The following is a 57,671-nucleotide window of genomic DNA, read 5'->3' as shown; positions in this document are numbered from 1 at the left end:
CGATGAAGTTGTAAAGGCATTTACCTATGCCAAGGAAAACAACAAAAAGGTTCATTTTATGGGATTGGTTTCAGACGGTGGTGTTCACAGCTCGATGGACCATTTGTTTAAGCTGACAGAAATTGCCAAAGACTATGGCATTAAAGATACATTCGTTCATTGTTTTATGGATGGTCGTGATACAGACCCGAAGAGCGGTAAGGGATTCCTGAAACAACTGGAGGATCATTTAGCTGCTACAACCGGTAAAATTGCTTCTGTAATTGGCCGCTATTATGCAATGGACCGTGATAAAAGATGGGAACGTGTTAAAGAAGCCTACGACCTTGTTGTAAATGGCAAAGGAACACCTACCACAAACATTCAGGAGGCCATAGCCAAAAGTTATGCCGATGGCGTGACTGATGAATTTATCAAACCGATTGTTGCCGTTGATGCCAACAATAATCCGGTTGGTAAAATTGAAGAAGGAGACATGGTGGTATTTTTCAACTTCAGAAATGACAGACCGAAAGAGCTCACCATTACGCTGACTCAGCAGGATATGCCTGAACATGGTATGAAAACGCTGCCGTTATATTTCTGCACGATGACCCCTTACGATGCTACATTCAAAGGTCTTAAAGTATTTTTTAATAAGGATAATGTAACCGAAACACTTGGTGAAATTGTATCCAAAGCCGGCAAAGCTCAGCTACGTATTGCCGAGACTGAAAAATATGCACACGTTACCTTCTTCTTCTCGGGTGGTCGCGAAGCAACATTTGAAAACGAAGACCGTATCCTGGTCAATTCTCCAAAAGTTGCCACGTATGATCTGCAGCCTGAAATGAGTGCTTACGAAGTAAGAGACAATGTGGTAGATGCTTTGAACAGCAAAAAGTACGATTTCATCTGTCTGAACTTTGCAAACGGTGATATGGTAGGTCATACCGGTGTTTACGAAGCCATTGAGAAAGCCGTAAAAGCAGTGGATGAATGCACCAACGATGTGATCAATGCAGCGGTTAATAACGATTACGAAGCAATCATCATTGCCGACCATGGCAATGCCGACAATGCTGTGAATGAAGATGGTTCGCCAAACACAGCACACTCTTTGAATCCGGTTCCATTTGTATATGTTACACAGAACAAACATGCAAAGGTTAAAAATGGTATTCTGGCTGATGTGGCACCATCGTTGTGCAAAATTATGGGCATCGAGCAACCTGCTGCAATGACCGGAAAATGTCTGATAGACTAAGCTAATAATTATTAAAACATATAAGAGGTTGCCTCCCGTAAGGCACCTCTTTTTTATTTTATGAAGGAAGACGTAAATATGCTGCAAATTGGAGATACACTCATCAGTCTGGATCTGTTTGAAAAGCGTTTTATCTGTGATCTGCCAGCCTGTCACGGCAGTTGCTGTGTAGAAGGAGACAGTGGAGCCCCTCTAACGCAGGAGGAGAAACAGATTATTGAAGATCTGCTTCCTGACATATGGGATGATTTGTCGCCTGAAGCCCAAAAACTGATTAAGAAACAAGGTGTATCTTACATAGATGGAGATGGCGATCTGGTCACGTCCATCATTAAGGGCAAAGAGTGCGTATTTACATATTTTGATGAAAATGGCACCTGTAAATGCGCCATTGAAAAAGCATACAACGAAGGCAAAACGGATTTTAAAAAGCCTGTATCCTGCCATTTATATCCGGTGCGTGTAAAAAAATATCCAACCTTTCAGGCTGTAAACTACGATAAGTGGGAAATCTGTAAGCCGGCACTGGTTCTGGGTGAAAAACTGGGTGTACCCATTTATAAGTTTGTAAAAGATGCCCTGATCCGAAAGTTTGGTGAAGACTGGTATAAGGAATTGAATATTGCAGCCGTGGAACTGGCAAAGCAAAAGTAAAAGTGATCGGATGACTAAAGTTCATCCGATCACTTTCTATCAAGAACCACTTTTTTTGTAAAGCTCTGTCCAGCATCATCCTTAATATTCAAAAAATATATCCCACTTTCAAAATTCTTTAAATCTACAACCTTATCTTTTGTAGTCATTAAAAGTGTACCCATTAGATTATATACCTCACAATTATCAAGTTCATCAATATTAAGTATTCCTTTGGATGGATTTGGATATACTTTAATTTGGGAATCTTTTAACAAATTGATCTTATTTTGAGTTACTTCATTGCATCTATACCCCCAAAGAATTACGTTATTTTTTTTTACACACATTAAATTTAATGCTGGTGGGCCGATAGCTTCTGCTGTTTCAATGAAACCAAGATTTGTACCGATTCCTTCGATGTAGTACTCACCCATTAATCCTCCTGAATAATAGAATATTTTTCGAACTTCATTATTATATAGAGTGATATATGCAACAGAATCAATATAGATATTTCCAGCCTCAAAGATGTTTAAAGTATCTCCCTTTTTAGCATTAAAATCGTATAATAATGATTCTTCAATAAGACCAAAATTTTCAATTAAAATATAAACTTTTTTATTAGTTGTATCTTCTCTTAGTAAAACATCCTGGCCAAATGCACCTTTACCAAAATTTTTATATCTAAGATCTCCAATTATGCTATCCTTTTGATAATGATATTTAATTTGATGGGTATTTGGAGGTATATCATTATAATAATCATATTCCACGACCCAAACTGTATTGGTGTCCAATAAGGGATGGTATTCCTGCGAGAAAAGATGCCCCGAGGTGAAAATGAAAATATAGATTAATAGCTTTTTCATATTCATTAATTTTTATAAAATGGTTTATTACCAACGACTTTACCACTCTTAATAAATCTTAGCATATACATTCCAGATTTCAACTGATCTGTTTTATATTGTATTAAAGCATTTCCGATATTTATTACGTCAATTTTATGACCTGAAATGTCAATTAGTTCAATACATCCATCCAACAAGTTAATATCTGCAATTTCAATGGCAATATAATCTGTTGCAGGATTTGGGAATACATTCACTTGTGAATTATTCAAAAAAGAGGTATTGTTTTGAGTTACTTCATTGCATCTTGTCCCATAAATTATTTTGTTGTCATTATGGATACATAATACTCCAATCCCTATTTCACCCCATATTTCAATTGGAAATTCAAATGGTCCCTCACTACCTCCAATGCCTTCTATATATTCTCCAACTAAACCATAATCATTTTTATCACTAAAATAAAATGCTTTTCGTCTAATATTATCTGATGTTATAATGTAATTAATGCTATCAATAATTAGTTTCGTATTATCATTATTTGGGTCAAGAATAGTATCACCAACTGATAAGTTAAAATTATATAGTAAAACCTCTATTCCATTTTTTAATTTAAATACTTTTCTATTTAAGGTATCTTCCCGTATAAAATAATTGGTTTGCTGCTTAACTGTATCAATCAAAAATGGAGGGCAATAACCATTATTAGAGTCAAAAGGCCGAAAATCAAAATAAAAAACTTTTTTGTATTTATTATAAGAAATAACGGTGTCTTCTGAAATAAAAAACCTTTTTGGAAAATTTTCGTATTCACAAATGCTAGTATTAGAGAATTGTGCAACATCCCAATACTTATCGGGATCTTCAATAAATTTGTGGTATTCCTGCGAGAAAATGTCAACTGAAATTAATATAATAATAAAAATAAGAAGCTTCTTCATAACAGCATGAATTTTAAGCACCTAAATCAGCACCCTTAAAGTTATGAAGGATAATTTAAAAAGTAAATCACGGAAAACCGTGAGTTTAGCCCATGTTGTTTTTGCTGTTAGTGATCTGATGACTTCGGGTCATCAGATCACTTATGAAATTAATACCTAAAACTGCTTCCTCCTAAAAATTCACGGATTAACGATGTTGGTGGAATTTCAGAATCACGGATGGATTTGAAGTAACGTAGAAAGTCCAGTAAGCGAATCGCTTCGGCATAATGCGGACTGTCCTGGCGCACTTCGCGCAATATTGGCTCAGCATAGCGTTTTAACACAGCCAGTTCAAATAAAAGAGCCGAGTTGAACATAATATTGGCATTTTCCTGGTAGGGATAGATCCATTTATCCTCACCACTTCGCACACTTTCCCAACGAGAAATGGTTTCGGTAGCGCTGTATCCCCGGTATCTGTTATCCCGGATAATTCTCCGGATCAACCGGTTATCAGAAGTCGGTATCCAGTTATGATTGTCAAGAGAGATAGTGGTCAGTGCTGACACATAGATTTTAAACTTGAATTTATCATCAATAGACCGGGTTAGCTCAGGGTTCAAACCATGAATACCTTCAATTATCAGCACATCATCCGCTTCCATTTTCATTTTATCACCTCTGAAATACGATTTCCCTTCCGTAAACGAAAACTGTGGCAATTCCACTTCTTTGCCATCCAGAAGGTCCCGCATCTGCTGGTTGAACAGATCAAGATTTAAAGCATATAGCGATTCAAAATCCAGTTGTCCGTTTTCATCCAGCGGCGTTTTTTCCCGGTCCACAAAATAATTATCAAGTGAGAGTCCAACCGGATTAATACCGGCCACCATAAGCTGTAAAGACAACCGTTTACTGAAAGTTGTTTTGCCGGAAGAAGAAGGCCCGGACACCAGAATAATCTTCACCTCATCCTTACGTTCTGCAATAAGATCGGCTATGTGCGCCACCTTTTTCTCATGAAATGCCTCGGCAACCTTTATCAGATCCCTTACTTTTCCATTATCAGCCGCCTCGTTCAGATCGCCTACATTCTGCAGTTTCATCACGCCATTCCATTTGGCATATTCCCCAAAAATATCGGTTAGTTTGGGCATGTCCACCACAGGCTCCAGCTTATCAGGATTGGTTCGCATAGGAATCCGGATCAAAGCCCCATCGTGATATTTCACCAGGCTGAAATTATGAATATAACCGGTGGACGGAACCAGGGTTCCATAGTAATAATCAACGGTATCCTCAAGCGTATAATACGGCGAATAGACCCAACCGAGGGTTTTCAGTAACTTAACCTTATCGCACAGATCCTGCTCTTCGAATAATTTCAACACTTTCTCCGTCTCTTCCTCATGGCGTACAAAGGGAATGTCAGCATCCACAATTTCCTGCATCCTGTTTTTTATCTTTTCGATAATCTCCTCTGTCAGTTCCTGAACTTCACCGTTTATCTTACAGAAATAGCCATTGGAAACGGCGTGTTCTATGCGTAACCCGGATTTAGGATACAACTCCTTTACGGCCTTATGCAGAACAAAGGCCACTGATCTCACAAAAGCCCTGTGCCCTGCCAGATGTGTGAAATCCACAAATTCCACCGTTTTGGGCTTAAAAACCCTGAAATTCAACTCCTTGGCTTCATTATTTACCAATGCACAAAGCGGTTCGTTATCCAGCTTTACATCCTGATCCCGAAAAATATCGATCAGTGTTGTACCCATCGGATAGTTTTTACGGGTTTTGTTATTGAGGCACTTTACAGCAACAAGGCTATTCTTCATCATATCGTATTTTTTCAAAAAGAATCAAATCAAACATCCAAAGGTAAAGAATTAAGGTAATATTTCAGAGTAGTAATTACAATGTTTATTGTCAATTTAAAAAATTGAATTTTAGCATAATTTTCAGACTTCAATTAATTCATAAAAGTTATCTGGTGTAATTGTTTTAAAGGTCGAATCAGGATACGTTTCGATAAACTCCTTTGGAACCTTTTTTACTTTCTTAGAACTGTACTTAAACTCAAAACAGGTTAATACTCCGTTTTGCTCCTCGATATAATCAATCTCCTTTTGATCATAAGTTCTCCAAAAATAACTATTTACAAAACGTCTGTTATAATGATTGTATTTCATCCGCTCTGTAATACAGAAATTTTCCCATAACCCACCTATATCATTCCGAAGCTCCGGATTATTAAAATTCTGCACTACTGCATTTCGAACACCAGTATCGTAAAAATATATTTTTTGACTTTTATTAATCTCTTTACGAAGATTCCGACTAAAAGAAGTCAGCCTGAATATCACAAATGACTTTTCAAGCAAATCTAAGTAACGCTTAACAGTATGTACACTTGTCCCTGTTAACTGCGACAACTCGTTAAGAGAACTTTCACATCCTAATTGTAATGCCACGGCTTTTAACAAATTAAAAATCAGCTCAGGCTTTTTAATACTTTCAAATTGTAATAAATCTTTATACAGGTAATTGGATGATATTTCATTTATTTCTTCAATTTTTTCATCACCTGAAGCATTCAGAACCTGAGGATAGAAGCCAAATTTTAAGAAAGAGGACAGCATAGCCCTGATATCAACCAGATTGTGTTCTCCATGTAATTCCTCAATGGATATTGGCATTAACATGTATTTTCGCGATCGTCCGGTTAATGGTTCAGATATTTTATTGGACAAATCAAAACTTGATGAACCTGTTGCAATAATCTGTATTTCAGGAAAGGTATCCGCTATTATCTTCAGGGTCAGACCAATATTCTCAATTTGTTGCGCTTCATCTAACACAACAAGTTTGTTATTACCCAACAAATCCTTTAACAAAATATGATCCATTGAACTCAATACTGATCTGTATTGAAAAAGATCACAATTTATATAAGCCGCTTTTACTTCCGATTCTGTAACAAGCTCTTTTACTAAAGTGGTTTTTCCTGTTCTCCTGGCTCCGAACAGTACAATTATTTTACCCTTATAAAGGTTACTTTTAATAATCTCTTTCAGCTTTCTTGAATAGTACATTTTAATAAATTCATGAATCAAACTTCACAAATTTAGTAAAATTTATGAACCTAACTTCACAAATTCATCATTTAAGCTGACGCATTTTATAGATTTTGCAACATTCTTCTGATAACAGTCTGAGCAGAAACAACACGGTTAGCCGCTTCCTGGATCACGATAGAATTGGCCGATTCAATCACCCCGTCTGTTACAATCATATTTCTGCGAACCGGAAGGCAGTGCATAAATTTAGCATCATTGGTTAAGGCCATCTTACGTTCGTCAATGGTCCAGCTCCTATCCTGGCTCAGGATTTTACCGTAATCCTGATCATTAAAGGCTGACCAGTTTTTTCCGTAAATAAAATCAGCTCCTTCAAATGCTTTGTCCTGATCATACTCCACCCTGGCATTCCCAACAAATTCGGGAGCCAGTTCATACCCTTTCGGATGGGTAATCACCACATCATAGTCCATTGCCTGCGTCCATTCGGCAAATGAATTGGCCACGGCCTGTGGAAGCGCTCTTGGATGAGGTGCCCAGGATAAAACGACTTTAGGCCGTTCAATTTTTTTGTATTCTTCAATGGTCACAACATCAGCAAAAGCCTGCAGGGGATGCATGGTTGATGATTCCATACTGACTACCGGAACACCGGCATATTTAATAAACTGACTCAGGATGACCTCGTTGTAATCTTCCATCTTGTTTTGCAACCCGGCAAAAGATCGAACCCCGATAATGTCGCAATAGCTTCCTATAACGGGAATGGCTTCCAGAATATGTTCCGGCTTATCGCCATCCATAATCACGCCCCGTTCTGTTTCAAGCTTCCAGGCGCCCTGATTAATATCAAGCACGATCACATTCATACCAAGGTTCATAGCTGCTTTCTGTGTGCTTAAACGGGTTCGCAGACTGGAGTTAAAAAACAACAACACCATGGTCTTGTTTTTTCCAAGACTCACATCGGCGTATGGATTTTCTTTGACTATAAAAGCTTCTTTGACCGCACTTTTAAGATTACCAATATCTTTAACGGAAGTAAATTGTTTCATTGTTTATTTATTAGATACAAGACGCAAGACACAAGAATCAAGACTGAATACTTTCACCATTGCTGTCCTGTAGTATTTTATTCTTCTTTTTACTATGCATCAACTTTTTTTAGACACGTTACATAAGAACCAAGACACAAGACATAAGATATAAGATTTAAGATATATAAGACAAAATAATTATGTTGCGTCAGTACTCTTATTGTTGATATTTCTTTTTATACGCTTTACAGAATAAAACCTATTTTGGTCTGACCTGACCATTTCCCTTCACAATCCATTTATAACTCGTCAGCTCTTCCAGGGCCATCGGGCCGCGTGCATGCAGCTTTTGCGTGCTGATCCCTATTTCAGCTCCCAGGCCAAACTGAGCACCATCGGTAAAAGCTGTTGATACATTGGCATAAACCGCACCGGCGTCAATCACCTTCAAATACCTTTCAATGGCTTCCTGATCTTCACTCACGATACATTCACTGTGTTTCGAGGTGTGATCCGAAACATATTCAACCGCATTTTCGAATGAATCGACCGTTTTTACAGCCATTTTGAGCGACAAAAATTCAGTACCAAAACTTTCAGGAGTGGCTTCTTTCAGCAAATCTGCCGGATAACTTCCCTTAAGTTCAGAATAGGCTTCCGGATCAGCATAAATAATTACTTTTTCGTTTTTCAACTGATCGCAAATTTTTGGAAGATCCCCCAGCTTATCCTTATGAATAACCATGCAGTCCAAAGCATTACACACACTTGGACGACGGGTCTTCGCATTAAACACAATATCGGCTGCTTTTTGAATATTGGCTGCTTTGTCCACATAGGTATGGCAGATACCGGCTCCGGTCTCAATAACCGGGATGGTCGCATTTTCGCGTACATAGTTGATAAGACCCGCGCTACCTCTTGGAATCAGCAGATCCACATAACCGTGTGCATTCAGCAGTTCGGCTGTCGATTCGCGGTCCGGCGGCAGCAGCTGAAGAATGTCTGAATTTACACCTTCTGCGGTCAAAACATCTTTAATTACTTTAACAATGGCCTTATTGGAATCTGCCGCATCACTTCCACCTTTCAACACACAGGCATTTCCTGATTTAAAGCAGAGGGAAAACACATCGAACGACACATTTGGCCTTGCTTCGTATATAATTCCAATTACGCCAAAAGGCACTGTCACCTTGGATATTTTCATTCCATTGGGACGCTCAATCTCCATCAACTGCTTCCCCAACGGTGACTTAAGCCTTGACACATTGCGTATATCAGCTGCAATGCCATCGATTCTTTCAGCAGTTAATAACAACCGATCATACTTCGGAACTTCCGGATCCATCCGTGACAAATCCTTTTTATTTTCTTCTAAGATGAAATCTTTATTCACCTCAGCAGCATCAGCAACTTTCAAGAGTACCTGGTTAATTTCCGCCTCACTCATTAAAGGCAATGATCTGCTGGCTTTTAATACAGCTTCAAATATTTTTTTGTTTTGCATACGAATTATTTCATAATTCCTGTATCAGGTATCACGACGCAAGAATCAGGATTAAATACTAAAAATAAACAGTTCCAATCGAATGGGAATCGTCTATAACATATCCCAACACTCACCCCTCTGACTCCCCTGAAGGGGAGAACTCTATGCACAGTGTGCTGGCTGTTCCTCCTTGGGGGTTAGGGGTAAAAAGCGTAGGCCTGCAACTTACTACTTATCTCTTATTAATTACAACTATTTAACTTACGTCAATATTAGATAATCATAATGAATAATCGGCTTCTCCCCTTTCACACCAATTACATTCTGAGCTTTATCAGAACCATACATAGCGCGACCCAATCCGACTTTTTGCCCGGTTTCATCAACAATATCTATCAGATCGCCTTTTTTAAAGTTTCCTTCAATACCGGTCATGCCAACCGGGAGTACACTTGTGGCATGGTTGGATTTCAGGGCTTCCCTGGCACCGGAGTTAATCAGGATTTTTCCTTTGGTAAATTCACCGGAATGCGCCAGCCATTTTTTAATCGGACTCGACTTGGATACACCATTAAAATGCGTAAATACGGCGTCCTGTTTCTGATCAACAATATCTAGAATGATATGTTCTTTCAGTCCATTTGCTATAAAAACCTCAATTCCATGACTTGCAGCCTTTTGCGCTATATTGTACTTGGTCTTCATACCACCCCGGCCAAAACTGGACTTCTGAACCGTTATAAATTCAGATAGATCTCCATCTGAAGCTTTCACTTCTCTTATAACCTTTGAACCGGAATCCTTTGGATCTCCATTGTAAATACCATCGATATTGCTCAGTATAAATAATGCCTCAACATCCGTCATAGAGCTTATTAACCCGGACAGCTCATCATTATCTGTAAACATCAGCTCAGTAACAGAAATCGCATCATTTTCATTGATGATAGGAATAATACCATGATCCAAAAGACTTGTAATACAGTTTCTGAGGTTTAAATAATGAAGCCGGTCGCGAAAATCCTCTTTGGTCACCAGGATCTGTGCACATTTTAACTGGTAAATATCCAGAAGTGATGAATAACTGTTTATGAGGTTTACCTGTCCGACAGACGACCATATTTGTCGTTGTGACACGATATCGCCATTAGAAAGATTCCCGATAACCCCTTTACCCGCAGCCACCGCACCTGATGAAACCAGGATAACATCAACCCCTCTTTTTCTCAGGTGAGCAATCTGGTATACCAACTGGGCCATCACCTCTTTATTCAGAGTTCCGTTTCCACCGGCCAGCACATTGGATCCAACTTTTATGGCAATCCGTTTAAACATTTTATTTATTGACTTCAATCTTATGGTATGATGCCAGTATTCCCCTGATGATGGATGAGCTGAAACCGGCATGTTCCATTTCATTCAGACCTGTTATGGTTACACCCTTAGGTGTTGTAACCTTATCAATTTCACTTTCGGGGTGAGAATTGTTTTCAAGTATCAGTTCAGCTGCTCCCTTCACGATCTGAGCCGCCATTAATTTGGCATCATCGGCACCAAAACCAATCTCCACACCTCCCTGAATAGCGGCCCTGATAAAACGCAAGGCAAAGGCAATACCGCAACCAGCTATGGCAGTTGCAGCAGGCATCTGTTCTTCAGGGATAAAGATAACCTGTCCCAGTGAACTGAACAGCTTATCGATTGAAGCGATCTGCTCCTTGCTGGCATTGAATGACGAAATACAGGTCATCGATTCCTGAACGGCAATACCGGTATTTGGCATCACCCTGAAAAAAGGCAATGTTTTATCCAGTGCTTTGTAGATATGACTGGATGTAACCCCTGTTACACACGAAGCAACAACCTGCTTTTCAGGATCAATCACATCCCTGATCTCATGAATCAAATCATCAACCTGCCAGGGCTTTACGACCAGAATGATCAAATCGCAATTCTCAACAGCCACAGCTGAATCTTCCGTGATCGTATATCCCATGGCTTCAATTGAAGCTTTTCGGTGTGCATTTTTTTCGGCCAGTGATATGGAAGTTTTTTCAAATAATCCAGCGGATTCCAATCCCTGAGCGATGGAAAAGCCAAGGTTTCCTGAACCTAAAATGGCAACTCTGTTAAATATCATGATGTGAAATTTTAGCTCTTTTAAACAATAATTCCTTTAAAGGCATCCAGAAAATAATCTGCATGTTCCTTTTTTAAAGTCAGTGGGGGCAAAAGCCTGATGATGTGTTTGCCTGAAACACCTGTAAAGATATGATTTTCGAATAAAAGTTTCTGTCTGATGGCTTTGATTTCCTCTTCAAACTCAATTCCAATCATTAATCCTTTACCGCGCACTTCCTTAATTCCGTCTATGGATTTCAGTTCATTGATCAGGTAAGTTCCAACTTCAAAACTATTCTCCACCAGCATCTCATCTTTTATCACATCCAATACTGCAATAGACGCTGCACATGCCAGATGATTCCCGCCAAATGTGGTTCCAAGCATGCCATACCTGGCCTCAAATTCCGGACTGATCAACACACCGCCGACCGGAAATCCATTTCCCATCCCCTTTGCAATGGTGATAATATCGGGTTGAACCGGACTGTACTGGTGGGCGAAAAATTTCCCGCTTCGCCCGTAACCGGATTGGATCTCATCTAAAATCAAAACAGCTCCGTTTTTATGGCAGGCATTCTGAAGGTTGACCAGAAATTCGGGATACGGTTCATTAATCCCGCCAATGCCCTGAATACCCTCAATGATTACGGCGGCCACATCACCTTTTTCCAGTTCCGCAACCACAGAATCAATATCGTTGAGTTCAAACAACATCCTTTCATGCGTATCATTGATCGGCGCTATAATGCCAGGATTATCCGTTACTGCAACAGCTGCAGAAGTACGTCCATGAAACCCTTTTTTAAAGGCAATCACTTTTTTCCGTCCGGTATGAAATGATGCAAGCTTTAGTGCATTCTCGTTGGCCTCAGCTCCCGAGTTACATAAAAAAAGTGTATAATCCTCATATCCTGACTGTTCCCCTAATTTTTGAGCCAATTCAGACTGCAACCGGTTTTGTACGGAATTGGAATAAAAGCCTATATCGTTCAGTTGCTTTGTGATCAAACCGATATAATGCGGATGCGAATGACCTATAGAAATGACGGCATGCCCGCCGTACAAATCGAGATACTGCTTTCCTTCCTTATCAAACACATAGACATCTTTGGCTTTAACAGGCTCAATGTCAAACAGAGGATATACATCAAAAAGATTCATTGCTGTAAGTTTAAAAAAACAAGTTGCTTCATAAACTATGAAACAACCTGCTGATATTGTAAAAAAGATTGAAGAAGACCGCGCTGACTTTTAAGCATTTTTTGGGTATATAAACAACTAAAAACCCAATTTACAAGAAACACACTAAACAAACACAAGTCAAATGAAAAACTAACAACTAAAGATATGCTAGAAAGCCGTCGCTTTTAACCATAGACCGGTGGTCTCCTCCAATCCATACATTAAATTCATATTCTGAACTGCCTGCCCGGAAGCCCCTTTCACAAGGTTGTCAATTATGCTTACCACATGCAGTTTATCTCCGTATTTCTGTAAATACAACAAGCATTTGTTGGTATTCACAACCTGTTTCACATCAGGATTTTTATCCGTTACAATTACAAAAGGATGATCTTTGTAATACGATTTATACAAAGATACAACATCTTCCAGATCTGACTTAATTGTCGTATAAGCAGAAGCAAGAATCCCCCGGGTAAAATTACCACGGACCGGAACAAAATTCAGGTCTTTATTAAAGCTGCTTTGCAACTGAATCAAAGATTGGTTTATTTCATCCAGATGTTGATGTCCGAAAGCCTTATAGACTGAAATATTGCCGCTTCGCCAGCTAAAATGTGAGGTGGAGGTTGGCTTTTGTCCTGCTCCTGTAGACCCTGTAACGGCATGAACATGCACATCTGTGGTCAGCATTAAATGAGCTGCCAGCGGTAACAAAGCCAGTTGAATAGCAGTAGCAAAACACCCCGGATTAGCAATGTGTTTTGCATTTACTATTTCCTCCTTTTGTAATTCCGGCAATCCGTACACGAAGTCGTGATCGCCTTTAAGCCTGTAATCATGGCTTAAATCAATAATCTTTACATGCTCCGGAATCTCGTGAGATTCCACAAATGTCTTCGATGCTCCATGCCCCATGCAAAGAAAGATTACATCGACTGAATCAAGGTTCAGCTCGTCTGTAAATGTTTGTTCCGTTTCCCCAAGAAGGTCAGTGTGAACATTAGTTACAGGATTTCCCGCATTACTGTTGCTATGAATAAATACGATCTCTGCATCAGGATGATACATCAAAATCCGTATTAATTCTCCGGCAGTATATCCGGCACCTCCTATAATTCCCGTTCTGATCATCAATTAACTGTTTTTCTTTACAACGCTCTGGTAGATCTTCATCTGATTACCGAGAATTTTTGTAAACCCTTTAACATCATCAGCGCTCCAGGCTTTATTTACTTCGCCGTACTCTCCGAATTCAGATTTCATCAAATCAAAATCAGATTTCACACCTACAAGCACATAGTTGTAAGGGCGTAACTTAACAATTACATCACCGCTAACATGTTTCTGTGTGCTTTCCAGGAAAGCTTCCATGTCGCGCATGGATGGTTCCAGGTACTGCGATTCGTGTAAAAACATACCGTACCAGTTTCCAATCTGGTCTTTCCAGTATTGTTGCCACTTGGAAAGCGTATGCTTTTCAAGCATCTGATGTGCTTTTATAATTAATATCGGAGCGGCAGCTTCAAATCCTACCCTTCCTTTAATTCCAATAATCGTATCGCCAATGTGCATATCGCGGCCAACACCCCAGGGACCTGCCAGTTCCTCTATCTTACGAATGGCATCTACCGGGTTTTCAAATTTGGTTCCGTTTACACCTTTTACTTCACCTTTGTCAAAGGTGATCACCAACTCTCCTTCACCACTTTTGGTCATCGGTGTAGGATAAGCTGATTCCGGAAGTGTTTTTTCAGATGTCAGGGTTTCCTTCCCTCCGATACTGGTTCCCCAGAGACCTTTATTGATGGAATACTCCATCTTTGTCCAGTCGGCTACTACACCATGTTCTTTCAGATAGTTAATCTCGTATTCCCGCGTAAGGGTCATGTCCCTTGTTGGTGTCAGAATCTTTATTTCGGGAGCCAACACATCAAAAGTCAGGTCAAATCTTACCTGATCATTCCCGGCACCTGTGCTTCCGTGCGCCACATAATCTGCCTTAATTTGTTTTGCATATTCAATTATGGCAATCGCCTGAAAAATGCGTTCTGAGCTCACAGAAATGGGATAGGTGCCGTTACGCAGTACGTTTCCGTAAACCATGTAACGGATACTGTTATTGTAATACTGATCCGTCACATCCAGTGCCACATGCTTTACTGAACCCAGTTTATAAGCTTTTTCCTCAATAACGGCCAGCTCTTCTTTTGAAAATCCACCCGTATTGGCAACCGCAGTATACACTTCCAGACCCTTATCGACTGAAAGATACTTTGCACAAAACGAGGTATCCAAACCTCCACTGAACGCTAATAGAACTTTTTCCTTCATTTTTAAAATCCGAATTTAAAACAGGGAAAAAATTCCCGTGTTTTTTGCTTTCTTTTTTAATTGTTCCTTAAATTTTTGCCACCGTTCTCTTGACTTTTGCACTGTTTCCTCCACCTTAACCGGTTTCACATCCTTTGTAGGATCGAATAACATGGCAGTACACAAACAATGACGGCGATTCGTTCTTAAAAGTATATCGTAATTTACGCAACTTTCACAACCTTTCCAAAACGAATCATCTTCAGTTAACTCAGAAAATGTTACAGGTTTGTATCCGAGTTCCGAATTTATTTTCATCACCGCCAGACCGGTCGTCAATCCGAATAACTTTGAATTCGGAAATTTGTCACGCGATAACTGAAATGCCTTTTGCTTTATTTTTGTAGCTATTCCCTGTCCGCGATAATCATCCGCCACAATCAAACCTGAATTGGCCACAAACTTTTTACCCTGCCACGTTTCAATGTAACAGAACCCAACAAATTTATTTTCATGAAGGGCAATAATCGCCTTTCCCTCCCTGATTTTATCAGCAATATAATCCGGAGATCGCTTGGCAATACCTGTCCCTCTTACCTTTGCTGCAGCTGCAATTGTCGACAATATATCGTCGACAAATACCAGATGCTCATCACTTGCCACTTTTACTTCAACGGGTTTCATATATATAACTCCAAAAGCTAAGTAAAACCTCTAATTAACTAATCCCTGGAAACAGAAGCGAAAAAACCGTCATCACACTCGACCTGGAAAACCCCTCCTTTAGAATAACCAGAATCGTATCGTCACCGGCAATCGTTCCTAAGATTTCGTATGCACCACGCAAATCAATGATGGAAGCTATGCCATTGGCGAATCCTGGCTTGGTTTTAATAACGGCCATATTTCCGGAAAACTCTATCGAAAGCCATCCCTGTGCCATAAACCGGTTTCCTGCTTCATCAGAAATGTTCTTAACTCCCGGAATGGTATACACATATTCACCTTCCGGAAGCGGAACCTTGGCGACTTTCAGCTGCTTCAGATCCCGTGAAAGCGTGGCCTGGGTTAAATCAAAACCCTTACGCTGCACGAGTTTCAGAAGTTCGTCCTGGTTGTTAACCTTATTCTCCAGAATGACTTCCCTTATCGCTAATAACCGCTCTGTTTTCTGCTTCACAATAATTGAATAAATATTCAAAATCGTTGCAAAATTATTCATTTATTTTAAAACCAGCCAATATTTTTGCAAATATTTTTATATTTTTGCGGCAGGTTTTTTAAAGCGTTAAAAACTCAGAAATCAGTGGGTTCCAAACTCACTATTTTATCATCCAAAAAACAAAATTCATTCATGGGAAATCAACTGTTAGAGGAAACCAAAAAAGTAGTTATTCTTGGATCCGGAGCCTTAAAAATCGGAGAAGCCGGCGAATTTGATTATTCCGGGTCACAAGCATTAAAAGCATTAAGGGAAGAAGGAATTTACACAGTTTTGGTCAACCCGAATATTGCTACAGTACAAACCTCAGAACACATAGCCGACAAAGTCTATTTTCTACCCGTTACCCCATATTTCGTTGAACAAGTTATAAAAAAAGAAAATCCTGATGGGATACTGCTCGCATTCGGTGGCCAGACAGCGCTGAACTGCGGTGTAAAACTCTATGAAGGAGGCATCCTTGAAAAGTATAATGTCCGGGTTTTAGGAACACCGGTTCAAGCCATCATCGATACGGAGGACCGTAAAATATTTGCCGATAATTTACGTAAAATAGACATTAAAACCCCGGTAAGTATTCCCTGTTACAACGTTGCTGAAGCCATGGAAGCAGCCAAAACAATTGGCTATCCGTTAATTGTCAGAGCAGCATATGCGCTGGGCGGACTGGGCAGCGGTTTTTGCAAAAACGATGATGAGCTTTACAAACTAACCCAGACAGCATTTGCATATTCACCTCAGGTTCTGGTTGAAGAGTCACTGAAAGGCTGGAAGGAAGTTGAATATGAGGTGGTGCGTGATCAGTATGATAACTGTATCACCGTATGTAACATGGAAAACTTTGACCCGCTTGGCATACATACGGGTGAAAGCATTGTTGTGGCACCATCGCAAACCCTTACAAACAGTGAATATCATAAACTGCGGGAGATTGCTATAAAAATCATCCGCGATATCGGAATTGTTGGTGAATGTAACGTACAGTATGCACTTGATCCGAATTCTGAAGATTACCGCGTAATCGAGGTCAATGCCCGTTTGAGCCGGTCTTCTGCACTGGCATCAAAAGCCACCGGATATCCACTGGCTTTTGTGGCAGCGAAACTGGGTCTGGGATACGGTCTGCATGAACTCAAAAACTCGGTAACCAAAACAACAACAGCGTGTTTTGAACCGGCACTGGATTATATTGTCTGTAAAATTCCACGCTGGGACCTGAATAAATTTTCAGGTGTTTCAAAACAGATTGGATCCAGCATGAAGAGTGTGGGTGAAATTATGGCTATTGGCCGTACTTTTGAGGAAGCAATACAAAAGGGATTACGCATGGTGGGACAAGGCATGCACGGCTTTGTTTCGAACCAGAAATTTTTTACCGATGACGTTGAAAAAGAGCTATCCGAGCCAACAGATCAACGTATTTTTGCCATATCTGAAGCATTACAGGACGGGTATACCCTGGAACAGATTCATGCACTGACAAAGATTGATCACTGGTTTCTACAGAAACTTCAGAATATCACAGAACTAAAAAAGGAACTGAACGGATTTAAAAAAATTGAGGATGTATCCGACCAACTCCTGCTCAGAGCGAAACAGTTGGGTTATTCCGATTTTCAGCTGGCCAGAGAAGTACTGAACAGTTCTTCAGATAAAATAGCTGACGATCAGATTACGGTTAGGAAATACAGAAAATCCCGGGGCATTACTCCGTTTGTCAAACAAATTGATACGTTAGCCGGAGAGTATCCGGCTCAGACAAACTATCTGTATCTGACCTACTCGGCCGGTTCACATGATATTGAATTTTACAATGATGACAAATCTGTTATCGTTTTGGGCTCAGGAGCATATCGAATTGGTAGTTCGGTGGAATTCGACTGGTGTAGCGTGACAGCGATTAAAACCATTCATGATGAGGGACACAGAAGCATCATGATCAACTATAACCCTGAAACGGTAAGTACAGACTACGATGTGTGTGACCGGCTTTATTTTGATGAACTGTCATTCGAACGCGTACTGGACGTTTACGATCTGGAAGTTCCGAAAGGCGTCATCGTTTCTGTAGGTGGCCAGATTCCGAACAACCTTGCCATGAGGCTTCACAACCAGAATGTGCCGATCATGGGGACTTCGGCTGTGAAAATTGATAATGCTGAGAACCGCCAGAAGTTTTCTGCTATGCTTGATGAACTGGGCATCGATCAGCCAAGGTGGAAGGAGCTGACCAGCATCGACGATATTTTCAAATTTGTGGACGAGGTTGGCTTCCCTGTCCTGGTAAGGCCTTCGTATGTTCTTTCTGGTGCCGCCATGAACGTGGTATCTAACCGTGATGAGCTCGCTGATTTCCTGACCCTGGCAGCCAATGTATCCAAACAGTATCCGGTGGTGGTATCTGAATTTATTGAACAGGCCAAGGAAATCGAAATTGATGCGGTTGCTAAAAATGGTGAAGTTGTCGCCTATGCCATTTCAGAGCATGTGGAATTTGCTGGTGTTCACTCCGGTGATGCAACCATCGTGTTCCCACCACAGAAACTGTATATCGAGACCATTCGCAGAATTAAGAAAATCTCACGCAGCATTGCAAAAGCACTGGATATAACCGGACCGTTTAACATGCAGCTGCTGGCAAAAGATAACGATATTAAAGTTATCGAATGTAACCTGAGGGCTTCACGAAGCTTCCCGTTTGTATCCAAAGTATTAAAGGTGAATCTTGTTGAACTGGCGACCAAAGTGATGCTGGGACAGGATGTGGAGAAACCATCCAAAAGTGCATTCGACCTTGATTATGTTGGGATCAAAGCACCACAGTTCTCCTTTACACGTCTGTTAAAGGCTGACCCGGTTCTGGGTGTTGACATGTCTTCAACCGGAGAGGTTGGCTGTATCGGGGAAAACTATTACGAAGCGATTCTGCAGGCTATGCTGTCAGTAGGTTATAATATTCCAAAAAAGAACATCCTTATTTCGTCGGGACCTGCACGTTCAAAACTGGAATTACTGGAGAGTGCAAGGATGCTGAAACAAAAAGGGTACAATATTTTTGCCACCGCGGGAACGCACCGTTTCTTTGAAGAAAACGGGGTGGAATCAACGCACCTGCACTGGCCGGATGAACCGGACAAACATCCGAATACACTGGAATATATCCGTGAAAAGAAAATCGACCTGGTGGTAAATATTCCAAAGAACCTGACACAGGGAGAATTGAACAACGGCTATTACATTCGTCGCAGCGCCATCGACTTCAACATTCCGTTGATCACCAATGCCCGTCTGGCAAGCGCCTTTATCTATTCATTCTGTAAAATGAGTGAGGCTGATATTGCGATTAAAAGCTGGAACGATTATAAGTAAAGATTTTTCGCCCCTGAAATCTCAATATTAACTATTAGTTTTTAGGACTGAGGCCGGATTTATTCCGGTCTCTTTTTTATGCTAAAGTTTGGCGTAGGCTAAAGGCTATGAGCTTAGCAACTACGCCGAACCGGGACGTAGTTAAAGACTACGCCCAACGTAGGAACTCTACCAAGAAGAAAAAAATATTGTTTTTAAAATGATTAAAACTCTCCTTACCAAGAGAATATTTAAAACTTCTTTAATAAAAACATTGCTGCTCCATAAAGTAAAAAAGCCCAATTTCTCTGGCTTTTTTGTTTCATTTAGCTAATATATACTTTATAAGAATTGGTCCCCAGAAAAGGTATGAAGTTGTGATTAAGAAAAATATTAGAGTAAATAATATTGACAATTTGTGATTATTGAAAAACTTAGGTTTTTCTTTCACTAACTGTTTCCCTTTTCCTGTTCTATAGAATACCAAATAATTTACGAACATTATTATAACAAATATCCCTACCATTACGTAATTCGACATGTTATAATCAACTGTATACGCTGCAACTAAACTCAATAAACCATTAACAAAAAGAGAAAATGAAAAACTTAAAGTAAAAATAACTGTCGAATGTGGCTGATTATCTGGCAATATCTTTGTATAAAAAAGGTAGTAATAATAATAAAATACGTTCATCATGGCTCGTAATTTTGATAAAAGTAATACCAAAGGGCTTCATTAGATTGCGATGGTGCTCCCTTGTTTGGCGTAGGCTACAGCCTACGTCATGTTTAATCTATGGCCTATGACCTGTAACATACCTACTTGGTAAAGATAACTCTATTATTTGATTGTCCTTAATGATTTCAACTTCTCAATAGGCATATTCATAATCTCTACATCCAACAAACCTTTCTGTCCGGCATAAACACCAGCACTTGAATACATATAATCTTCAGCATTTTCTACTATTCCGGACCTTACCGGATTTTCGTGAATATAGTTAATTTTCTGATCAATAAATTTATTGCTGTAAATTAAATCGGCGTGATTTTCATGTGTCCAGATCTGAAATTTAGAATTACGTTTATGCTTGTTTGCTGCAAATTCAAATAAATTTAACATCCATTCTTTTCTGCTTTCTTCAACAGAATCAATCACTTTTAAAAACTCTTTTGCCGTATAGCTTTTAAAATCACGAATTGTATCACTTAATATCTCTTTCTCACTTCTGATTAATAAATGCATATGATTGCTCATTAAAACATAAGCATAGATTTCCAAACCTTTATTTTCCTGGCAAAATTTTAAACTATCTATAACGATATCTTTGTAGATCTTACGTGTAAATAAATCTATCCAGTTTACAATCTGAAATGTAACATAGTACAATGCACCCTGATCCTGAATTTGATAACCAGTTGTCATTTGAATTAGATTTAAGATAACCTTTCAAATTTACAAAATTCAATCCGTTTTTATTTAGCAATTAGCAATATTAACTAAGTTGGAGCTTAGTTATTTAAAACGACGTAGCTTGGAAGCTACGCCGAACGCAGGACCTGCACGTTCAAAACTGGAATTACTGGAGAGTGCAAGGATGCTGAAACAAAAAGGGTACAATATTTTTGCCACCGCGGGAACGCACCGTTTCTTTGAAGAAAACGGGAACAGAATCACCTTTAAAAATCACATATCTTTACCATTATTTTCCAAGCCTGACCTAAGTGTTTAAATCAGTCTCAGCTAAGAAACCGTTTGCTTTGTTGCGTGATCCTAAACCATATGAAAGATTTGAAGATAGCAAATGGCATAAATCCATACAATAAAAGAAATGTGTATATTTAATACCTCATTTAACTTGGCATTATGAAAAAGATCTTTTCTTTCCTATTGATTTCCATATCATTCCATGTATTTAGTCAGGATGAACTATTCGATAAAGGATTCAACAGCATCACCCAACAAAAAATTCAGGCACAGCTGCAGTTTCTGGCCTCTGACTGGACAAACGGCAGGGAACCGGGCACACGAGGAATTGAGTCCGCTGCAGAATATATCCGTTCCATGTTTATGTATGCCGGACTGGAACCGGGAGACAGACTGAAACCATATCAGCATATACGATATCAGGACGACAGCGATGTTGACTATTTTCAGACTTTTGACCTGATTAAAGCACCAAGATTGTTTGAAGGCAGACTAACAGTTAAGGACAACACAAACGCCTTTATATTTCCGGCAAAAACGGATTTTAATCTAATTTCAGGGTATTCCTCCTCCTTTGCATTGAACCATGCCTATGTTTTCGTGGGTTATGGCCTCAGAAATTCCCGGCTGAATTATGACGCGTATAAAGGATTGGATGTAAAAGGTAAAATTGTTGTTGCACTTCGGGGTTTTCCGGGCTATATGGACATGGAATCAGAACTGGCAAGGTATTTTACCAATGCAGGCAAAAATATAAATGTATCTGAACTTGAACAGGACAAGGTTGATCTGGCCAAAGAAAAAGGTGCTGCAGCGGTAATCTTTGTAAACCCAACTATAGATTTCCCCGGAATCGCAGAAAGTAATATATACAAATACAGTGCTCGCAAATGGTACGAGGGCAATACACCCTGGGGTGTTACGGCACACAGATACAGAATCCCGGAAGCGACAGGAGATAACATGGTTGTGCTTGAAGTGAGCAAACGTGCCGGAAGTGCTCTGCTGGCAGGATCAGACTATTCAGTTGAGGATTTTTATAATTTCCGGATCAACAACCTTGAAGCCCGGCTGAAAACCATGCACTCCAAAACTATCAACCTGGAGGTAACAAGGGAGGAGGAACTTATTAAAGTTAAGAATGTGCTCGCCTTGGTTAAAGGTGAGGACAGCACAAAATCTGTTGTTGTTGGTGCACATTTTGATCATCTTGGCACCTACGAAGGACGGATTTACAATGGTGCCGACGATAACGGATCAGGAACCGTGGCCGTTATGATGCTGGCAGAGGCATTTAAAGAAAGTGGGATCAAGCCTAAATACAATATGATTTTTGCAGCATGGACCGCAGAGGAAAAAGGCCTGCTTGGATCGAGGTATTTTGCGGATCACCCCACAAGCGATTCTGTACTGTATTACATGAATTTTGATATGATCGGAAGACTGGACGAAAGAGATACCATAAGGCACAAAGCTAAAATGGTTTATACCGGTTCCGTTCCGGCACTGCAGTCCACTATTGAAGAAGGCCTGAAAAAATATGATGTGGATCTGAAAATCACCTTTTCTCCACGCTCTTTGCCACGGGGCGGTAGTGATCACACCTCGTTCTCCATGAAAGGAATACCGGTAAGTTATTTTCTCGCAGGCTGGCACAACGACTATCATCAACCCTGGGACGAAACCGGTGAAATTGCATATGATAACATGGAACTGATTATAAAATCAGCCTACATACAACTTTGGGAAATTGCCAACGGAAATGTTTTCAAGTAAGTTTAATCGATAGGGCCGGTTACATTTTTCAACCTGAAGCGGAATGTTGCTCCCTCGTTAACTTTTGACTCCACCCACATTTTTCCTTCCAGTGCTGTTACCAGGCGTTTACAGATAGAAAGGCCAAGTCCTGTACCACCATACTTACGCGTGCTGCTTTCATCCAACTGTCGGAATAACTCAAATATGGAATCCTGTTTATCTTCCGGTATACCGATACCAGTGTCCCGTACAAAAAATTCGACCTCTTCCGATTTACCAAGAGCTTCGTAACCAAACTCTATTTCACCTTCTGATGTAAATTTCAGTGCATTATCGAGCAGATGCTGGAAAATCTGTTTAATCCTGAACTCATCAGAGCTGAACACAAAACCTTCTTTAAATCCTTTATTCACCTTGAATGGCAGAACCTTTCTTTTACGGTACATGTCGAGTTCTATTTCCTGAACCAGTTCATTCATCAGGTGGTTAATATCAAAATTCCTGAAAATAAGCTTAATCTGCTCACTTTCAATTTTTGAAATTTCAATGATATCATTTACAAGCTTCAGCAACTGATTACTGTTCTTTTCTATAATGCGGCACATGTCCTGCCGTTCTTCAGGTGTAAGATCCTCGTCCTGTATCAGTTCACTGAAACCGGTTATGGAATTTAGCGGTGTCCGTATTTCATGGCTCATATTAGCCAGGAAGGTTGATTTTAGTTTATCCGCTTCAAGGGCCTTTTCCTTGGCCATAATCAGGTCATCCTGTGTTTGTTTCAGCCCTGTTATATCAGTTGCAGAACCGATGATCCGGTACACATTGCCATTCTCATCCAGTTTTGGCATTAGTGTAACCAGGAGGTATATCCGTCTGCGGGTTTCATTGCTAATGAGCACCCGCTCATGCGTTTCAGGCTTTTTTGTTTTGATACAATTATAGTAATGCGAGATCACATTATCCACATATGCTTTATCATAAAACCGGCGCTTTTCTTCAATATCAAGGCCTTTCATATTTATAGTCTCAATTCCGAATACTTCCTGGTACTGTGAATTCAGATCCCTGATAATCATCTTCTTGTCGTTCTGCACATCGATAACCCATAACGGATATCCCACACCTTCCATGACCTCTGTCAGAAACTGGTTATTGTCAAGTACCTCATTGCGCTTTTTCTCCAGTTCTTTCTGATCTTCTTTCATCCGTGTAATATCCCTTACAATGCAAACCACCTTATCCACATTATGAGGAACCATCCGGGCTTCAAAAAAACGGATGCCATCCGGGAATTCCAGATCATACTGAAACTCCTCCAGCCGCTTAGTTTCGGTAACAGAAGTTATATGACTGTGCGTTTTTGCAGCCAGCTCAGGCGACATTACATCATAAATGTTTTTACCTATGAATTCTTTGATGCCCACAAACAACTTTCCTGTATCTGATGCATGACAATCTTTAAACACCCCGTCCTTGTCGAATACAAATATGATATCCGGATTTACCTCTACCAGCGTACGGATGTACTCCTCTTCCTGTTGCAGGCTTTTATTGGCAAGAACCAGGTCTGTTATATCATTGTATACACAACCCACAATATCATCGATCGGACTGTATGCACTTATCTCAGAATACCGTTTCAGTCCCTTTTCGAAATCAATAAACTTCGCTGCACCTCTTTCCTGAGATATTCCCCCAAGCAAACTGACAAAGTCTTCATCTATGGTACTGTAAATATCACTGTACCGCGCCCCAATCAGTTCGTCTTCCTTCCGTGATGACATTTCAGCATAAGCCTGATTGACAGTCAGAAACTTAAGGTCAACAGGAGTATGATCTTCATTACGTATAATATAAAACAGGCTGAAGGGTACACCTAAGTTCTTTACATAATAATCAACGTTCACTGATCCCAGAGTTTTAATTAAATGCTCAGGAACAGCCTCCCCGCTTTTTTCTGTGATCTTAATAAAATTGACGGCAAAAACCTGATTATAGTTCTGTATACTCCCAAGGTTTTTAATATTTATATAACAAGACACAGAATTAACATTAACCGGCTTAGAATAAAGAAACTGATTACTTTTTTTAAGTAAGCTCAACTGAGCCGAAAGTTCCTTTAAACGGTCTTTATCTGTTATGATATCAGAAAGTTGTTCAGGTGTTTTATTATCAGGATTCAGTATGTTATCTGAATCATTTAACCATATAATTTTTCCATCCTCCAACACACATACACCAGACGGTATAATCAAACCCAGTATATCAGATAGCGTATTATCTCCCATAGAAATAAGGTGTTTTATCAGGCATTTTTTGCTAATTTTGAGCCTTCAGAAACCAAAATTTATCGTGTTACAATTCAATTCACGTAAATTTAGATAATTTAATAATAAATCAGAAAATTTAATCTCTTTATTTTTCAAATAACTTAATAAATAATTAAAGTATGATAAAGCATATTGTCCTTTTCAAATTCAACAACAGCAGCGATGCATTCCTCGAAGATATTGCGATTAAACTGGAAAATCTAAAACATGAAATCCCTGAAATAGAAAGCATTGAAGCAGGCCTCAATCAGAATCCGGATGAAAAATTTCACCTTGGATTAACAGTAATTGTAAAAGATTTTGATGCATTAAAAACATACGCCAACCATCCCAAACATCTGGAGGTGGCTAAGCTTATTCGTGAAAGCCTTGCAGACAGAGCCTGCGTGGATTATAACATTTAATAACAAAATGTCCTGTAAGTTGCAATGCAAATCTTACAGGACATCAGATATTATTATGCAGAAAGTTATGAAGCTTCTTCTTTTTTGTTAGGCAGAACCAGATTTAACAATACGCCGACCACACTTGCCAGTCCGATTCCTGATAGCGAGAACCGACCCCAACTCATAACAGCTCCACCAATTCCTATTGTCAGAATTACAGATATGATCACCTGGTTTCTTGTTTTATTCATATCGGTTTTGGAATCGATCAGTGATTTAATCCCTACACTTGCAATCATACCAAAAAGCAAAACCATTATGCCTCCCAGCACCGATTGCGGAATGGTTTTCAGGAAACCACTTACTTTTCCGATTACCGAAAACACGATACCCGTGACAGCCGCGATCTGCAAAACTCTTGGATTAGTCACCTTTGTCAGACTAATGGCTCCGGTGACCTCAGAATAAGTGGTATTAGGAGGTCCTCCCAGAAAACCGGCAAAGGCCGTAGCAATACCATCACCCAACAAGGTCCGGTTCAAACCGGGTTTTTCCACGAAATTTTTCCCTGCAACATTACTTATCGTGTACATGTCACCAATATGTTCAATAATCGGTGCTATAGCTACCGGTAACATAAAGAGGATTGCATGCCAGCTGAATTCCGGTTTTGTAAACTCAGGCAGCTGAAACCATGATGCTGACGCAAGGGCAGAATAGTCGACCTTACCCCAGACGAGGGCAACAATATAACCGACAACAATGCCGACAAATACCGGAATAAGTTTTAAAACACCTTTGGCAAAGGTTACTACCGCAATTGCAGATAATAATGAAACTACAGCTAACACCCAGTTTGTTTTAGCCATATCCACACCGGCTGAAGCCAGTGACAAACCGATGACCATAATAACGGGACCGACAACAATTGGCGGAAATAATCGTTCCACAAACTTTATTCCCCGCCATTTAATCAACAGGGACACGATACCGTAAACCAAACCTACTGCAATAAGGCCTGATAATGCTCCGGGTAATCCGTAAAGCTCAGTTGCTTTTAATATCGGTGCAATAAAAGCGAAACTACTCCCCAGAAACACAGGAACCATACCTTTGGTTATGAGGTGAAATATTAAGGTACCCACACCTGCAGTAAACAAAGCAACCGCCGGATCAATACCCACAAGTAGGGGGACAAGCACCGTTGCCCCAAACGCAACAAATAAAAATTGAACACCCACCAGGGTCATCTTGGCGGGTGAAAGTTTAGTGATCTGATTATTTTCCATCCTTAAAAGTTATTTTTCAGGAGACTAATATAATTATATTCGTCACGAATTAACTTTTGTTAAGAAAGTAGTTATTAACCAGTTTTTTACATTATGTCACTACGATAGTTTTTCGCTGTTATTCTCTAAAACTCAGCAGTTTTAGGCGCACGAGGGAAAGGTATAACATCACGAATATTACCCATACCGGTAACAAACAACATCAGTCGCTCAAAACCAAGACCAAAGCCACTGTGTACGGCAGACCCAAACCTTCGGGTATCAAGATACCACCATAATTCTGTTACCGACATGTCCAGTTCATTGATGCGGTTTTGCAGTTTGTCCAGGTTTTCTTCCCTTTGCGATCCCCCTACAATTTCACCGATACCCGGAAAAAGAATATCCATTGCGCGAACGGTTTTCCCATCCTCATTCTGTTTCATATAAAATGCTTTGATATCCCGGGGATAGTCTGTAAGAATTACGGGTTTTTTAAAATGCTTTTCTACCAGGTAACGTTCGTGCTCACTCTGAAGGTCAGTACCGAAACCATCAACAGGATAATTAAACTGTCCTTTTTTCTGCGGCTTTGAATTCATCAGAATATCAATCGCCTCTGAATAGGTCAACCGTTCAAAATTGTTCGCCAGCACAAATTCAAGTTTTTCAATCAGTTCTATGCTGCGCTCATTCTGTGGCTTGTTTTTCTCCTCTTCCTGCTGACGGTTACTGAGAAATTCAAGATCTTCACGACAATTATCCAGGGCATATTTTATCAAATACTTCAGGAATTCTTCTGCCAGATCCATGTTATCGTGAATATCATAAAACGCCATTTCAGGTTCTATCATCCAAAACTCTGACAAATGACGGGAAGTATTTGAGTTTTCTGCTCTGAAGGTGGGGCCGAATGTGTAAATCTCGCCCATTGCCATGGCAGCAAGTTCACCTTCAAGCTGACCCGACACGGTAAGACTCGTCTCACGTCCAAAGAAATCCTTCTTCCAGTCCACATCACCCTCCTCTGTCAACGGAATATTTTTAGGATCAAATGTACTTACGCGGAACATTTCACCTGCTCCTTCCGCATCGGAAGCTGTAATGATAGGTGTATGCACGTTTACAAAACCTTTTTCGGTGAAAAAATTGTGAACCGCAAAAATCATCGCATGGCGCACCCGTGTAATGGCACCAAATGTGTTTGTTCTGAACCTTAAATGGGCAATTTCACGTAAAAACTCCAAAGAGTGTTTTTTAGGTTGCAACGGGTATTTATCCGGATCAGCAACGCCAAGAACTTCCAGTTTAGTAGCAAGCAACTCCACTTTCTGTCCACTACCCTGTGATTCCGTTACAGTTCCGTTTACAGATACAGCTGCACCGGTAGTCACCTTTTTCAAAACGTCCTCAGAAAAACCGGCAACATCGACCACAATTTGTAAATTATTGATGGAAGAACCGTCATTCAGGGCGATGAAATTCACCTGTTTATTACCTCTTTTGGTTCGTACCCAACCTTTTACATTTACCTCTCCTCCAAACGTATCAAATTTAAGCAGATCTTTAATTTTTGTGCGTTTCATCTTGTCAGTTTTCCGAAATTAGTTTTTAATTTATAGTGCTAAAAATGAAGCCTCAAAGATAGTAAAATGAACTAAAAAAAAACAGTCTGGTTTATTAAATTAAGCTCCGGCTTCACATTGCTCAACTCAGTGGTTAAATCACAATTTAAATGGCACCAAAATGGAACAAATTCTTACTTTTCTGACGGACCTGAAACAGAACAACAACAGGGAATGGTTTAACGAAAACCGCAAAAGATACGACACTGCCAAAAAGACATTTACAGCGTTCACCGAACTCCTAATCAACGAATTAAGAACCATTGACCCGGATATACCCTTACTGGATCCCAGGAAATGTATCTTCAGAATTTTCCGGGATGTCAGGTTTTCACCGGACAAATCACCCTACAAAACAAACTTCGGAACCTATATGGCACCGGGTGGCAGAAAAAGTATTTACGCAGGTTATTATTTTCATATTGAACCGGACAACTGTTTCATTGGCGGTGGATGTTATATGCCTCAGGGGCCTGAATTAAAAGCGATAAGAGATGCCATATATGAATCTCCTGAAGAGTATCTTGAGATCATCAACAACAGTAAGTTCCGCTCCATGTTTGGCGAGGTATGGGGTGAAGAGCTCAAAACTGCACCCAAAGGTTTTGACAAAGAGTGGCCACATATTGATCTGATCCGTAAAAAATCGTATGTAGGCATGCGTCAACTGGATTCATCCCTTCTCAAAAGTGCTGATTTACTGGAAGAATGCAGAAAGACATATTCCACTTTATATCCGCTGAATCGTTTTCTCAACGAGATACTGAAGGCATGATCAGTCTTCAGAGCGCTTTGCGTCTTCTTTTTGTTTAAGGTACCTGTATATTTCCACCTGGGACCGTACCGGGTTTCCTGTACGTTTAATGCGTTTATTCAGCATATCATCACCAATCAGTCTGGCCTTGACATTATCATTCAACTGAATATTCAATAGATCAATCAGCTCTTTTTTAATCTTTTTATTGGTTACGGGGAAAACACATTCAATACGTCTGTAGAGATTTCGTCTCATCCAGTCAGCGGAGCCGGTATACACAATTTCCTTTCCGTTGTTTCCAAACACAAATAAGCGGTCATGTTCCAGAAACCGGTCTATTATACGGATGAGCCTTATATTTTTGCTGTACTTCTGATTCGGAACCAGAATACAGATTCCTCTCACAATCAAATCAATTTTCACACCATGTTCACTTGCCCGGTATAACATATCAACCATCACCGGATCTTCCAGCCCATTCATCTTCAGACAGATATATCCTTCATGACCGTTTTTAACATGCCTGATCTCCTGGTCAATAAGCTCCGAGAAGCGTTCCACCATATTAAAGTTCGGAACAAGAATATGGCTAAACTTTGGTTTTAAACGCTGGTCTTCCAGATAATTAAACAGTGACTTTAACTCATCAATAATATGTTTTTCAGATGTAAAAAACCCATGATCGCAATACAGACGTGCAGTCCTTTCATTAAAATTTCCTGTGGCCATATAGGCAACACTCTGATCTGAACCATCGTCCATCTGTCGGATCACAAGTGCAACTTTTGCATGAACCTTAAGACCTGGGATACTGTAGATTATTTTTATCCCTGCCTGCTTCATATCCCGTGCATGGCGCAGATTGGCTTCTTCATCAAACCGGGCTTTTAGCTCAACAAAAACTGTTACTTTTTTACCGTTTTCAGCAGCAGTTATCAGGGCGTCTACAACAGCGGAGTTTGCAGCTACGCGATACTGTGTTGCTTTAATTTCGGAAACGTTAGGATCATTGGCGGCCTCCTGTAAAAACCTGATAAAGTAATTATAAGTCTGATACGGAAAATGCAACATGTACTCTTTCCGGCTAAACTCATTTATCAACGAATCAACCTCATCCAGTTCGCGTACCCTTAGCGGAATATTTTTCTCATTCTCCAACCGTGGAGCCATAGGGTTCGGGAAGTTAAAAAAGTCTCTGAAATTATGTATTGCCCCACCTTTAACAAGGTCCCTGTCTTCAAGGTCGAATGTTGCCTTTAAAAACTCAATCATGCCGGCCGGCATCTTATAATCAAACTGAAAACGGTTAGGGTGTCCCAGTTCTCTGGCACTGCCAATTCTTTCAATAACATCAATCAGGTCCTCTCCCACATAATCATCATATTCCAGGTCCGCATCACGTGTCACTTTAATATTATACCAGTCACTTACAGAATATCCCGGAAAGATAGTACTGATGTTCCGCATAATCAGATCCTCAAGAAACATAATGTAATAATTCCCCTTCTCTTCAGGTAATTCAATAAAACGGGCCACGTCATGATCCGTCGGAATTTTAACAATACCATATACACATTTCTGCAGCCAGGTTGGTATACCGGTTCTGTAAAACTTTATACAAACATACACCTGACCCGTTTTCAGAAAAGGCTTAACCCTTCGTTTTTTTAGCAGAACTGGTTGTAAAGACGGTAATACATTACTCAAAAAGATCTGTTTGGAATAAGCCTGCTGAGATTTGCTCAGCTTATCCTTTCTTCGCAAAAGAAAAATCCTGTTGTTTCTTAGTTCCGGCAGTATTTCGTTATTGAATATCTCGCTGAATTCGGCCTGATGCTGACTAACCAGCCCGTTGATTTCATCAATCAGTTTAATGGGCTGTACCCGCTGAAATTTAGAATCATCTTCCGGAAGCTCACGTATCAGATTCCTGTAATAGCTTATTCTGACCCTGTAAAATTCCTCCAGATTATTGGAATAGATCGCTAAAAACTTAATGCGCTCGTATAAGGGCAGTGATTTATCCCGGGCCTCATTTAAAACCCTGTGATTGAAGTGCAGCCAACTCAGGTCCCTGTTAAAATAGCTGTAGTTTGTTTCCATAAAAATCCGGATAAACTTCCTGTTTTGATTTAATATATCAGATTATTCAAATATAAAAATTTATACCGGCAATTACGGGATTTTCATGTGTATACTTAGGTATAGAGGTAATAATTCAAAATCAGCTGAATATTATACAACTTCAATTTTTCATGCTTACAATTTTACATTAAATTTGCGGCTTAAATAAATAAGTCAAAAATGGATAAGTTAAAACGTCAGGTTGCTGAAAAGCTCCTCGGAATAAAAGCAATAAAACTACAACCCACCAACCCGTTCATCTGGGCTTCAGGCTGGGAATCACCAATATATTGCGACAACAGAAAAACGTTGTCATATCCTGAAATAAGAAATTACATTAAAATACAGCTTGCCAGGCTGATACTTGAAAAATATGAACATGTTGATGCCATTGCAGGTGTGGCAACCGGTGCCATTGCACAGGGTGCCATGGTTGCTGAAGAACTTGGACTGCCCTTTGTTTATATTCGTTCCTCAAGAAAAGATCACGGTCTGGAAAACCTGATTGAAGGTGATCTTAAACCCGGAATGAAAGTTGTGGTAATTGAAGATCTTATATCAACCGGGGGCAGCAGTTTAGCTGCGGTAAAAGCGGTTGAAAATGACAACTGTGAGGTAGTCGGTATGATGGCAATTTTTACTTATGGCTTTCAGGTTGCTAAAGATGCCTTTAAAGAAGCTGGTGTTGAATTGACAACGCTAAGTGATTATGACACACTGATTGAAGTTGCATTAGAGACCAAATATATTTCTAAAAATAATATTGACACCCTGAAGGAATGGCGTAAAGATCCTTCAAACTGGAACCCGGCCTGACCATATGGTAAAATTCGAAAGTGAAATTAAAACGATAACAGCACCTCAGGAGCAAGCCTTCGGGGTGCTTTCAGATTTAACAAATATCAAAAAACATCTGGATCGTCTGCCTGAAGATCAGATTCAGCTGGACCGCATTGAAGAGGATGCAGTTTTTTTTAAGGTTGAAAATGCAGGTGTTCTGGGACTGCGCATTATAGATAAAGAACCATTTAAAACCATAAAGTTTGAATCGGTATCTTCGCCCGTGGCCTTTAATTTATGGATTCAGCTTAAGGAAGTCGGGGAGAATGATACAAAAGTCAAGCTTACATTAAAAGCCGAAATGAGTTCAGTTGTAAAAATGATGATTGGCAAACATATTAAAACGTTCCTGGACAAACTTTCTGATGCCATTGCTACGTATGACTTTAATGCCTGATTTAATTCAGCATTCTATCCATTAGTTTTCATCTCTTCGTCTTAGTATTGCTACGGGTTCACTTTAGCTTTAAACCTGCGATTAATCATTACTTTACGATGATAAATTTCATATTTTACACTCATACACTTTTGTTATTTTGATTTGAATTTTATAAAAAAGCAGTAAAAATGATTATAGGTGTTCCAAAAGAAATTAAGACAAATGAGAACAGGGTAGCACTCACACCGGGTGGAGTTTTGGATCTTGTAAAAGCAGGGCACACTGTATATGTACAGTCGACAGCGGGAGAAGGCAGCGGTTTTATGGATGAGGACTACCTTGAAGCCGGAGCCCGGTTGTTACCTACCATCGAAGAGGTTTATGACAATGCGGATATGATTATCAAGGTGAAAGAGCCTATCGCCAAAGAATACCCTCTAATCAAAGAGAACCAGTTACTGTTCACTTACTTCCATTTTGCATCAAGCGAGGTTTTAACAAAAGCCATGATCGAGAGAAAAGCCATCTGTCTGGCTTATGAAACGGTTGAAACCAGGGACCGTAAACTTCCGTTGCTCATTCCGATGTCAGAAGTAGCCGGAAGAATGGCAACACAGGAAGGGGCCAAATATATGGAAAAAACATTCAACGGAAGAGGATTGCTGTTAGGAGGTGTTCCGGGTGTTCCTCCGGCAAAGGTTCTGGTAATTGGTGGTGGTGTTGTTGGAACGCAGGCCGCTAAAATGGCAGCAGGATTAGGTGCCGATGTTACCATTATGGATGTCAGTCTGGATCGTCTGAGATATCTCGCCGATGTCATGCCGGCCAATGTAAATACAGTGGCGGCCAATGCAATACGGGTTCGCGACGCTGTAAAGGTTAATGATTTAATCATAGGAGCTGTTCTGATACCGGGCGCAAAAGCTCCAAGACTGATCACAAGGGAAATGCTGAAAGAAATGCGTCCCGGAACTGTAATGGTAGATGTTGCTGTAGACCAGGGCGGTTGCTTTGAAACTACTCAGCCTACCACACACGAAAACCCTGTGTTTGTTATTGATGATGTGGTACACTATTGTGTTGCTAACATGCCGGGTGCTGTTCCGGTAACATCAACAATGGCACTGACCAACGCCACCCTGCCTTATGCATTACAACTGGCCAACAAAGGATGGCAGAAAGCCTGCAGGGAAAACTGTGAACTTAAAAAGGGGTTAAATATTGTGAAAGGTGATATTGTCTACCAGGGTGTATCAGAAGCATTTAATCTTCCCCTTAAATCAATAGACGAAATTTTAAGTTAACTCTAATATTGTTCTGATCTATTCATATAAAGAGGTTGATCCGTTCTTCAGGATCAACCTCTTTTATTGAATTCCTGCGCTTTTATATTTATCTCATCCTCTGTTAAAATAAAGGACGAAACAGAAACTCCATCTATCCCTAAATTTGTAAGCTTTGCAATATCATCCGGCTCTATACCTCCAAATACGTAACAAGGTATACTCAGCTTATTCTGCATCAGCAAACCATAAATCGTTTGCAGTCTGTCGAATCCTATTTCATTAACCCCCGCTTTTGTTTTCAGCGGACCCAACAAGATAAAGTTAACTCCTTCGATCAGGAAGTTAACAGCATCATCAAAATTACCACTCAGCCCACCAATTTTAATAGTGCTTCCCAGCTTTGATCGTACAACATTTGGTGGCAAATCGTCACGTTTCAGAATGATGCCGTCTGCTTTGATTAATCCGGCGAGATCCGGATTGCTCAGTACATATAGTTCAGCATTTAACATATTTGCCGCCCAGCGACACTTCCAGGCCTCCAGTTCAATATGCTCTTCAGAAAAACCGGGTTCTGCAAAACAAAACGAGCGAAATACGCTCCCCTCTAATTCCTCAATCTGTTCTGAAGGCATCAGAAAGCTGTGATGCCCTGTTGTAAACATGTAATTCATGTCTGTGTTATTTGCCACAAAAATACAATCTCCGGAGGATAAAAAAAAAGCCCCTTACGGGGCTCTTTCAAAAATCATTATTATGAACTAAAACCTGAATCCAACAGTCATCATAACCTTATTTGAATTGTATTTCGTCATCGCTGTAGGTGCTGAGTTATCCAGGATAAACAAACTGGATTCAACATTCTGGTTTTGCAGTACATAGGCAAAATCAATAAAGAAATCATTATCCCTGTATCCAAAACCAGCAGAATACTGATTCAATGCGCCCGCTTTATCAAATGAATAGCTATCAGCCTTTGTTGTATTTAACGGAGATGAATAACGTGCAAATCCACCGCGTAAACTAAAATTTGGTGAAGCCTTAAGTTCCAGTCCGGCTCTTAAAGATGTACCGGTATTCATCACATCTGAAATCATCTGATTGGTATTTATGAACGTTCCCGTACTTGAACCTCTTTCATGAATCGTCATACCTCCGTAATCTGAAATGCCGTAATCCAGGCTGAATACCCCATATTTACCAAAGACATAAGCCATAGAGAATTCCAGATTTAAAGGCGAGGAATAGATGACATATTTATAACTCAGGTCATCTGAGTTCTGTATATCCGGTCTTACATCATCGGCTCCTACAGGATGCAGTACATCCGGATCAATTGAATAGGAGTAATTGTCCTCCAACACATAATACGTAGGTGTATGTATTGAAACGCCCAGACGTAATGCATCAACCGGTTTGGCTATGACACCTAGTTTTCCGTTGAACCCATATCCTGAGGTGGTCAGATAATCATTGCTCACAAACCCGCCGTTATCATAAAAAATGTAACTCTGCGAAGCATCATCCCATTGCGAATAAGACCCGTTTGGTGTTATTCCGAAAGCCTCTTTATACATCAGCTCCTTTCTGTAATACACATCTCTAATGCCAAAGGATGCACCGACGTAAACCTTGTGATTAATATTCAGTGCCATTGCAAAATTCCATTCATCCAGTTTCCCCTTTTCAAAAACACTTTGAGTCTGATCAACTTTGGTATCACTTAACAGAATTGATTCATATACGACCTGATTATCCGTGTTAGTATACTTATCTACCAGCCATCCCTGGTATGCAAGGTAGCTGCTCCATAAGGAATTTTGTTCACCATAAGCTGCCAGATCATGCGCATAATATGTAAGCTGACTGTTTAAAGAATTATTGCCCTGTGTATAGCTTACCCTGTGAAAGTCTTTCAAACGGTTATAACCTATTGCAAAGTTAACCGACATTACACCCTGATCCTTGAGTGTAGGTGTTGCAAACACCAGACCGAGGTTATTAAAGTTGAGCCCCACTTTTTTATCATCCGATACTGTTCCGAGGTAATCTGAACTGGATGAGTTGAGATAGAAGTTGGGGGTAAACGTAAACTCTCCTCCCCTGTATACTCCCAGTCCTGCCGGGTTAATTGATATGGAAGAGAAATCTGCTCCCAGGGCACCGAATGCGCCTCCCATAGCTGCTGACCTTGCGGTACTTCCGTAAGTAACTGATGATAAATTATATGCATCATTCAGGGTCTGAGCCATTCCGCTTGCAGCCATAAGAACTGCAACACATGCTGCTATTAATTTTTTCATGATCGCTTTTCTTTAGTTCGTAAATAATTTATCGTCTGGATGAAGAACTGCTTCTACCTGAACTTCCTGAAGATGATCTGGAAGATGATCCTGATGACCTGCTTCCGGAGTAGCTGCTACCGGATGATCTTGAAGTACTTCCGGATGACCTGTAACTACCGGAAGATGAACTGCCGGAATAGCTAGGTGTATATCCTGAAGAAGACGATTTATAAGATGAACCTGAACTACTTCTGGTTGATGTAGACCCGCTACTGCTTGAAGGGGTGTAACTCCTTACACTGCCAGAGCTGCTGCTTGATCTGTAATTCGTTGATGGTCTGGCATACGATGAGCCGGACTTAGTACCTGATGTCGTATTATAGGTTGATCGCGAACTACTGGTCTGCGGCTTACTGTATGTTGGTCTGTACGTTCTTACAGTAGCGTTATTTGTTGAAGCTGAACGCGTAGTTGTTGTTACTCTTGCATTGGATGACCGGGTTGTAGTGGCAGGCCTTGTGGTTACCGTACCTCTTGTGGAAGTTGAAGTACTTCTGATTGTAGGTGTAACATTCCGGCTGACTGTACCCGATGTCCTGGCACTTGACCTTGAAGCGTCCCTGCCTGATCCTGAAGTAATGGTCGGACGGGTATTCACTGCTTTTGCAGTTGTGGAAGTTGCTCTTGCAGAAGGTGATCTGCCTGAAGAGCTTACACGTGCATTAACATCAGACCTGATTGCAGTATTGCCTGAACGTGAGCTAACGATTCTGTCACTGGTTCTGCTGGAACTGCTAATCGTTCTACCCGATACAGCTGTCGAAGTTCCTGCTGTTGTTCTTACACCGGTTCTTCCGTAACCTGAGCGACGTGGCTCATACCGCCTGTCCTTGGAGGCATAATAATGATCACTATACCAGTGGTGATGATGTCCGTAATATCCCCCATACCAACCACTGTAATAAGGAGAATATCCATAGTATCCACCATAGTATCCACCATAATAACCACCGTAGTACCATGGGCTGTAATATCCCCCATAACCCCATGAGTACCATGGATTATAATAACCATAGTTCCAGTAGTTATAACTGTAGGGGCTGTAACCATAATAATAGTTATAGTAGGAAGGGTTTGTCCATGTTGGTGTAACCCATGCATAACTACCGTCTACGTATACATTCCAGTCATACGGATCGAGGAAATATATATCTGAATAGAAGGGATCCCAGGTAGCAACAGCAGCTCTTGGTCCATGAAATCTATGGATCCGCTGTGCATAATAATAATCGTTCCTGTTTCCGTTGAAACCGTTCAGATAATACCCTGTTTCATCATTGTAGTAAACAATAGTATCTATATCAGTAATGTTATCATTATTGATTATTCCCATGTAATCCTGTTCTACCTGAGCAAAATCAACGCCTTCGGTAGCTCTTTCATAATCATCAACTGACCGTGCCTTTTCAGCTGTCATTTGGTTGTATTCCTTACGTTCCTCTTTCATCTGCGCCTTACTTGTTGCAGCAGGAGCATCTGAAAGTTTTGCACTGATTGCCGGTGTATTATCCGAAGGGGTATAATATATATCGTCATAGTAACCAGATGACATATAACCTACTCCACAGGAAGAAAGCAATATTAAAAGTGCGCCGTATAAAAAAGTCCTGGTTTTCATAGTAACCTCCATTAATTTTTCTAAACAAAAGCAATTAGTGTGCCACAAAGTGTTAAATGCAACAAGTTAAGAATTTACAGGCCAATAATTATTTTGTTCTCAATTCCGATCCTAAATTATAGATATGCTTTGTTAAATCAAAATGTCAATAATTAAATAACATAAAAAAAGGCTGACCCACTGGATCAGCCTTGTATATATAAAAAGTTATAATCTGTTATTCTACGATAGATTTGAATTCAGGATCCTCGAAATACTCTGCAAATGTAATTTCTGTTGCAGCCATTTTTTTCAAGGCCTCATTCTTTTCAACACCAGCTTTTAAAGAAGAAATAACCAGCGCCTTATCATTTGTTTTTGCACCAACAATGGCTTTCAGATAATCTGTCATACAGATTGGATTTTCAACTGAATTCAGTGTTGCTAAAGCACCTTTATAATCTTCAGTTAAAATTTTAGCCAGGGCAGCATTATTAGTCGGGCTGTTTCCAAGATTCTTAACAGCGGCAGGATAGTTTCCTTCGTGGATATTAACCAGGCCAAGATTGTATGTCAGCTCTTCACCGGCACCGGCAGCTTTTCCGAAGTATTCTTTTGCCTTGGCAACATCACCATTCACAAGTGCAATAGCACCAAGGTTATTCTGTACTTCAGGTGCAGATGCATCAGCTTCGGCAGCTTTAGAGAATGCTTTTTCAGCTTCATCAAATTTCATTGTTTCAAACAACACACAACCCATATCGTTGTAACCTCTCCAGTCTTTAGGATAAACAGAAGTCACTTTTTTATAGATATCCAGTTTTTTTGCATTGTCTTCAGTTAATGTAGCAGCATAAAGCAGTTCTTCCACGTTAAGTTCAGAAGGATTGCTTGCAGCGAGCTCTGCAATTTCTTCGTCAGATTTACCAATCACGTTAACATTAACCGTTAACTTGGAACGACGTAATCTTGGAAGAATGTCTTCAGCAAGTTCTTTATATGCAGCAGAAAGGTTTTTAATTTCTTTCTCTCTTACTTCAGGATCAGAATACATGGAAAGCACGCGTAAAATCAGATCTTTATCATCCACGTTGGATGCTTCCAGTTCTTCTTTAAATCCTTCCCAGTCTTCCGGAGTAAATTTAGAATCGATGAAACCTTCTTTACTGGCATCAACTTTATTCCGTTTCAGCTCTTTTTTAATATAGCTGTCAGCAGAACCTTCACGACGTTCAGCAAGTCTCTTGTTCAGATCTTCCGGTCCGTCAGGAGAAGCATAAGATGAAACATCCACACCGGCAAACTCTTTGTTTTCTGCTGCCTGAGCTTCTTTAATAAAAGCTTTAAGTGCTTCAATATCTTCTTTTCTTAATTCAGAACCTCTGATGTTGGCCTGTTGAATAATATAATGAATATCAGCTTTTGCCATATCAGGAACAATGCGCTGGAAAGCGTCTTCTCCCAATGCAGGTTCAGCCTGTCTGTCATTAACAAGGGTTTCGATGGCGTTAACACCGTCGGCCACTTTATATGCAGGTGTTGTATACTCTTTGGAACCGATTGTAATTTTGGCTTTGACCTGAAGTTCAGACATCCTCATTTCTTTCTGGAAATCGAAACTTACCGGAATAGCAATACCTCCACCATTTGCAAAACTTATTGAAGTAAAGTTATCCTCAACTTTTTCGCCCTGCACGGTCACAGGTTTTCCTTCAACTTCGCCACCATCATAGGATAATACCGGGATTAACTCAACAACAGCTTTTTTAGGAATGAATTTAGCCGGAAATGTGAGGTTAATCTGGGCATTGATTTTACCAGCTTTTACTACAAGGGGTGACGGATTTACGTCAGACTTAACATCTGTAAGGTCTTGAGGTGGTTTTGAACAACTCGCTAAAACCATTATTACAGCCAAAAGTGCAGAATAAAGATTAATTCTTTTTTTCATTGTGATTAATTATTTACGTTATCAATATCAATTAGCAATTTTTTAACGCTAGTTCGCACAAAAATAAAAAATATTTTAAAATAAACCCATTTAAACGTATTGTTTTAGCAGACTTTAGCCATTTGAACTACTTTTTATTTCTTTAATAGTTACTCCGTTGCAATAGGTTGATCCGAACATCAGATCTACTAATTTAGTAAAATTTTCATTATTATCTACAAAATCAAATTCCGATACGTCAATGTACAGCACAGGGAAATCAACTTTATTCAAATGTTTTTTGTACGCTTCGCTAATGCTAGACAAGTAATCCTTTGAAATCCCTGACTCATATGTGCGACCTCTTTTACGAATATTTTCAAGCAATACATCGGGTTTTGAATACAAATATACAAAAAGATCGGGCCGGATCAGCTCAAAACGGGCAATATCAAAAAGCTTTTCAAATAATTTCAGTTCCTCATCTTTTAACGTCACGCTGGCGAAAATCAAAGATTTGGTAAAATAATAGTCCGCTATTGTCAGCTTGTTCTTTTGCCTGATCCGGTCTGCAATATTCCGGATCTGATTGAAGCGATCGGCCATAAACGACAACTCAAGCTGAAAGGCATAGCGATCGGGATTTTCGTAAAACAACGGTAAAAAGGGATTTTCCGCAAATCGTTCAAGAAGCAGTTCACCACCAAAGCGCTCTTTCAGCATGTTGGAAAGGGTGGTTTTACCCACGCCAATATTACCCTCTATGACCAGATAATCCGGTAAAATCATTTATACACCGGTTTTACATCCATATTATAAAAAGCAAAAGACCACAGATCTGCATACTCCTGGATCACCATATCGGTTGGTTTCCCGGCTCCGTGACCGGCTTTGGTATCAATCCGGATCAGCGCCGGATTCTTATCTGAGACCTTTTCCTGCAAGGTTGCAGCAAACTTAAAGGAATGAGCCGGAACCACACGGTCGTCGTGATCGGCAGTAGTAACCAGAACGGCAGGATAATCGGCACCTTCTTTTACGGTATGAACCGGACTGTAACTGTAGAGATAATTGAACATCTCCCTGCTGTCTTCACTTGTTCCGTAATCTGTTGCCCAAAACCGTCCAATCGTAAACTTATGGTAACGGAGCATATCCATCACACCAACAGCCGGTAAAGCAACGGCAAAAAGATCAGGTCTTTGATTAATACAGGCTCCTATCAAAAGACCACCATTGGAACCACCCTGTATTGTCAGTTTTTCTTTTGAGGTGTATCCATCTTTTATCAGGTATTCTGCTGCCGATATAAAATCATCAAATACATTCTGCTTTTGCATCAATGTACCTGCTTCATGCCATTTCTCACCATATTCTCCCCCACCTCGCAAATTAGGTATCGCCACAACACCATTATTTTCAAGCCATATAAGGCGTGTCACACTAAACACAGGTGTAAGACTAACATTAAATCCACCATATCCGTACAGCAGGGTAGGATGGCTACCGTCAGGTTTCATCCCCTTTTTATATGTAATAAACATCGGAATTTTTGTGCCGTCTTTTGAAGTGTAAAACACCTGTTTGGTTTCATAATCATCTGAATCAAATTTAATTTTTGCTTCACTGAATTTAGTCAGCTCATCATTCGCAATATCGTACTTATATACGGTTGAGGGCGTAGTAAACGAGGCGAAAGTAAAATAGGTCTCGGTATCTTTCGGTTCACCCGTAAAACCACCTACGGAACCCACCGGTAAATCCAGCATCTTCTCCACTTTTCCATCTGTATTGCACACAGCTACCTGAGATTTGGCATCCACCATATATTCCAGCATCAGTTTACCTCCAATATACTTCACGGCTGTCAACACATTATCATTTTCAGGCACAATAACTTTCCAGTTTTTCTTTTGCGGTTTTTTCAGATCAATCTGTATCAACTGATACCTGGGTGCCTGGTAGTTGGTATAAACCCAAAGTTTTTGATCTGCGGCATAGATGACTACGTAGTCGTTATCAAATCCGGGAATGATCTTCTCTACAGCTTTTCCTTTTGGATCCATAACATACAATGCATTCCCTGTTGTGGATTCTGTTACCGATATAATAACGACTTTCTTATCGTCAGAAACGCCGGCACCAAACATCCAGTCAGGATGTTCCGGATCTTCATACCATACCACATCCTGTGACTGAGGTGTTCCCAGCTTATGATAATATATTTTACTATCCTTGTTTTCCCCCTTTAGCTGCTCCCCTTTTTTAGGTTCAGGATACCTGGAATATAAAAATCCGTCTTTATACCACGAGACACCCGAAAATTTAACCCATTGAATATGATCCGGCAAATCTTTCCCTGTTGCTATATCCCTGACATAAATTTCATTCCAGTCCGAACCGCCTGAAGCAGTCAGATAAGCGATATATTTATAATCATCAGAAACTTCAGTACCGGCCAGCGCTACGGTTCCATCGTCGCTTAAAGTATTCGGGTCAATTAATATTCTGCCCGAATCCGTAGGTGAATCCATGATGTAAAGGACACTCTGATTCTGCAACCCGTTATTCCGCGATTCCAGGTAAAAACTGCCATGTTTTGAAGGAGCCGAACTTTTAGGATAGTCCCAAAGTTCTTTTAAACGATTAAAAATTTTATCTCTGAACGGGATTTGGCTCAGATAGTCATTCGTTACCTTATTTTCTGCTTTAACCCATTCTTTGGTGGCATCGGACTGGTCATCCTCAAGCCACCGAAACGGATCGGCTACCTCCGTTCCAAAATAATTATCAACCACATCTCCCTTTTTCGTTTCGGGATATTCAATTTTTTTATGCTGAGCATTACAAGCCATAAGTAAAGGAATTAAGAGTACGTAAGTGAGTTTTTGCATGACTTTAAATTTGTGTTTTAACAAATATAACAGTAATAATAATTGTATGTTTGTACAAACTGTAAAATTCCATGCGACTAATTGTTTCCCCGTTTTGCGATGCGGCAGTGAACCTGGCGCTTGAAGAGGTTTATTTTAAGCATTCCGAAGACAATCTTTGTTTCATTTACCGGAACAATGCATCAGTCATCGTGGGAAAACATCAGAATATTTTTAAAGAAGTAAACCTTCCGTACTGTATTAATAAAAATATTGCTTATCATCGCCGTATTTCCGGTGGCGGCACGGTTTTTCATGACCTGGGGAACCTGAATATCAGTCTGCACAACACACGCAGAGAGGAGTTTAAAGTCAATTACCAGCCTTTACTGGATCTGATAATTGAGGCCGTTAAGCATTTTAATATTGATCTGCTCCAGGGTGAGAGAAACGATTTATATATTCAGGATCATAAAGTAACCGGAACAGCCTGTCATGTCGTCCGGGACCGAACCATTCACCATGGCACCTTGCTGTATAATGCCAATAAAGAACTGTTGCATGAATGTCTGCATCAACCGTTAAAAATATCCGGACGTGGCGTTGACAGTGTGCGCAGCAATATCACCAACCTAAAAGAACATTTAAGCCAACCGCTTTCTGAAGAGGAATTTTTCTCTCAGTTCATTGTTCATCTCTCAGACATTCTGGACGCCTACATTGATTATCCAACCGATCAGGAACTGGAAACAGCCATTCAGCTCCGCGACAACAAATACACCCTCGATTCATGGAACCTCGATTATTCACCACCATTTAAGGCTGAAATGAAAATTGAAGGTAGAGATTGTATCGTGGAAGTTGAAAAAGGGAAGATAATGCATGTAGATGATGAAGACATTTCAAAAAAGTTTTCCGGAAAAAAATTCAAGGAACTGCTTCTATCTTTAATCTAATCCTTCTCAAAATCCAGGGCATAAGTGATCCCTTCATCCAGGGACATTTTACGACCTTCCTCCTCGTATTTATGGGTAAATTCTTCACCCAGTTTTTTGCGAGTATCAACTGCATGTTTTTGCACCTGTTCCTGCCAGAATACCATGGGCAAATTTTCAGGCGACAGAGCTCCCTCCTTTTGTGATGCTTTGTTGACAACCTCGAATAAGCGCAGTGCTTTCTCATAACGGCCCTGTCCGGCAACAGCCATGGCTAAACCATATAAATCAGTACACTGTAATAAAAAATCGCCATATTGCGATGCCAATTCAATTCCCCTGCCATACTCCTTCTCAGCTTCACCATACTTTTCCTGCATCAATGAGCAATCCCCCAGATGATGATGCCCTGCAAGTATCACATATAAGTTACCTAGTTTCTCACCTTCAACTTGGAGCTCTTTTGCCAATAACCTGGCTTTCGAAAATTTTTTTACATTTACGTACCCCTGAGAAACAGCTATTAAACAATTTAATATCACTCCATTATTTTTTTCCTCCTGTGCAATCCGATACGCTTTATTGGCAAAGACAATACCTTCTTTATCCATTCTAAAACCATAATAAGCCAGAGCCAGGTTATAATAAGCCATTGCCTCTTCACTTCTGTTTTTTAACTGATGCCATAAAGCACTCCCTTTTTTCATAAAGTCAACCGCTCTTTCAAAGTCAGGGCTGATCTGCACAAGCAAATAACCATAATTGGCAAATATCCTGGCACTGTCTTCTTTAGAGGCCAGATATTGTCTTATTATATTTTCATACACCCTTTTTGCAAGGTTAATATTCTTGGTTCTCATCCAGAACCAGGTGAGCGCACCAGCCAGTTTTATGAAGTTCTTTTCATTATTTTTCTCCAGCCAGTTCAACGCGGTCAGTATATTGTTGTGCTCCAGATGTAATTTTACCATCCATTCAGCCTGATCATCCAGACGTTCCCGATAAGATCTGTCCGCCAGTTTTAAATAGTATGCCGCATGTCTTTTTTGTATCTGTTGTCGTTCATGCGTTGAAAGTAATTCATCGGCATACTGACGTATTGTTTCCAGAACAGCATACCTTATGGCTTCTCCATCATTCCTGTTTGTATAAACCATGGAACGGTCTGTCAGGCTGTCTATTAAATCGGACATATAGTCTCCGGGTAACATGCGATCTTTACAGACTCCTTCGACCGCTTTCAGATCAAATGTTCCGGTAAAAACGCTCACCCGTTTAAACAGGAGTTTTTCCTCCCTGCTAAGCATATTAAAACTCCAATTTATTGTGGCATGAAGTGTTTTATGCCTGGCGACCATACCCGGATCTGGTGTAGATAATTTTAAAAAACGGCCTGATAACCGTGACAGAATATCTGCCGGATCCATATATCTCACACGACTTGCAACCAGTTCAAGAGCCAGAGGAATTCCATCCACACGTTTGCAAATATTAACGACATCTTTAATGTTTTTCCCATCCACCAAAAATCTGGCATCGCTCAACACTGCCCTATCTGTAAACAACTGCACTGCTTCAGATTTTTTCGCCTTTGCCAGATCAGCCATACCACCTGATTCAACCATACCCAATGACGGAATCCGCCATACCATTTCTCCCTTTACATGCAATACTATCCTGCTCGTTATGAGCAAGGTAAGGCCGGGAACAGATCGGATCAACATTCCAGCCACCTCGGCACATGTATCCAACAGATGCTCACAATTATCTAGAATAAGCAAAAGTCTATATCCCTTCAGTTTCTGAATAAGACTATCTGTAAGATCCTTTCCGGGAACTTCGGAAATATTTAAAGTGCCTGAAATTGCATTTATCACCAGATTTTCATCAGTAAGAGCCGAAAGGTCCACAAACCAGATCCCGTCTTTATAATCTGCATTAATATACTTAACAATTTCACAGGCCAGACGTGTTTTACCACACCCCCCGGAACCAACCAGAGACACCATGCGATAGGATCTTAACAATTCTAACACAGCATCAATCTCTTTTTGCCTCCCAATAAAAGTGGTATTCCATAAGGGCAAATTATGTAAGTCGGCATTCACTTTTGATCTATCAGATTGCGGCTCTTCTCTTTTTATAACTGTTCTTAATCCGCCCGGTGGAATACCATCTCTCCTTACCTGCCTGGGGGAATATCCGAAATGATCCCTGAAACATTTGTCGAAATACGTTACATTGTTAAACCCGCAACTGAGGGCGATGTCAATGATATTATCCGACGAATCCTGCAGTAAATGCAAGGCTGAATTTAATTTGATCCTGTTGATAAAACAACTTACAGATACGCCTATGTGGTTTTTAAACTTCCGGTGCAATGAGGAATAACTCATATCCAGCCTGGCAGCCAGATCTGTGACACTGAACTGTTCATCATTCAGATTATCCAGTATGACTTGTTCTGCTCTGGATTGAAGTTCAGAAGATTTAATGGCATTAAAATCCATTTTGTGGGTTTTGGGGTCTGTAAATCATTAATTTATCACACATAAATTTACGTATTTTTTGTAAAAATCCGAAGTAAATCCGAAATGAAACATAATTGCAAAAAGTTGGAAATATAGTGTAAGAATTTGGTAGTAAAAGTCCATAACTTGCTGTATAAAGATATGCTCCAGCCATTCTTAACAGATGGGTACTTTTTAGTTTTAAAACGATAACCTCAAAACACGCCATTATGATACGTCTTTTTACTCTACTGGTAAGTATTTTCACATTATCATTTCTTACCACCGCAACAATCATTCAGGTTCCGAATGATCAGGTCACCATACAACAGGGCATTAATGCTGCCTCAACCGGCGATACTGTCATTGTTGCCGAAGGAACCTGGTACGAAAACATCAACTACAATGGCAAAGCCATTACCGTGGCCAGCCGGTTTATACTGGATGATGATACCTCACATATTTCAAAAACCATTATAGACGGGAGCCAGCCATCACATCCTGATTCTGCTTCAGTGGTAAGGATGTTATCCGGAGAAGATACTACTTCAGTACTATGCGGTTTTACCATTACGGGTGGGAAAGGTACATATGTGTCAATGGAAGGTACATTATTTCTTGTTGGTGGAGGAATTTGTACTTTAGGTTCTGGAGGTAAAATTGAAAATAACATCATACGTCAAAACAATTTGCCAAATCCTACAAAATCCACACATGCATGGGGTTTTGGATTATCTGCAATGGTTGAAAATCATCATCTCATTATCAGAAACAATGTTTTCAGAGAGCATACTTTTAATGGTGTCAAAAGAGCAATGGGAGGAGGTATGTGTATTGGTGGTGGAAGTATCCTGATCGAAGGGAATACTATAATGGAAAACTCTATTACCTCTGGTACTGAGTCCGTTGCAGGAGGGATAGGCTACTGGTTTAACAAAGTACCTGATGGAGTAATTCATGAGGTAATCATCCGCAATAACCTGATAAAGAATAACACACTAAAAGCAAGCAACTTAAATCTAGAGGGAGCAGGCATTTTCGTCAGAGGTAATCATTCGGATAAGCACTTGCATATATATAATAATGTGATTTCCGGAAACCGTGCTGTCAATAAACTGGAAGGCGGTATTACCTTGTGGGAAATAGACAATGCGATGATATACAATAATACCATAGTTAATAACACAGGATTATCCGGGGGAAATCAAATCGCATTGCGTATGAGCTCAAATGCAACCATTTTCAATAACATCCTCTGGTCAAATATAGGATCAGCTAAGGAAATTATAGTAGAAAACGGCAGCAGTGCTAAAGCCCAGTTCAACTGTATCCGGAAAGGTTGGACTGGTGAAGGCAATATCGATGCAGATCCTTTGCTTGATTACGCAACCTATGAATTATTAGAGGGAAGTCCTTGTATTGGACTTGGTGCTTATTCAATTAATGTAGAAAATGTATGGTATCCGGCACCTGATTTTGACTTTTTGAATTTAAAAAGACCAAATGCAGCAGACCACTGGACCGATATAGGTGCTATTGAATCTGAGTTTGCCCGGGCGGATGATCCTACGCTTATTAAAGTTCCTGAAGAAATTGCAACTATTCAATCAGCCATTGATGCAGCAACAAACGGCGACACGGTACTGGTGGCCGAAGGAACTTTCTATGAAAACATTAACTACAATGGCAAAGCCATTACCGTGGCCAGCCGGTTTATTTTGGATGGAGATACATCTCATATTTCCAAAACCATTATAGACGGTAGTCAGTATACTAAAACAACAAAAGCTTCGGTGGTTACCATTAAAAATGTACCCAACAGCAATGCGGTATTAACCGGCCTTACCATTACCGGAGGAGCAGGATCAATAATTTCTATTAATGATAACAATCTGTACGCAGGAGGTGGTATACTGATTGAAAATAACGGGGCCAGGATAGAATCCAACATTATACACAATAATATATTAAAAAACTTTGACTGTGCTGCATCAGGAATCTGTGCTAAATTAAGTAAGAACGACACTTTATATATCAGTCATAATACAATTAAAGACAATTCGGTAATTTCCAACAATATGCCGGCCGGCACAATTGTATTAGTCGCTGCCAGAAATTCAACCGTCAGAATTTTTAACAATACTGTATCATATAATAAAACTACTTCCCCCTCAAGATACAAAGCAGTAGCCGGAGGATTATATATACAAATGGAATATTCCTATGGTGCTGATATCAGGGTATATAACAATGTAATTGATCATAACGAACTACATTGTCAGTCCAGCATGGGTGGTGGCATATATGTTGTATATGGTACGAATGCCCCCACCCCGGTCTCTCCAACACAGCTTAGAATTTATAATAACCTGATCACACATAACTATTCACAGGATAAAGGAGGTGGTGTTGCCATCTGGAATATGGCAAAACATAAATACACCGCACTAAAATACCCACCTGATCCTGTTCTGGCCAATAACACATTTTCAGGAAATATAGCCTCTGATGGTTCAGGAATCTTTAACTATGATGCCATATCAGTGCTGATCAATAATATTTTCTGGGATAGTATTTCTGAAACCTGCCGGGAAATATTCCAGGACAGCATACATTATTGTTTTCCAACAGGAGCTAGTTGGTGTACCGATGTCAACCGGGGTAAACTTCATTTATATAACAATGCCATTAAAGGTGGCTGGCAGTCCGGCCAGGAAGAAGCATGGGAAGGCACATGGCTGGGTGAGAATAACCTGGATACAGATCCTTTGCTAGATACGGCAACTTTTGAGTTATCGGATAACAGTCCATGCATAGGGAAAGGGATCGATTCTGTGGAGATTGCTGGTTCATGGTTTTATGCACCTGGATCTGACTTCAGGGATTCATCCATGCGTCCGAATCCTGCCAATACTAGTCCGGATATAGGCGCCAGGGAATCGAACTTAAAGTGGCCGGTTTCCATTCCCAAAACTGAGCACCACATAAAGCGATTCAGAATCTCACCCAATCCATCGTCAGATATCATAAAAATTAAAGTTTCTGAGGTTGACCATTTCAAGTTACGAATCATAGCATTAAACGGTCAAACCGTATTTGAAACCGATATGAACGAACCGGAAAAACAAATTGATGTGTATGATTTGAAAGCGGGATTGTATTTGATCAGGATTAGTTCGGAAGATATAGTCGTTACAGAGAAGTTGATTAAACTTTGAATGGAATAATATTAAACATTATGTAAAGCATTTAAAACTCATACCCCATGAAAACGCAAATTACATTAATTCTTGTTTGCATCTGGACCTTTGGTCTGATGTACGGGCAGGGTAATACAACAAAACATACGGGCACACTACAAAGCAGTACAGAAGAACCATATTTTTATTTAGATGAAAATGGCATAACCATTAAATGCGAAAACTGCCAGCCCGGCGATACGGGCACGGTTAACGGCATAAGGTATGAAGCCGTGGACAGAGAACTCCTGGAACAACGAAGAGATGAAGGGGCAGATTTAACTATTCTTTGTACCTCACCGGTGACAAAAATGGACAGTTTATTTTATAAGATACAAGGTTTTAAACAAAATATTGGTTCCTGGGATGTAAGCCAGGTTACTGATATGAGTGAGATGTTTCATTATGCAATGGCGTTTAACCAGGATATAGGGGCATGGGATGTGAGCAATGTAACGGATATGAGTGGGATGTTTAATGATGCAGATAAGTTTAACCAGGATATCGGATCATGGGATGTAAGTAATGTAACCAACATGTCAAATATGTTCTTTCTTGCATACTCATTCAATAATGATATTAGTTACTGGGATGTGAGTCAGGTAACGAATATGAGTTCTATGTTTCTTGGAGCTTCGAATTTCAATCAGGATATTGGGAAATGGAATGTTAGCAAAGTGAAAAATATGCATGCAATGTTTAAGGGTCTTATTCTCCCATTAAATGTAGTTCGATATTCACAGTTTAACCAAAATATAAGTGGTTGGGATGTGAGTCAGGTTACAGATATGTCTTATATGTTTTGCACGACTAAATTTAATCAGGATATCGGAAATTGGAATGTCAGCAAAGTAAACAACATGAGTTCCATGTTTTATGGAGCTTCGGATTTCAATCAGGATATTGGAGAATGGGATGTGAGCAATGTGACCGATATGTCAGGAATGTTCATGGGAGATAAATTGGAATTTTCAGCTCCTATTGTTACTCAATTTAACCATAATATTGGGAATTGGGATGTGAGTAAGGTGACAAATACGAGAGGGATGTTTGCTTGTTCGGAATTTAACCAACCTATCGGCAACTGGAATGTGAGTAACGTAACAGATATGAGTGGGATGTTTGAGTGTTCGGAATTTAACCATCCTATCGGGAAATGGGATGTGAGTAACGTAAAAAGTATGTATAGAATGTTTTCAGAGGCTATTAAATTCAACCAGGATATAGGGGCCTGGGATGTGAGTAACGTAACTAATATGAGTATTATGTTTTGCCTATCACACTCATTTGATCAGGACATTGGCTCATGGAACGTAGGTAATGTTACTGACATGTCATTAATGTTTTATTATGCTGATAGTTTTAATCAGGATATTTGGAACTGGGACGTAGGTAGCGTGAAATTTATGAGCGGAATGTTTTACAATGCACAAATGTTTAATCAGGATCTTTCCTGTTGGTGCGTAGAGAATATAAACGATATACCCGACCAATTTGCAGCAGGTTGCCCTTTAGAATTTAAACAAGATTCGTTACCGGTATGGGGAACCTGCCCTACTGATTGTATTGATGGTTTTACTGAAAATATTTATCCAGAAGAATTGTTTTCAATTTATCCCAATCCTGTTTTTGGCAATCTAAGGATTGAAACATCAAATCTTAATCAGTACAGCATTGAGATCATATCCATAAACGGAAAAACCGTACTTGAAACCAGCATGACCAAGCTGGAAAAACAAATTGACGTATCCGCTTTGAAAGCGGGATTGTATCTGATCAGGATTAGTTCAGAAGATATGGTTGTTACAGAGAAGCTGATTAAACTCTGATGATTACAAATAGTTAGAATGGGAAGGCACAGGCTTTGGTCTGTGCTTTTCTGTTAATCATCGTATTTTATTGAAAATCAAACACATGACCAACTCTAGATTACAATGAATCTGCACGTTTCATAGTAACTGGTCTATACTGATACTTCGATCAGGACAAGGAGGGTATTCCAGACTGATTCAGGTGGAGAACACAAGAGGGGTCAGATGACCAGCCTTAAAAACATTAAAAAGCCGCCAAACTTTAACCAGTTTTTTTTCATGAAATTAAACGCAGCAGCGCTGTTTAGAACAATAGAGGTCGGTACACACCCTTTATGCAATCTGCAATTTAATCCTTCTCAAAATCCAGGGCATAGCTTATTGCATCTTCCAGTTCCATGGCAGCACCTTCAGCTTCATATTTTTGAGAAAGTTCTTCGCCAAGTTTTTCACGTGCCCCATTTATGTGTGTTTTGATCAGTTCCTGCCAGAACTGATACGGTAAATTTTCCAGAGACTGAGAACCGGCTTTTTTTGCCTGTACATTTGAAACGCCTGTTAATATCAGTGCTTTTCGATAATGCCCCATACTGGATACTGCAATGGCAATGCCAAGGATCTCGGTCAAAATATACACCATATCGCCATATACGGCTATGGCTTTCAATCCTAATCCATATTCTTTTTCTGCATCATGAAATCTGCCTTCTATGGCAGCACAGTCGCCTGCATTATGGTGCCCGCCAAATTTTGCATTGGGATTATCCAGCTCATCTGCTAACTTCAGCTGCTCGTTAATGACTGGCCTGGCTTCCACTGTTTTTTTAAGATTGACCAATGCCTGCGATAACATTCTAAGGCAAAATAATAAGGCACCTTTTTCACCCGCTTCTTTAGCAATCTCAACAGCATCCTTTGCCAGGGATAGTCCCTTTTCCAGATCTCCGAACAGTCCGATGCTTGCTGCAAATGTTGAAGTTGCAACCGCTTCTTCCCTCCTGTCACCCAAGCGTCGCCAGATCAACATCGCCTGTCTGAAATTATCAATAAACGTATCCTTAAAAGCAGGATCAAAATTGCCGTAGTTTGCCCAACTGAATCCTGATAACACTCTTGCCTTTGTGGCTGACTTTAACCTTCTTTCATCAATAAGTCCACCGAGTATTTTACGGGCCAGGTTGTTGCGTCCGGTCCTTGCCCAGAACCATCCTAACAGCCCGGACAAATAACGATATACCGACCTTTTATTTTTCTCTGCCCAGAAAAGCGCTGAAAGCATGTTTTCATAGTCCAGGCTAATTTTATTTAACCAAACGTTTTGGGCGCTCATCCGCTCTTCGAAGCCGCTTTCAGCAACACCCACAAAGTAATCCAGATGCTTCTTTCGTAATGCTTGTTCGTCCTTCACAGGCAAATGCTCAAGGCCATACTGCCTGATGGTCTCAAGCATAACATAGCGGATTGGCTGTCCCGAATGCCTTATTGTATTAACCATGGATCGATCTACCAGATTTGATAAAAGATCCAGAATATATTCTTCAGGGAAAGATGCATCGCTGCAAACCTTTTCAACAGCCTCCAGATCAAATCCACCTGAAAACACACCCAATCTCCTGAAGAGCAGTTTTTCTTCATGAGTTAACAGTTCATAACTCCAGTTAATAGCAGCATTTAAAGTTTTATGCCGGTTTACCGTGCCCGGATCAGTTGATGCCAGCCTCGTGAATGCACCGGACAACCGTCGGAGTATAAGTGGCGGTTCCATATACCGTATGCGACTCGCCACCAGTTCAAGCGCCAGCGGTATCCCGTCTAATTGTTTACAGATCATTGCGGTCTCTTTACTGTTCTCATGATCCAGTTTAAACCGCGGATCTGAAAGTTTTGCCCTGTCCACAAACAGGTGTATCGCATCAGACTGTAAGGCCTGTTCAGGGCCGGCAACCTTATCCGGATCAACCAGACTCAGTGAAGGAATCCGCCATACTTTTTCCCCGTAAACATTTAAAGCAACCCTGCTGGTAATTAACAGTGTAAGTCCAGGCACTGAGCGAATGAGCGTGCCTGCCACCCGGGCACAGGATTTTGCAAGGTGTTCACAGTTATCCAGGATGAGTAATAAGCGCCATTCCCGTAATCTTTGAATCAGCAGTTCTGTAAGATCCTTCCCCTTTCCCTCTTTAATGTGAAATGCTTCCGCTATTGTCTGCACAACACGCTTATCATCACTTATGCCCGAAAAATCAACAAACCATATTCCATCTTTAAATTGATGATCCAAATACTGAACAGCTTCACACGCCAGGCGCGTTTTACCACATCCACCTGATCCGACCAACGAAATGATACGATACGACTGCAACAGGTCCAGTATCATCTTTAATTCCTGTTCCCGGCCAATAAACGAAGTAGCCGGCACCGGGATGTGATGGACATTTTGTGGTTGAAGCCGATGCTGTTCGTCCGGTTCATTCTGACCTGATACCGGTTTTAACTGACTATGGACGTAAGGTACCCCCAAAACCTCTTTTCTGATCTGCCTCGGGGAATAACCAAAATATTTTCTGAAACAGTGATCAAAATAAGCCACACTACGGAAGCCGCACTCCAGGGCTATTTCTGTTATGTTCATCGGGGAATCCTCAAGCAGCTTAAACGCCATATCCAGTTTGACCCTACAGATATATGCTGATGCAGATAAACCGGATGTTGCTTTTAATTTTCGGTGTAATCCTGATCTGCTGACCCCTAATGCTTTAGCCAGGGTGGATACATCAAACATGTCATTGTCCAGGTTTAGTTCAATGATTTCCCTGACACGAGCCAAAAATACTGATGTTTGTGCCTGAATAAAATTCATGCAGATGACAGTTGGTTAATCAAAATCCAGTTCATCCAAGACGCATTTCACCAATCCTTCAAAATACTCATTTAGAGACACTTTACACCTTAAACGAATATGACACAATTTAGCAATTTTTTGGCACATATGTTAAAGATTTTGCACATAAAATGCCCTAACTTGAATGTCAACCAAAAATTTACCAATCATGAAATTAAAGCTTTTCACATTCGTATTAAGTATGGTTTGTCTGAGTCTTCAGACATCCGCACAGGTCATTCATGTACCTGCAGAACAAGCTACGATCCAGGCCGCCATCAACGCTGCCAGCGAAGGCGACACCGTTCTGGTTGCCGAAGGAACCTACTACGAAAACCTTGTTATTACAGGGAAAGCTATTACACTTGCCAGTGAATTTATTCTTGATGGGAAGTCAACTCACATTTCAAAAACAATTATTGATGGAAGTCAACCCGTAAATCCGGCAGTGGGCTCTGTTGTCTTTTTGACCGGTATTCCAAACAGCAATACCACTTTAAAGGGATTTACTTTAACAGGAGGTTCTGGCTCATATGTAGATCTTTTAGGGGCTTATGTTGGTGGAGCGGTCCTGCTTTTTAACAATGGTGCCGTTATTGAGAATAATATTGTAACTGATAACAGTATTGTACAAAATAATGCAACTTTTCCTGGCATTGGTGGCGCCTTTTTAAGTAGCAATACAATAATAATCAGGCATAATAAAATTTTAAGAAATTCTACTATTACCTCTGATATAACTTCGGGAGGAGGCATAGGACTTCTAATTGCGTCCCAAGGTGTTACCGTTCGAATTAATCATAATATCATCTCGGACAACTCGCTTACCTGCACCGAAGGCTACAGCACTTTGGGAGGAGGCATAGAAATTGAAACCGCACACGGTTTCGGTCCTGATATCCAGATAAACAATAACACCATTACAGGAAATGCATTGCATAGTGAAACGAGTATGGGAGGAGGCATGTATATTGAGTTTTGGGAGAATGTACCACCAGATAACAGCACCTTAAAGGTTCAGGTTTTCAATAACATCATAACCAATAATTATGCGCAGGATAAAGGTGGAGGTCTTGCCTTTTTCAGCATGGGAGGAATAACTCAACCTGCTTTTACCTATCCCATTGTTCCACTGGTAATGAATAACACGCTACTTGATAATGAAGCCTCCGATGGAGCGGGTGTCTTTACTTATGATTTAAACTTATTATTACTGAATAATATTTTATGGGATGAAACAGATGGTGAGAACTGTCGTGAAATTTTCCAGGATTATTTGCCTGACGTTCATTTCAGATCGGATTTAACATGGTTTGCCGATAATAATGATGGTAACCTTTATGCATTCAATAACTGTATAAAAGGAGGCGAGGCTGAACTGCAAGGAGCATGGTTTGGTGAAAATAATATTGAAGCCTATCCAAAGGTAAATCCTGCACTGTTTAAGCCTCTCCCAAAAAGTCCGTGTTTAGGAACAGGCGCAGAATCTGTCCAGATTGATGGTGAGTTGTACACGGCACCTGCCTTCGATTTTTATGATAATCCGAGACCGGATGCAGAAACGGGCCTTGTTGATATGGGAGCAGTTATGTCTGATAATCTGAGACGGACTGGCCAACGGAACCAGTATGGATGGCAAGCCACAAAAGAGAGTAAATTAAAATCAGCAACATTAGAACACAGTTCGATAAGTGTTGATGAAACACCGTGCTCAATTAGCATCTATCCAAACCCCATCACAAAAACAGCAAGGGTAAGTTTAAGCAATCATGCTTTGATCACCGGCATTGAGATAATCGATGTAACAGGTAAGCTTGTACAGCAAAGAAAAAACCTACAGAACACCACCATAATGCTTAACCGAAATGAATTAAGTAATGGCATATACCTGTTACGTATTCATGCAGACAGGACTTACTTAAAAAAGGTCATCCTTCAATAACAAAGGTTTTGTACGCATTTCCCGGCTCATACTACCCGGGAAATGCTTTTTATGCTCACTTAAAATCTGTAAATTATGAAACGATATTACACCATTTTTTCATGCATCATTTTCTTATGCACCTTTTCTTATGGTACAGTGATAAACGTGCCTGCCGACTCATCTACAATACAAGCTGCTATCAATGGCGCCATTGAAGGCGATACCATCCTTGTAGACGAAGGAACTTATTACGAAAACATCAATTACAACGGCAAAGCCATTACCGTAGCCAGCCATTTTATTATGGATGGCGATACCTCGCATATTTCTAAAACCATTATTGATGGTAGCCAGCCATCCCATCCTGATTCTGCCTCTGTAGTCAGACTCATGGCCGATCAGGATACGACTTCAGTACTATGTGGTTTTACCATTACCGGGGGAAAAGGAATGAGGTATAATAACCAGGGAACCTATGTTATGGCCGGTGGTGGAATTGTAATATTCCAAGGAGCTAAAATTGAAAATAACATTATTCACGGGAATAAAGTTATTTCGGATGATTTATTGTCCATAGGTGGTGGAATAGTTGCAAAATCTGAAGGAAATGATGTTGTAATAAGAAATAATATTATCAGGGATAATGTTTGTACAACCGGCGGACAAGCCCAGGGAGGTGGTATTAATTTAATTGGAGACAATAATAAATTTATAGTTGAAAACAATACCATTAAAAATAACAAAACTCAGTGTACTGATCCAAGCACAAACAATTATTTATCAGCGGGAGCCGGACTGCTTTATGTGAGTAGTGATCCCAAAAATTGTACCTTAATTTTTAAAGGCAACAAAATATTAGGAAATACAAGCACCGGAAACTTGTCTTGGGGCGGTGGTATATATCTAGAATTCCTTCAATTTACAGCTACACAAAATGGATTACTACCAAAAGTAGAAATAACAAACAACATTATTGCAAATAATAGCGCCGGGAAACAAGGAGGTGGAATATGGTTGCGAGATAATAAAAACAATTACTACCATTCAAAAAATCCTATGCCATTAATAGTTAACAATACCATAACTGACAACGCTGCACCATCAGGTAAAGAAATTTACAACAGCGGTTTGAATGTTTTATTATTGAATAACATTATCTGGAATGATTACACGCCGCTATATGCTACTAATAATGGATCTTACAAAGCATATTACAATGATATAAAAGGAGGATATCATAGTGATTTTTGGAATATTGATGCTGACCCAATGCTCAATCCCGAAACCTTTGAATTGCTGGAAGGAAGTCCCTGCATTGGCAAAGGGGCATACTCGGTTAATGTGGATAATGCATGGTATCCAGCACCTGATCTCGATTATTTCGATTTACAAAGGCCAAATACTGTGGACGGCTGGACGGATATAGGTGCCATAGAATCTGAATTTGCCCGTCCCGATGATCCTACATTAATTAAAGTACCAACCGAAATTGCCACCATCCAGGCCGCCATCAATGCCTCGAATGAAGGTGACACCGTTCTGGTTGCCGAAGGCACCTACTTCGAAAACATAGATTATAAAGGCAAAGCCATTACCGTGGCTAGTCAGTTTATTGAAGATGGTGATACATCTCATATATCTAAAACCATTATTGATGGGAGTCAACCGTCACACCCTGATACAGCATCGGTTGTCAGGTTTTTAGCTG

41 protein-coding genes (2 of these 41 running past the window's edge) are annotated in these 57,671 nt (G+C 40.1%); 15 read left to right on the top strand and 26 right to left on the bottom strand.

Annotated features, from left to right (window positions below; genetic code table 11):
- Both gpmI and ACE1EF_RS17310 read left to right on the top strand, forming a co-directional pair.
- On the top strand, positions 1-1,246 hold the 3' portion of the coding sequence (gene gpmI, locus ACE1EF_RS17315) for a 2,3-bisphosphoglycerate-independent phosphoglycerate mutase (RefSeq protein ID WP_375721956.1). Its footprint begins 278 nt before the window's first position; 1,246 of the gene's 1,524 nt are visible here — the last part of the coding sequence; its start codon lies off the left edge, out of view; it ends in the stop codon at positions 1,244-1,246.
- 60 nt (positions 1,247-1,306) lie between these two features.
- Positions 1,307-1,900 carry a DUF3109 family protein gene (locus tag ACE1EF_RS17310; protein WP_375721955.1) on the top strand — a complete coding sequence of 198 codons (594 nt, stop codon included), beginning with the start codon at positions 1,307-1,309 and terminating at the stop codon, positions 1,898-1,900.
- A gap of 29 nt (positions 1,901-1,929) precedes the next feature.
- Here ACE1EF_RS17310 and ACE1EF_RS17305 read toward each other — a convergent pair whose 3' ends face one another.
- The 13 genes from ACE1EF_RS17305 to ACE1EF_RS17245 form a co-directional block, all read right to left on the bottom strand.
- Positions 1,930-2,751 carry a T9SS type A sorting domain-containing protein gene (locus ACE1EF_RS17305; RefSeq protein ID WP_375721954.1) on the bottom strand — a complete coding sequence of 274 codons (822 nt, stop codon included), beginning with the start codon at positions 2,749-2,751 and terminating at the stop codon, positions 1,930-1,932.
- Positions 2,752-2,756: 5 nt separating this feature from the next.
- Positions 2,757-3,674: a T9SS type A sorting domain-containing protein gene (locus ACE1EF_RS17300; protein WP_375721953.1), complete on the bottom strand. Its 918-nt coding sequence runs from the start codon at positions 3,672-3,674 to the stop codon at positions 2,757-2,759.
- A gap of 149 nt (positions 3,675-3,823) precedes the next feature.
- Positions 3,824-5,497: a nucleoside kinase gene (locus ACE1EF_RS17295; RefSeq protein WP_375721952.1), complete on the bottom strand. Its 1,674-nt coding sequence runs from the start codon at positions 5,495-5,497 to the stop codon at positions 3,824-3,826.
- Positions 5,498-5,617: 120 nt separating this feature from the next.
- Complete coding sequence (locus ACE1EF_RS17290; RefSeq protein ID WP_375721951.1) at positions 5,618-6,751, bottom strand: ATP-binding protein; 1,134 nt, start codon at positions 6,749-6,751, stop codon at positions 5,618-5,620.
- Between the two features lie 86 nt (positions 6,752-6,837).
- Positions 6,838-7,791 (bottom strand): N-acetylornithine carbamoyltransferase, encoded by a 954-nt coding sequence (locus ACE1EF_RS17285; protein WP_375721950.1) that lies wholly within the window; start codon positions 7,789-7,791, stop codon positions 6,838-6,840.
- Between the two features lie 241 nt (positions 7,792-8,032).
- Positions 8,033-9,283 carry a glutamate-5-semialdehyde dehydrogenase gene (locus tag ACE1EF_RS17280; protein ID WP_375721949.1) on the bottom strand — a complete coding sequence of 417 codons (1,251 nt, stop codon included), beginning with the start codon at positions 9,281-9,283 and terminating at the stop codon, positions 8,033-8,035.
- A 243-nt stretch (positions 9,284-9,526) separates the two neighbouring features.
- Positions 9,527-10,684 carry a glutamate 5-kinase gene (proB, locus tag ACE1EF_RS17275; protein ID WP_375721948.1) on the bottom strand — a complete coding sequence of 386 codons (1,158 nt, stop codon included), beginning with the start codon at positions 10,682-10,684 and terminating at the stop codon, positions 9,527-9,529.
- Positions 10,602-11,405, bottom strand: coding sequence for a pyrroline-5-carboxylate reductase (proC, locus tag ACE1EF_RS17270; RefSeq protein ID WP_375721947.1), 804 nt, complete (start codon positions 11,403-11,405; stop codon positions 10,602-10,604). Before proC ends, proB begins: the two co-directional genes overlap by 83 nt.
- Positions 11,406-11,425: 20 nt before the next feature.
- Positions 11,426-12,550, bottom strand: coding sequence for an aspartate aminotransferase family protein (locus tag ACE1EF_RS17265; protein WP_375721946.1), 1,125 nt, complete (start codon positions 12,548-12,550; stop codon positions 11,426-11,428).
- 189 nt (positions 12,551-12,739) lie between these two features.
- Positions 12,740-13,705, bottom strand: coding sequence for an N-acetyl-gamma-glutamyl-phosphate reductase (argC, locus tag ACE1EF_RS17260; protein ID WP_375721945.1), 966 nt, complete (start codon positions 13,703-13,705; stop codon positions 12,740-12,742).
- Positions 13,706-13,708: 3 nt separating this feature from the next.
- The gene (locus ACE1EF_RS17255) at positions 13,709-14,905 is read right to left on the bottom strand and encodes an argininosuccinate synthase (protein ID WP_375721944.1); all 1,197 of its coding nucleotides are present in this window, start codon (positions 14,903-14,905) and stop codon (positions 13,709-13,711) included.
- A 15-nt stretch (positions 14,906-14,920) separates the two neighbouring features.
- Entirely contained in the window at positions 14,921-15,568 is a 648-nt protein-coding gene (locus ACE1EF_RS17250) for a GNAT family N-acetyltransferase (RefSeq protein WP_375721943.1), read from the bottom strand.
- Between the two features lie 34 nt (positions 15,569-15,602).
- Positions 15,603-16,106 carry an arginine repressor gene (locus ACE1EF_RS17245; protein ID WP_375721942.1) on the bottom strand — a complete coding sequence of 168 codons (504 nt, stop codon included), beginning with the start codon at positions 16,104-16,106 and terminating at the stop codon, positions 15,603-15,605.
- A gap of 132 nt (positions 16,107-16,238) precedes the next feature.
- On the opposite strand from ACE1EF_RS17245, the gene carB reads away from it, so the two are divergent.
- Positions 16,239-19,475: a carbamoyl-phosphate synthase (glutamine-hydrolyzing) large subunit gene (gene carB, locus ACE1EF_RS17240; RefSeq protein WP_375721941.1), complete on the top strand. Its 3,237-nt coding sequence runs from the start codon at positions 16,239-16,241 to the stop codon at positions 19,473-19,475.
- 823 nt (positions 19,476-20,298) lie between these two features.
- On the opposite strand, the gene ACE1EF_RS17235 is transcribed toward carB, so the two are convergent.
- Positions 20,299-20,883 carry an REP-associated tyrosine transposase gene (locus ACE1EF_RS17235; protein ID WP_375721940.1) on the bottom strand — a complete coding sequence of 195 codons (585 nt, stop codon included), beginning with the start codon at positions 20,881-20,883 and terminating at the stop codon, positions 20,299-20,301.
- Between the two features lie 109 nt (positions 20,884-20,992).
- Between ACE1EF_RS17235 and ACE1EF_RS17230 the strand changes: the two genes are divergently transcribed.
- Complete coding sequence (locus ACE1EF_RS17230; RefSeq protein ID WP_375721939.1) at positions 20,993-21,190, top strand: hypothetical protein; 198 nt, start codon at positions 20,993-20,995, stop codon at positions 21,188-21,190.
- 134 nt (positions 21,191-21,324) lie between these two features.
- Positions 21,325-22,941 (top strand): M20/M25/M40 family metallo-hydrolase, encoded by a 1,617-nt coding sequence (locus tag ACE1EF_RS17225; protein WP_375721938.1) that lies wholly within the window; start codon positions 21,325-21,327, stop codon positions 22,939-22,941.
- Positions 22,942-22,943: 2 nt separating this feature from the next.
- Here the strand turns inward: ACE1EF_RS17225 and ACE1EF_RS17220 are convergent, their stop codons facing one another.
- Positions 22,944-25,211 carry a sensor histidine kinase gene (locus tag ACE1EF_RS17220; protein ID WP_375721937.1) on the bottom strand — a complete coding sequence of 756 codons (2,268 nt, stop codon included), beginning with the start codon at positions 25,209-25,211 and terminating at the stop codon, positions 22,944-22,946.
- A gap of 161 nt (positions 25,212-25,372) precedes the next feature.
- Here ACE1EF_RS17220 and ACE1EF_RS17215 point away from each other — a divergent pair, with 161 nt between their 5' ends.
- Complete coding sequence (locus ACE1EF_RS17215; protein ID WP_375721936.1) at positions 25,373-25,657, top strand: Dabb family protein; 285 nt, start codon at positions 25,373-25,375, stop codon at positions 25,655-25,657.
- Positions 25,658-25,722: 65 nt separating this feature from the next.
- On the opposite strand, the gene ACE1EF_RS17210 is transcribed toward ACE1EF_RS17215, so the two are convergent.
- On the bottom strand, positions 25,723-26,928 hold the full coding sequence (locus ACE1EF_RS17210; protein ID WP_375721935.1) for a uracil-xanthine permease family protein: 1,206 nt from the start codon (positions 26,926-26,928) through the stop codon (positions 25,723-25,725).
- A 125-nt stretch (positions 26,929-27,053) separates the two neighbouring features.
- The gene (gene asnS / locus ACE1EF_RS17205) at positions 27,054-28,493 is read right to left on the bottom strand and encodes an asparagine--tRNA ligase (protein ID WP_375721934.1); all 1,440 of its coding nucleotides are present in this window, start codon (positions 28,491-28,493) and stop codon (positions 27,054-27,056) included.
- Between the two features lie 160 nt (positions 28,494-28,653).
- On the opposite strand from asnS, the gene ACE1EF_RS17200 reads away from it, so the two are divergent.
- On the top strand, positions 28,654-29,307 hold the full coding sequence (locus ACE1EF_RS17200; RefSeq protein WP_375721933.1) for a DUF2461 domain-containing protein: 654 nt from the start codon (positions 28,654-28,656) through the stop codon (positions 29,305-29,307).
- Here ACE1EF_RS17200 and ppk1 read toward each other — a convergent pair whose 3' ends face one another.
- Positions 29,308-31,392: a polyphosphate kinase 1 gene (gene ppk1, locus ACE1EF_RS17195; protein WP_375721932.1), complete on the bottom strand. Its 2,085-nt coding sequence runs from the start codon at positions 31,390-31,392 to the stop codon at positions 29,308-29,310. It abuts the gene before it with no gap.
- 201 nt (positions 31,393-31,593) lie between these two features.
- On the opposite strand from ppk1, the gene pyrE reads away from it, so the two are divergent.
- From pyrE to ald, 3 genes are all read left to right on the top strand, one after another.
- The gene (pyrE, locus tag ACE1EF_RS17190; protein ID WP_375721931.1) at positions 31,594-32,229 is read left to right on the top strand and encodes an orotate phosphoribosyltransferase; all 636 of its coding nucleotides are present in this window, start codon (positions 31,594-31,596) and stop codon (positions 32,227-32,229) included.
- Positions 32,230-32,233: 4 nt separating this feature from the next.
- On the top strand, positions 32,234-32,650 hold the full coding sequence (locus ACE1EF_RS17185) for an SRPBCC family protein (RefSeq protein WP_375721930.1): 417 nt from the start codon (positions 32,234-32,236) through the stop codon (positions 32,648-32,650).
- A 170-nt stretch (positions 32,651-32,820) separates the two neighbouring features.
- Positions 32,821-33,936 carry an alanine dehydrogenase gene (ald, locus tag ACE1EF_RS17180; RefSeq protein ID WP_375721929.1) on the top strand — a complete coding sequence of 372 codons (1,116 nt, stop codon included), beginning with the start codon at positions 32,821-32,823 and terminating at the stop codon, positions 33,934-33,936.
- Between the two features lie 53 nt (positions 33,937-33,989).
- Here ald and ACE1EF_RS17175 read toward each other — a convergent pair whose 3' ends face one another.
- The 6 genes from ACE1EF_RS17175 to ACE1EF_RS17150 form a co-directional block, all read right to left on the bottom strand.
- Positions 33,990-34,592: a thiamine phosphate synthase gene (locus ACE1EF_RS17175; protein ID WP_375721928.1), complete on the bottom strand. Its 603-nt coding sequence runs from the start codon at positions 34,590-34,592 to the stop codon at positions 33,990-33,992.
- An 87-nt stretch (positions 34,593-34,679) separates the two neighbouring features.
- Complete coding sequence (locus tag ACE1EF_RS17170; protein WP_375721927.1) at positions 34,680-36,221, bottom strand: OmpP1/FadL family transporter; 1,542 nt, start codon at positions 36,219-36,221, stop codon at positions 34,680-34,682.
- Positions 36,222-36,249: 28 nt separating this feature from the next.
- Entirely contained in the window at positions 36,250-37,881 is a 1,632-nt protein-coding gene (locus ACE1EF_RS17165) for a hypothetical protein (protein WP_375721926.1), read from the bottom strand.
- A 217-nt stretch (positions 37,882-38,098) separates the two neighbouring features.
- Positions 38,099-39,811, bottom strand: coding sequence for a tetratricopeptide repeat protein (locus tag ACE1EF_RS17160; RefSeq protein ID WP_375721925.1), 1,713 nt, complete (start codon positions 39,809-39,811; stop codon positions 38,099-38,101).
- A gap of 114 nt (positions 39,812-39,925) precedes the next feature.
- On the bottom strand, positions 39,926-40,579 hold the full coding sequence (locus ACE1EF_RS17155; RefSeq protein WP_375721924.1) for a deoxynucleoside kinase: 654 nt from the start codon (positions 40,577-40,579) through the stop codon (positions 39,926-39,928).
- Positions 40,576-42,684 carry a prolyl oligopeptidase family serine peptidase gene (locus ACE1EF_RS17150; RefSeq protein ID WP_375721923.1) on the bottom strand — a complete coding sequence of 703 codons (2,109 nt, stop codon included), beginning with the start codon at positions 42,682-42,684 and terminating at the stop codon, positions 40,576-40,578. The genes ACE1EF_RS17155 and ACE1EF_RS17150 overlap by 4 nt, the downstream gene beginning before the upstream one ends.
- Positions 42,685-42,755: 71 nt before the next feature.
- On the opposite strand from ACE1EF_RS17150, the gene ACE1EF_RS17145 reads away from it, so the two are divergent.
- Positions 42,756-43,619, top strand: a complete 864-nt coding sequence (locus tag ACE1EF_RS17145; RefSeq protein WP_375721922.1) for a lipoate--protein ligase family protein — start codon at positions 42,756-42,758, stop codon at positions 43,617-43,619.
- Here ACE1EF_RS17145 and ACE1EF_RS17140 read toward each other — a convergent pair.
- Positions 43,616-46,108 carry a helix-turn-helix domain-containing protein gene (locus ACE1EF_RS17140; protein ID WP_375721921.1) on the bottom strand — a complete coding sequence of 831 codons (2,493 nt, stop codon included), beginning with the start codon at positions 46,106-46,108 and terminating at the stop codon, positions 43,616-43,618. The two genes, ACE1EF_RS17145 and ACE1EF_RS17140, sit on opposite strands and share 4 nt — an antisense overlap.
- Positions 46,109-46,338: 230 nt before the next feature.
- Here ACE1EF_RS17140 and ACE1EF_RS17135 point away from each other — a divergent pair, with 230 nt between their 5' ends.
- Both ACE1EF_RS17135 and ACE1EF_RS17130 read left to right on the top strand, forming a co-directional pair.
- Complete coding sequence (locus tag ACE1EF_RS17135) at positions 46,339-49,326, top strand: T9SS type A sorting domain-containing protein (protein WP_375721920.1); 2,988 nt, start codon at positions 46,339-46,341, stop codon at positions 49,324-49,326.
- Between the two features lie 47 nt (positions 49,327-49,373).
- Positions 49,374-51,176 carry a BspA family leucine-rich repeat surface protein gene (locus tag ACE1EF_RS17130; protein WP_375721919.1) on the top strand — a complete coding sequence of 601 codons (1,803 nt, stop codon included), beginning with the start codon at positions 49,374-49,376 and terminating at the stop codon, positions 51,174-51,176.
- A 331-nt stretch (positions 51,177-51,507) separates the two neighbouring features.
- Here the strand turns inward: ACE1EF_RS17130 and ACE1EF_RS17125 are convergent, their stop codons facing one another.
- On the bottom strand, positions 51,508-54,018 hold the full coding sequence (locus tag ACE1EF_RS17125; RefSeq protein ID WP_375721918.1) for a helix-turn-helix domain-containing protein: 2,511 nt from the start codon (positions 54,016-54,018) through the stop codon (positions 51,508-51,510).
- A gap of 190 nt (positions 54,019-54,208) precedes the next feature.
- On the opposite strand from ACE1EF_RS17125, the gene ACE1EF_RS17120 reads away from it, so the two are divergent.
- Together ACE1EF_RS17120 and ACE1EF_RS17115 are read left to right on the top strand one after the other, a co-directional pair.
- Positions 54,209-55,981 (top strand): T9SS type A sorting domain-containing protein, encoded by a 1,773-nt coding sequence (locus ACE1EF_RS17120; protein WP_375721917.1) that lies wholly within the window; start codon positions 54,209-54,211, stop codon positions 55,979-55,981.
- A 75-nt stretch (positions 55,982-56,056) separates the two neighbouring features.
- A protein-coding gene (locus ACE1EF_RS17115) for a T9SS type A sorting domain-containing protein (protein ID WP_375721916.1) crosses the window boundary here: on the top strand, positions 56,057-57,671 show its 5' portion. 1,307 nt of this gene lie beyond the right edge of the window; 1,615 of the gene's 2,922 nt are visible here — the first part of the coding sequence; the start codon lies at positions 56,057-56,059; its stop codon lies beyond the right edge, outside the window.

This window comes from Quyinboa sediminis (assembly GCF_042219855.1).
Lineage (GTDB): Bacteria > Bacteroidota > Bacteroidia > Bacteroidales > UBA5342 > JBHJHP01.
Note: the sequence above shows the minus strand (reverse complement) of the source record. Positions and strands in the feature narration are given on the sequence as shown.

What these genes read in the sequence shown, in the direction of transcription:
- ACE1EF_RS17310 (WP_375721955.1), top strand. Translation starts at nt 1,307, where the DNA reads ATGAAGGAAGACGTAAATATGCTGCAAATTGGAGATACACTCATCAGT.
- ACE1EF_RS17305 (WP_375721954.1), bottom strand. Translation starts at nt 2,751, where the DNA reads ATGAAAAAGCTATTAATCTATATTTTCATTTTCACCTCGGGGCATCTT.
- ACE1EF_RS17300 (WP_375721953.1), bottom strand. Translation starts at nt 3,674, where the DNA reads ATGAAGAAGCTTCTTATTTTTATTATTATATTAATTTCAGTTGACATT.
- ACE1EF_RS17295 (WP_375721952.1), bottom strand. Translation starts at nt 5,497, where the DNA reads ATGATGAAGAATAGCCTTGTTGCTGTAAAGTGCCTCAATAACAAAACC.
- ACE1EF_RS17290 (WP_375721951.1), bottom strand. Translation starts at nt 6,751, where the DNA reads ATGTACTATTCAAGAAAGCTGAAAGAGATTATTAAAAGTAACCTTTAT.
- ACE1EF_RS17285 (WP_375721950.1), bottom strand. Translation starts at nt 7,791, where the DNA reads ATGAAACAATTTACTTCCGTTAAAGATATTGGTAATCTTAAAAGTGCG.
- ACE1EF_RS17280 (WP_375721949.1), bottom strand. Translation starts at nt 9,283, where the DNA reads ATGCAAAACAAAAAAATATTTGAAGCTGTATTAAAAGCCAGCAGATCA.
- proB (WP_375721948.1), bottom strand. Translation starts at nt 10,684, where the DNA reads ATGAAATGGAACATGCCGGTTTCAGCTCATCCATCATCAGGGGAATAC.
- proC (WP_375721947.1), bottom strand. Translation starts at nt 11,405, where the DNA reads ATGATATTTAACAGAGTTGCCATTTTAGGTTCAGGAAACCTTGGCTTT.
- ACE1EF_RS17265 (WP_375721946.1), bottom strand. Translation starts at nt 12,550, where the DNA reads ATGAATCTTTTTGATGTATATCCTCTGTTTGACATTGAGCCTGTTAAA.
- argC (WP_375721945.1), bottom strand. Translation starts at nt 13,705, where the DNA reads ATGATCAGAACGGGAATTATAGGAGGTGCCGGATATACTGCCGGAGAA.
- ACE1EF_RS17255 (WP_375721944.1), bottom strand. Translation starts at nt 14,905, where the DNA reads ATGAAGGAAAAAGTTCTATTAGCGTTCAGTGGAGGTTTGGATACCTCG.
- ACE1EF_RS17250 (WP_375721943.1), bottom strand. Translation starts at nt 15,568, where the DNA reads ATGAAACCCGTTGAAGTAAAAGTGGCAAGTGATGAGCATCTGGTATTT.
- ACE1EF_RS17245 (WP_375721942.1), bottom strand. Translation starts at nt 16,106, where the DNA reads ATGAATAATTTTGCAACGATTTTGAATATTTATTCAATTATTGTGAAG.
- carB (WP_375721941.1), top strand. Translation starts at nt 16,239, where the DNA reads ATGGGAAATCAACTGTTAGAGGAAACCAAAAAAGTAGTTATTCTTGGA.
- ACE1EF_RS17235 (WP_375721940.1), bottom strand. Translation starts at nt 20,883, where the DNA reads ATGACAACTGGTTATCAAATTCAGGATCAGGGTGCATTGTACTATGTT.
- ACE1EF_RS17225 (WP_375721938.1), top strand. Translation starts at nt 21,325, where the DNA reads ATGAAAAAGATCTTTTCTTTCCTATTGATTTCCATATCATTCCATGTA.
- ACE1EF_RS17220 (WP_375721937.1), bottom strand. Translation starts at nt 25,211, where the DNA reads ATGGGAGATAATACGCTATCTGATATACTGGGTTTGATTATACCGTCT.
- ACE1EF_RS17215 (WP_375721936.1), top strand. Translation starts at nt 25,373, where the DNA reads ATGATAAAGCATATTGTCCTTTTCAAATTCAACAACAGCAGCGATGCA.
- ACE1EF_RS17210 (WP_375721935.1), bottom strand. Translation starts at nt 26,928, where the DNA reads ATGGAAAATAATCAGATCACTAAACTTTCACCCGCCAAGATGACCCTG.
- asnS (WP_375721934.1), bottom strand. Translation starts at nt 28,493, where the DNA reads ATGAAACGCACAAAAATTAAAGATCTGCTTAAATTTGATACGTTTGGA.
- ACE1EF_RS17200 (WP_375721933.1), top strand. Translation starts at nt 28,654, where the DNA reads ATGGAACAAATTCTTACTTTTCTGACGGACCTGAAACAGAACAACAAC.
- ppk1 (WP_375721932.1), bottom strand. Translation starts at nt 31,392, where the DNA reads ATGGAAACAAACTACAGCTATTTTAACAGGGACCTGAGTTGGCTGCAC.
- pyrE (WP_375721931.1), top strand. Translation starts at nt 31,594, where the DNA reads ATGGATAAGTTAAAACGTCAGGTTGCTGAAAAGCTCCTCGGAATAAAA.
- ACE1EF_RS17185 (WP_375721930.1), top strand. Translation starts at nt 32,234, where the DNA reads ATGGTAAAATTCGAAAGTGAAATTAAAACGATAACAGCACCTCAGGAG.
- ald (WP_375721929.1), top strand. Translation starts at nt 32,821, where the DNA reads ATGATTATAGGTGTTCCAAAAGAAATTAAGACAAATGAGAACAGGGTA.
- ACE1EF_RS17175 (WP_375721928.1), bottom strand. Translation starts at nt 34,592, where the DNA reads ATGAATTACATGTTTACAACAGGGCATCACAGCTTTCTGATGCCTTCA.
- ACE1EF_RS17170 (WP_375721927.1), bottom strand. Translation starts at nt 36,221, where the DNA reads ATGAAAAAATTAATAGCAGCATGTGTTGCAGTTCTTATGGCTGCAAGC.
- ACE1EF_RS17165 (WP_375721926.1), bottom strand. Translation starts at nt 37,881, where the DNA reads ATGAAAACCAGGACTTTTTTATACGGCGCACTTTTAATATTGCTTTCT.
- ACE1EF_RS17160 (WP_375721925.1), bottom strand. Translation starts at nt 39,811, where the DNA reads ATGAAAAAAAGAATTAATCTTTATTCTGCACTTTTGGCTGTAATAATG.
- ACE1EF_RS17155 (WP_375721924.1), bottom strand. Translation starts at nt 40,579, where the DNA reads ATGATTTTACCGGATTATCTGGTCATAGAGGGTAATATTGGCGTGGGT.
- ACE1EF_RS17150 (WP_375721923.1), bottom strand. Translation starts at nt 42,684, where the DNA reads ATGCAAAAACTCACTTACGTACTCTTAATTCCTTTACTTATGGCTTGT.
- ACE1EF_RS17145 (WP_375721922.1), top strand. Translation starts at nt 42,756, where the DNA reads ATGCGACTAATTGTTTCCCCGTTTTGCGATGCGGCAGTGAACCTGGCG.
- ACE1EF_RS17140 (WP_375721921.1), bottom strand. Translation starts at nt 46,108, where the DNA reads ATGGATTTTAATGCCATTAAATCTTCTGAACTTCAATCCAGAGCAGAA.
- ACE1EF_RS17135 (WP_375721920.1), top strand. Translation starts at nt 46,339, where the DNA reads ATGATACGTCTTTTTACTCTACTGGTAAGTATTTTCACATTATCATTT.
- ACE1EF_RS17130 (WP_375721919.1), top strand. Translation starts at nt 49,374, where the DNA reads ATGAAAACGCAAATTACATTAATTCTTGTTTGCATCTGGACCTTTGGT.
- ACE1EF_RS17125 (WP_375721918.1), bottom strand. Translation starts at nt 54,018, where the DNA reads ATGAATTTTATTCAGGCACAAACATCAGTATTTTTGGCTCGTGTCAGG.
- ACE1EF_RS17120 (WP_375721917.1), top strand. Translation starts at nt 54,209, where the DNA reads ATGAAATTAAAGCTTTTCACATTCGTATTAAGTATGGTTTGTCTGAGT.